Genomic DNA, 57671 nt, shown 5'->3' with positions numbered 1-57671 from the left:
TACAGAGTCACAACACATCTTCATCGACATGGGACTGAAAGCATCCGCTACTGCCCGCCCGCATATCCTTGAAATCGGTTTCGGCACCGGGCTGAATGCCCTGCTTACACTGGAAACTGCCGAAAAGGAAAAGAGGCATGTGCACTATACCGGTATCGAACTCTATCCGCTTGCATGGCCGGAGGTGGATGCGCTAAAATATAGCGACAATCCTCTGTTCGAGGAACTGCATCGGGCTGCGTGGGAAGAAGAAGTTGCCATAACTCCTTATTTCACACTGAGAAAAGTGCAGGCAGATGTCGAAACAATAAGCATCGACAGTTTGTTAATGATTAATAAATCTCCGTTCGACGTTGTCTACTTCGATGCCTTTGCACCCGAAAAGCAACCGGGAATGTGGGAGGAAAAAGTCTTCCGGAATATCCATGCCGCCATGAGCACCGATGGCGTGCTGACCACCTACTGCGCCAAAGGAGTAGTACGCCGCATGCTGCAAGCCGTAGGATTCAAGGTAGAGCGTCTTCCAGGCCCCCCCGGAGGGAAACGGGAGATACTGAGGGGAAGGAAAGAGGAAGTGATAATGGATAAGGAATAGTTGATAATGGATAGTTGATGCCCCCTGCCACAGCGCAGCCAAATTGTAAATTGTAAATAGTAAATTGTAAATGAAAAAGTTTTGTTTTTTACTCCTCATAGCCACCTTGCTCTTCTCGTGCAAGCAAGGAGGCCAACAGAACAAGAAGAATGACGATAAACCCGTGATTACCGTCACCATCGAGCCGCTGCGGTATTTCACCGAAGCCATTGCCGGCGATGAATTCACCGTCGTCAGCATGGTGCCCAAAGGTTCAAGTCCGGAAACCTACGACCCCACGCCCCAGCAGCTCGTCGACCTTGCCCAAAGCAAGGCCTATTTCCGCATCGGCTACATCGGTTTCGAGCAGACATGGACGGAAAAACTGACGGACAATGCTCCCCACCTGCAATTCTTCGATATGTCCGAGAATGTGGAACTTATTCTGGACGATACCCATGCGCATCACCATAAAGACGGGCATGTACACGAAAGCCATACGCACGCCGGTGGTGTGGAACCCCACATCTGGAACTCCACCATCAACGCCCAAATCATTGCCGGGAACATTCTGAATGCACTCTGCACCATAGACAAAGCCAATGAAAGCACCTACATGAAACGTTACAACGCACTCATCCGGCAGATAGAGCATGCGGACAGCCTCATCTGCCAGATGCTTTCCAGCCCGAATGCCGACCGTGCCTTCATGATTTATCATCCGGCACTTTCCTACTTTGCCCGCGACTACAACCTGCACCAGATTCCTATCGAGGCAGGTGGAAAGGAACCCTCCCCCGCCCATCTGAAGAACCTGATAAACTCCTGCAAGAAGGAGAAGGTACGCATCATCTTTGTACAACCGGAATTCGACCGCCGCAATGCCGACCTTATCGCCCAGCAGACCGGAACCTGGGTGGTGGCTATCAATCCTCTCTCATACGACTGGGAGGAGGAGATGATGAATACCGCCAGAGCGCTTGTAAAAGAGTAAACGATGATTCTGTCCATTTAACGAAGAAGAAGCTATGCCTGCATCCCCCATTATAGAGATAAAGAACCTCAGCGCCGGATACGATAACCGGACCGTACTGCATGATATAAACCTGACTATCTACGAACGTGATTTTCTGGGTATCATCGGTCCCAACGGTGGTGGAAAGACTACCCTTATCAAATGTATACTGGGACTGCTGAAACCCACTACCGGGGAGATTCTATATCACTCCTGCCCCCCATCCCCCTCCGAAATTGCCAATTGTCAATTATCAACTGTCAATTGTCAACTATCCATGGGTTACTTGCCCCAGTACAGCAGCATCGACCGGAAATTTCCCATCACCGTAGAGGAGGTCATCCTTTCAGGACTCAGCAGCAAGAAGCCGCTGGCTTCACGCTTCACCGCCCGGCACCGCGAGAAAGCCTCTGCCGTGATAGCCCGCATGGGGCTGGAAGGCATGGAGCAGCGTGCCATCGGCGCTTTGAGCGGCGGACAGTTGCAACGTGCCCTCCTGGGCCGTGCCATCATCTCCGACCCGCAGGTGGTGATTCTCGACGAACCCAGCACATACATCGACAAGCGTTTCGAAGCCCGCCTCTACGAACTGCTGGCAGAGATAAACAAGGATTGCGCCATTATTCTCGTCAGCCACGACATCGGCACGGTGTTGCAGCAAGTCAAGTCCATTGCCTGCGTCAACGAAACCCTGGACTACCATCCCGATACCGGCGTTACGGAAGAATGGCTGGAACGCAACTTCAACTGCCCGATAGAGTTGCTGGGGCACGGGACACTGCCGCACAGGATATTGAAAGAACACAAGCATTCTCACGGATGACTGGAAGCAAAGGAGGCCGGCCCATTGTAGAACCGACCTCCCGTTACCCTTCCGAATAACTATCCGACAATCTTCTTACCCGTCATTTATATTGGAAAGCCTTATACGAATGGGGCAGTAATGACAAACGGAAAGAGTTCTTTGGTGTCACCGGACGCCTGCTCTGTACGGGTTCGGCAGGAAGGGGAGCCAGAATATCCCCATTCTCCAGATTTTCCAACCTCGTCACCTCATCATCGGTAACAATACGCACTTCCACCGGTTCATCATTGAAGTTCTCCACCACCAGTGTTTTATTGTCATACACAAACAATCCGACTTTGGAGGGAGCCTCCAGATAGACATCCATATCCCTACTCATAATGCGGCGAATCTCATTCAAGGCTTTTGCCGGAAAATCATATAAATTTCCCATATCATCGGGAATGGTCAATACATATAGATTGCCGGCGGCATAGGGAGCTCTCAACAAAATAGGATACCCCGATACTCCTCCCGTCAACGGACGGCCCGCACTGACTACTTCCCAAGCATCATTCGTATAATACTGAACCTGCGGTATCAATAAATCGCGTCCGGCTTGTCCGTATCGGCCAAAATCATTGACAAGAGCTTTCAAATCGGTACAACGCAACTCTACTATTTCGGCAATTTTTTCAGGAATGGCTTTCAGCAAGCCGCTTGTAATCACCACATCCCGTCCGCTTTGCAATTGCTTCCTAATGTCGGTCATGAGCTCCGGAGCTTGAGCCGCCTGGGCAGTCAGCAGCACCACTTGTTGGTCTTTCGGAAAAACGGGACGTATATCCATCGGCAAACCTATCATGCCCAGATAATTCTGCAAGAAATCATCACCCGCCACATGAAAAGGCTTGTAGGACTTGATGCCAATGGGGTTACCCAACTTACCTATCAGTTTATCAGTCTGTTTCAATACAACATCCGCAATGCGTGCCATGGTGGTAGGCTCTATGGAAGTTCCGTCCTTCTGCCGGATAGGGGCAGTCATCTCATCATAATTAAAGCTGGTGCCCATGCCCTGCCAAGGGGTACGGAACCTGGGAGACAACTTCACGCCCAGAAGCTGGTTATAGGCAAAGAGAATGATTTCGGGAGCCTTGGCAAGCATGGTCAGATGCAGCTGCTCAGCATAGCGGTCCATGCCTAGATTCAGTCCACCGGAGTCCACCCATCCTCCACCGTTGTAGCCCGGACGCAGATTATCGAAATAGCGAATAATATTATAGCTTAGATAATTCTGCAGATGCTGGTTGCCGGCAGGGTCCCTTGTTTCGGTACCCGTCCAGACACCGTCAAAGAGTTGGGGACCTTCCTCCAGATTAAAGCCCAAACCTTGGAAATGGTCGTACCAGTTGGGATACTTGATGATTACCTTTACACGAGGATTCACCTTCTTGGCAGGTTTCAGCACAAGGTCGCGCCCGGCTTCAGTCATCAGCTTCAAACGGTATTCCGTCCAGCTCTGCGCACCTTTGGCTTTTATCTCTATGTCCGACTTGCAACTGGTGAAGAAAAAGTCATCCAGAATAAACTCGTCAAAGTGCTTTGCCGTATGTTCTGCAATCTTTCGCACCATCTCACGATGCTCGGGATTGGAATAGCAGAACGTCTCGAAACTGTTCGCCTCGTTGATGGTGTAGGTAATTCCTCCGGCAGTCTCTATTCCCCGGTCATGGAAAAATTTCTTAGCTTGCTCCAGGGTGGCGTCATCCACAATCAGTAAATCACGATGTGTTTCCAGATAAATCTTGTCCACTTCCAACTGTTGTGAAATCACATTCCAAGTCGAATCCAGCCAATGGATGTCCTTCATCTTGTCTACCTCGTAGGCACGTACATAGACCGATACCTTAAAATTGTCATAAGCTTTTGCCTGCATGGCCATAGTGCAGACCATGCAGAGCAGAAAAGCTACAATTACAAACTTATCTACCTTTATTTTACTGTTCATTACCATTCAATATTTTCTGAGATGCCAATACCATATACATAAACCACGTAGCATGTCCGCCCAAACAGTACTCACCCTCCTGCCATAAGAACGGGAAATGAAGTAATTCGGGCAAGTCAGGACGAATCAGATTTGTACCCGGAGACACTCCACCCGGAATATAAGACCAGTCGGCACGGTTGACACCATAGGCAGCTTTCATCGTTTCGGCACCGACTCCCGTTACAAACGCTGCCTGATTACGTCCCGGATGCATACCGAGCAGGTATTGGACAGCATTGAAAATATAGTCCGGTGCAAACAAGTCAGGATAGGCAGCATGCAGGTAACAGTAATTGTAGCCCAGATGCTGGGGTTCCCATGAACCGGAAGAACGGTTACCTCTGTCATGCGGCACTCCATACGGAGTTTTACTGCTATACTCCTGATACATAGCCTGCAACTCCGGCAGTGCTTTGCGAACAGCCTTGCTGAAACGTGCATTTCCCACAGCCTTGTCGAAACGTCCGATGAACCAACCCGTCTGACGGATATTCTTGCAGATGAAATCCTGCTGCTGCAAAACGAAATCACGGTACTCCACTTCCTTTGTCGCCAGATAAAGTTCTACGGCAGCATGTACCTTGGCTGTCAGCACCCGGTTGTTGTCGCAGCGGGTAATCCTGAACAATTCACGGGCTATCTCCAGACAATCCGCTCCCAATGCATCGTTATGTCCCTTCAAGACACGTGAAATACCTGCCAGCCAGGCAGCCACCTGAAGTTCCCTACCAGGGTTGTCCTCCGTAAACACCCAGCGGTCGTCGGCAGTCCCACTGACATGGTCTGTATGGGCCGACGCATCACCCAAGTGTGCATACTGGCGTACGGTAGGACACAGAATCCCTCTGTAGAGACGCCCCAGAGCCTTCCAACCCGCCACTATCGTCAAAGCACCGTTTTCCACCTGCTGCAACAAGTCATTCTTTCCATCCGGCTGGTGAATCTCGACTATCTTCTTTTCAAAATCTATGGAAGTCTCGTCCCAATAGGCACCAAAGTTCTCACAAGCCATGGCAAGTATATAGGCCTCGCCTGCCTGGGATTCCACACGCAAGTCATAGTCCCCCGCATCGTGCCATCCACCCACATTCAGCCCTGGAACCAAATCACCCGGCTGGTACTTACAAAGAGTAGAGGTTCCCTGAGTATATCCGTCTATATGGTTGATATCGGTTTTGGCCATACGTGCATCGTCATGATGACAGAAGTCATGCCATACACGGTATTTTTCGTTCACACGCATGTGGCACATCTGTACCGGCAAGAAGTATTCCACCTCTGCCTGCCAGATACCCTTGTCCCACACATCTTTGGCAATGCGGAACACCGGAGAAGCAGCATCGCCGTACATCACCTGATAGAGCCCTTCTTCCGTCACTTCCGTGAAGTCGAACTGCAGATAGTGGTAGCGTTGGAAATCTCCCCAATCCTTGGCAGCCTGCTGCTTTACCAGTTTCCTGCCATCGGCAACAATGCGATAAAGGGCAGGTTGCTTGAAGTCTGTATCCCGTTTGTCCAACTCTATGACAGCTACTTTCTTCTGTCCAGGATGGTAACCTACTTGAGAGGCTTGCACCACCGGTGCATAACGCCAGTCTTTAGTGACTGTCGGACGGATTATCCATTTCACCGCACCTTCCTTTGTCCCTGCCGGGAACTCCGAACGGAGCACAAACCAACCGTTGTTATGATTTATCCTTCCATCATACAGCAGCAAGTCTCCTTTCTCACTTTCAATCGTAATCTTTGCCAAATCATCCTGAGGATTGAGTACAAACTTTTTCCCCTCGGCAAAAGGAGCAGAGACGATATCATCGGCAATCATCGGGTTATAAGTCTTTCTATCCAACAGCAACTGGTCCAAATCAGCTTTCCCGCCAGGGTTGAAATCTCCGATATGCTCCATGTTGGAAGACTGTTTCATGGTGGGCCCCATCGCCTGGTGGGGAAAGACTCCCGTCCGGTTGTCCATAATCCACGGCTTGCCCAGCAAAGTGGAAGGTACCAATTCCAGATTAAAGCCCAACTTGCCGGCAAACCGCTCGGGCACCGGTTGGTCCAAATCAACGGTCAATACCAGATAATCCTTCTCGCCTTTGACCTTAATGGTATAGCCAAAAACAAAATCCGGATAAAGCATCGGATTAAAGCCTGCCATATGTTTGGCCGAATCCGGATAACTCAATGTGACACGGATTTCATTGTCAGCCTCATCCACCACCCGGCTTCTCATCTTGGGCAATCCCTGCCACTGCCCTTGCGAGATTTCAAAGCGCACATCTCCATTGGCAGCCCTGCGGTCTCCATTCAAAACAAGGGTCAGTCCTCCCTGGTGTCCTTCAGGGTAGACGTCACTGAACACCATCACATTGGCCCCGCCATTCTCAAAATATCCCGATGGATTGATTTTGAAATCCTGGGCGTGTAGCCCCATACAAAGCATCAGTGATGCTGCACCTGCTATAAATTTCTTCATAAATACTATTTTAAACGATTATGTATTTCCACTCCCAAGCGTACCGTATGATACGGGCAACGCCACATACTCACTTTGGGAGTATCCTTCTTGGGTTCTCCATCAAAACAATCACTGTACCATTCACCGTATTCCCGGTCTATCATACAGTCCTTTACGAAAGTCCAAACCGTATCGGCCGATTGCAGATAAACGTCATTCCAGCTGATTTGCCAGGCATTGACACAAGCTATCATCGTTTCAATCTGGCCCCACCATGAGGCATGCCCGGTTGTTCTTCCGCCCTTCTTTTCATACATCATATACCCTTTGTCACTCAGTCCTTCCGCCAAGCAAGCATCCGTCACATCCAGCGCAAGCCGATTCGCCCTATCCATCAGTTGCCGGTCTTCTAACACACGGGCAGCCTCACAAAGCAGCCATCCCGCCTCCACATCATGCCCATAAGAGTCCATCTCAACCAGACTGTTCCATGCATTATCAAAGAACAAATTAAAATGCCTCCTTGAAGAGTCATAAATACGGTCCATAAACAACCCGGTGCAGAACTTGAGTCGTTTCCTCAGTCCGTCGTCTTTCCAGCATTGATATAAAAGGGTATAAGCCTCCAGCACGTGCAAATGCGCATTCATAGTCTTGGGTGCATTGTTATCATAATTATCCAGTTGTTTCCAATCTTCAGTAAAAGATTCCACATAACCGTCATATTGCGGTTCGCGGCCTTTCTCCTCCAAGGTATGATATAAACCGACAGCCATATCCAGACTCTCGCTGTTACCTGTTGCCAGATAGTGTTCAGCCAGCCCATAGATGGCGTAGGTCATGGCATACGTATATTTGGAAGCATTCAGCACCTCACCGTCAGGATTGACCAGCCAATATACCCCACCATGTTCCTTGTCTATAAATGTATCAATGAAGTAGCGTTGCGATTTATCCGCAAGCTTCAGATAAGCCTCATCCTTAAACGTACGGTATGCGGCAGAAAAACTCCACAGAATCCGGGCATTCAGAACCCCTCCTCTCGGAGCATCCACTACCGGAGTACCATTCCGCAATACAGTTCCATAAAAACCGCCGTCGGGAGCCACTGCATAATCCATCCAAAACGGCAACACGCTGTCTCTGACATTCGTGACAATCTCTGTACGCATGCGTGTCTGCATATCTGTCTCCCCTAAATGCGACCGGCAACCTGCCAGACAATATGCAACCAGCAGTGCTATCCAATAAAACATCTTCCTTTCCATAATTATTCTCTAAAACCATCAAACTTTTCCTTGTATAATTCCCCGTTTATCAGAGACTGGTGTTCGTCGTCTCAAGTACTGGTGTTTGTCATGTCAGACACCGGCTTTCATCACGACAGACGCTGACGTCTATCACAACAACTACTGGTGCCTGACATTTCACTCACAAATATTTTATTATTAAGTGTTTATTTATAATTTATCAATATCCCGGATTCTGGTCAGCCTGATTGATGAGCGGGTTGGTCAGAATCTCATTCGTCGGAATCGGGAAGATTTCCTGATAAGCCTCGTGCTCAAAGAAACGGAATGAGTCACCAGTCTGCAGACAAGCCTCTTGTGAAGAGTTGGCTGCTGTCTTCGGATATTCGGCGGCAAACCATTCTTTGCACATACCCATACGGCACAAATCATGGTAAAGCGAGAACTCGGCATTGAATTCATGGCGACGCTCTATAATCAGCGCCACCTTCCATACCGGAGAAGTATAGCCTTTGGCTGCTTTATAGCTTGTATAATAGGTCTCTGCATCCGGCACTTCCACCGTCTGGGTATTCAACATGTCGGCGGGTAGGTCAATCATCGTCGCTCCCATCTCCAAATTACCCCAAGCACGGTTACGTATCTGACGTATCATGTTCCATCCGGTAGCGTTGTCACCTGTCTCGAAACAACATTCTGCATAGTCGAGCATGATGCCTGCATAACGCTTCAGAGTCAATGAAATAGGATTGAATACTTTGTTGTTCTCACCTGGCTTGCATCTCCAGTATTTCAAGGAATAAACAGTAGGCATATTTTCGGAGCCTTGGAAAAGACCGTCAAAACCACTTGTCACCCCTACAGTCTGCCCGGTAATGGGATGCGTATCCCCTTTGGCAACAGCAGAGTACTGGCGGCGTTTGTCACCCGGTTCAAAGGAACGTACAAACTCCCAAGAAAGACAGAGAGAACCCCAGCCTCCCCATTCGGGTGCCGCGCACATATATCCGTACCACATCATGGCATCTGAAGACGAATCGGCTCCCCAACCCATATATCCTTGTTCATGATACATCACCTCAAATACGGACTCTTTGGTCCAATGTGTATCCCAGGCATGAAGATTACCGAAGCAGGGCTCCAATGAATAGGTTCCACTGTCCACTATATCCTTCAGTTCCGTCTTGGCTTTCGTAAAGTCTTTCTTCAACATATACAGCTCGGCCAAATAAGCTTTGCAGAACCCCTTGGTTATACGTCCGTATTCACCATTCATGGGTAACCAGTCCAGATGGTCGCGTCCAAAAGACAAATCTTCCTCGATAGCCGCATAAGTCTCATCCACGGATTCCGGACGTGCCTTTCCTACCGAAGTAGTATAGGTTTCACCGGTAAGCAACATCGGTACCCTTCCGAAAAGTTTCGTCAGGTAAAGGTAGTTATAACCGCGGATGGCACGTGCTTGCGCTTCATAAACGGTCTTGGAATTGCTGTCCGCAAATATAGAGGCATCCGCCGTCTCCAGGCCAGCCAGGAAACGGTTTGCACGGTCCACTGCACGATAACTCATCCGCCATGCAGTCTCCAGGGAACCCTTATCGGGTTTCCAGGCATGACGCTGCCATTCCGCATCCCAACCGGAAGCCTGACAGTCCATCGTAGAATGGTTGGCAGCAAATACCTGAGGCTTGAATCCCCATGTTTCGTCATCACCGGAACCGTGCTGGTCCGTATAAAAGGTATCATAAAGTCCGTTCAATCCGGAAAGGACATTCTCCTCCGTTTTAAACATGAAATCTGCCGGAAGAATATCGTAATGATCCACTTCCAAATAATCGTCACAAGACGTTACGGTGCTTAAGGCCAGCACACCGATCAACAGTTTATATAAGTTTTTCATAATCATATTTTTTATCCGTTAGTATTAGAACTGTACACTCAGACCGAAAGTAACCGACATCGGGAACGGATAACGTCCTCCGTCAAATCCCGAATACAATACATTGGAGTCACCGACTTCCGGATCGCCGAACTTATTGTACGAAGAGATGGTACATACATTGTCGACACTGGCAAATACGCGTGCATTTTCCATTTTCACCGGTTTCAGCACATTCTTCGGGAATGTATATCCTATCTGAATATTTGAAATCTTCAGATAATCCCCCTTCTGGATGTAGGCGTCGGACACACGCATGTTCTTATTATAGGTGAGTTCTATCAATTCAATTTATCCTCTTGTATCAGACAGCAGAACTCTTTAACTGCCCAATTTGTGAGCTTTAGTCTTTCAAATTTAGCGAATATTTTCTACCCCCCCCCAATTTTTACAATAATTAACTTGTGTTTGTTGTAAAAATTGGATGTGCAGGCATAATTCACCCCAACAACTCAGGTTTCAGCCTGATTATTTGCGTGTAACGACTGATGTTATACACAAGACTGGTGAGTGCTACATTGGCTTTAGCACGAATAAGCCCTACTGTACGCACCACAAGTCCACGCATGGTTTGTTCCTCAAACCCGAATACATGCTCGACAAGGCAACGTGTCTTGGATTTTTTCCTATTGTCTGATTTCTGCTCCTTGGTAAGCGGACGGTTACGGTAGCCCTTTTCGCAAATTATCGGATTCATCTTATGCTGTTTTACAATCTCCTCTTGTCCGACATAACCGGCGTCCAAATACAAGTCCTTGCCTTCGTCTTTTTCATCCAGCAGTCCTTCAAAGCCTTTGGAATCATGCACTTCTGCCGACGTGGTATCATAAGAAAGTATGATCTTATTGCGTTTCTCAACTTTAGTATGCTGCTTGTAGCCGTAAAAAGTCTCATCACGCTTCTTTGTCCAGCGGGCATCTACATCCTTGTGGCACTTCTTGTGGGGATTGTCATTCCACAACTTATTACCCGCTCCCTGTTTTATCTGCTCATTTTCATCACGGGTGTTACGTTGGCGAGGGGCAATAACAAAACTGGCATCAATGATGCGACCCTCATTGAATTGCAGACCCTTACTTTCCATGAAACTATGAAATTCCGAAAAAAGCTTGTCATAAACGCCTGTATTTGTCAGGAGTTCGCGATACTTCCACACCGTCTTCTCGTCAGGAACATCGTCAACACATTCAATACCAAGAAACTTGCGGAAACTCGTACGGTCAACTATCTGATACTCTATCTGATGGTCACTCAAACCATAATAACGCTGAAGAAACAAGACCTTGAACATCAGCACACAGTCTATCGGCGGACGACCGGCATTACTTTTGCGCTCTCCGGTAAAAAGGGCTGATTCAAGAGTAGGACGAAAGATCTCAAAATCAACATACTGAGACAACACTTCAAGAGGATTGCCCATTTCATTCAAACGCAATTCACGATTCTCTGACTCAAATAGTTGATTATAACGAAGCTTACGGTATCGGGATAACTTGTTCATTATAAAATTCTTATTTTCTGCAAATTTACGCTCTTGGAACCATATAAACAACTGTACTACAATATTTTAATTTATAGAACTCCTCTATAGTCTGTCTTGGTGATACGCGGATATTTGGCGCCGGTATTCGAAGATGACCATGCATTATTGATATATTCCTTCAGTACATTCTGATAACCGCCGTCGGGTGCATAGACTGAGGTCAAGCGGGCCGAAGAATAAGAAAGGATATCCATACCGGCTACACCGTACAAGTTCATCGAGAAATCAAAGTTCTTCCAGGAAGCGGTAAGGTTCATTCCGTAAGTGAACTTGGGATATCCATTGCCTATAACAGTACGGTCGGCATCGGTAATCTGCCCGTCACCATTCAAATCAACAAACTTATAGTCGCCGGGCTGGGTAGTCTTGTCCTGATATACACCACTTTCAACTCCCTTTTCAACCGCCAGCCTATTCATTTCATCAATTTCGGCCTGGGTTCTGAAAATGCCTTCTACCTTCCAGCCATAGTAGGAACCTACAGGATAGCCGTTCTGTGTAATGGAGTGGTTGTCCCAGTTGTCGCCATCTTGTGCTGAACCTGACTTGCTGAATATCGGATCGCCGACTTCAATAGCCTCGTTCTTCAGAGTAGACCCATTCAGCCTTATGCCGATATTCCAATCGCTGAAGCTCTTGTTCCACGCAGCAGTAAACTCGAAACCTGAGTTACGGATATGTCCCGCGTTAGTATAGACATTGGAGAAACCGGTAGAAGGACGAATCTGGCGATACAGAAGCAGATCCTTTGCGTCACGGATAAAGTAATCGGCAGAGAAAGAAAGCTCATTGTTCATAAAGGCAAAATCAATACCGATATTTGTCTGCTCATTGGTTTCCCATTTCAGGTTGGTATCAATTTCTTTCTGCTGGGCAATACCGGCACCGTTAATCACACTCGAACCATTAAAGAACCAGTACATTGCATTTGCCGAAGACAACTGTGCTATGGACAAGTTGGTACCATTGCCCGCATTACCGGTCTGTCCCCATCCGGCACGCAACTTCAAGTTACTGAACAGTTCTAAATCCTTAATGAACTTTTCCTCGGAAAGACGCCAAGCTACAGAAGCGGAAGGGAATGTACCATAACGATTGCCGGCACCAAAGTTCGAAGAACCGTCGCGGCGTACCGTTGCAGTCACAATATAGCGGTCGTTCAAAGTATAAGTCAGACGGCCGAAGTAAGAAAGGAATCTTGTCTTCAAATCCAGCCCACCATCCGTTTGCTTAGACGATGGGTCATTGGTCAATGAAATTTTGCGGATGTTGTCTGCCGGAAAATCGTTGGCACTGGAATTCAGCCAGGCACCGTTCGTATCGCTGATAGAGAAACCGGCCATTGCACTTACGCGGTGATGCTCATTGGACCAGTCATAGTTCAAGAACGCTTCCAGACCGAGTGAAGTGGACTGGCTCTGGTTCAGCGAGAACGAGTCCTTACGGTCTTGAGTTCCAAAGGTTCTATCATTATAGGCTGTATAGCCATTATAACCTTTTGTATAATAATTATAACTGGCAATAGTCTTGAAAGTCAACCCTTTGTACAAATCGAGTTGTAGGAAAGCACTAGCAAGCATACGGTCCCATTTATTAATACTGTCAGCAGTCTTGGCAGCAGCAACCAGATTGTCAGCTCCCTTGTTCACGTCTCCATTGCCTTCTTTCTTGTAATGTCCCCAAGTACCGTCGGGCAACACAATAGGCATGGAATAGAAAACACCGTCCTCTACATAATCCATGGTTGGAATGGCTTGTGCATAGTTTCTCAGGTTGCCTCCTCCCATCTTTTCCGAATGTGCATAGTTCAAGTTCAAGCCTACATGCAGGAAGTCTTTCACTTTGTGAGTGATATTAGCGCGTGCCGTCAAGCGTTTAAAATTCGACTCAATCACGATACCCTGGTTGTTCAAATAACCCAGAGATAAATTGGCTTGGGTATTTTCGCTGCCTCCCGAAGCAGAAAGATTATAGTTCTGCTGTAATGCCGTGCGTGACATTTCGTCCTGCCAGTCAATGCTATTCAGTCTGCCTATGTAATCCTCGCCATACGCCAGATTGGTCATGGCAATACCGTCATTCTTGACAGCGGAACGTATAGCACTTGCAAACAAGTCCGCATCAGCCACATCAATCTTATTCGAATTGAACTGAAGGGCATAGTTGGCCGAGAAGTTTACCTTTGCCTTACCCTTACCGCCGTTCTTGGTAGTAATCATAATGACGCCATTGGCACCGCGAGTACCATAGATTGCCGTAGCCGAAGCATCCTTCAGAATTTCGATGGACTCTACATCATTAGGATTCAAGAAATCGATAGAAGTTCCTACCTGCACACCGTCCACTACATAGAGTGGGTCGGCAGAACCATTCACGGTTGCCACACCGCGGATACGGATGGAGAAACCTCCTTCCGGGTCACCGGAAGAACGGATGACAGATACACCTGCCGCAGCTCCCTGCAAACCTTGTCCCAAATTCACCGGATTCCGCTTCATCATTTCCTCCGCATTCACGGAAGCCACAGAACCGGTGAGGTCGGATTTCTTCATCGTACCGTAGCCCACAACAACTACCTCATCCAAGGTTTCGGTATCCTCCTTTAAAGTAATTTTCAGAGCATTCATATTCCCGGTTACTTTGACCGTTCGCGCTAGATAACCGATGTAACTGGTCTTCAGCGTAGAACCTACGGGACACTGCAAGGAGAAGTTACCGTCCAAATCGGTAATCATACCGTTTGTCGTACCTTCCACAATGACATTGGCACCGATGATGGGCTCGCCTTTCTCATCCACCACTTGGCCCTTCACAGTAACTACACTCTGCTGTACGACAGTGACACCTGCAAACGGCTGTACGCTTGTTGCAAAGAGAGGTCCGGCACATGCCAGCGATACTGACATGATACCCAAATACTTCATCACATTTCTCATAAATACTAAATACTTAGGTTTAACAAATACCCCGGTCATAAGCACATCGGGAAAAAGATATGCGACACAATTTTGTGCCACTATAGAGGCACTGCCGTGCCATTGGGAAGGCACATCTGTGCCACCATAGTAACACAGATTTCGGTAACTATATCCCTTTCTCTTCCATACCGGCAGGGGTGAATTCAATATAGATTTTCAAAGATTAAGTTCAGAAACTCAGGGAAGTGCCTTCAACCTGGTTCAACAGTTGCGGTTTGGCCTTTCCACAATCCACTTTCACAACCTGAATACGGTTGTCGGCAGGTAGACAAACCAATCCTTCCGCCTGCTTCTTGTCAGCACTGTATACCTTCAGGTTCATTTTGCTCCAATCCATCTCAACAGTGGACTGCGCCAACTTCAGATGAGGAAGTACCGAACCGTCACGTACCAGCATGATTATCGGCAGACTGCCTGCTTCAATTTGGTGCCATCCACCTTCGTAGACTTTCTCTGTCTGGTAGTCTATCCATTTTCCTTCGGGAAGGTAAACTGTGCGGCCCGTCATACCGGATTCAAGCAAGGGGGCAACCAGAATCTGCGAACCGAAGAGATACTCGTCATCCACTTTCCATGCTCCCGGATCATCGGGAAATTCTACAAACAAGGCTCTTAGCATCGGTAAGCCCTTTTCTGTACATTCCTTAGCCTGAGCATACACATAAGGCATCAGACGGTACTTCATCTCTGCACTCTTGCGGAAGACATCCTGCACACGCTTGCTGTCGTACAACCACGGCTCTGTCGGAGGTGCCCCATGCGCGCGGGTATGGGAAGTAAGAAAACCGAACGGTATCCAGCGGCAATACAAGTCCTCCGGAGTGGCTTTTACAAAGCCACCCATATCATGGCTCCAAAAGGAGAAACCGGACAAGCCGAAGGACAAGCCTGCACGAAGCGTACCTAGCAGTCCCGTGTTCGTAGTTGCAGCATCACCGCCCCAATGCAATGGATAACGCTGGGAACCGGCCCATGCGGCACGTGCCCACATTATATTCTCGTTGTGCAACTTCTTGGTTATCTCGGACACTGCCATATCATAACGCACTGGATAGAGGTTATGCTCATACCATCCGCTCTTGCCGGAAGCGTAAATACCGTTCAGTGGAGCAGCCTCGCCGAAGTCTACTTTAATGGCACTGACACCGATATTCAGCAATCCCGCCAGTTTGTCCTGATACCACTTTACGGTTTCCGGATTGGAAAAATCGAGCACCACATCTTCGTAGGGAAGTTCACCATTTCCATTTTTCACATACATGTCTTTCTCTATCAGTTCAGAGAAATAACGATTTTTAGGAGTGAAATAAGGCAACTGCCACAAACATACATGGAAACCTTGTGACCTCAAATCCTTCAACATCTGCTGTGGATTCTGGAAACGGTTCTCGGAGAATTTATAGTCACACTGCCAGTCCACATCAAACCAGCCGGTATCGAAATGGATAACATCGCACGGATACTTGTTCTTACGGATATTGGCCGCTACATCATAACCTTCCTTTTCACTGAAATAGGTAATACGGCTCATCCACGTACCGAAAGACCACAAGGGGGGCATGCCCGGCTTTCCTACCAAATCGGTGTACTCGTCCAGAATATCTTTCGGCTCGCCGAAGAAAACGAACAAATCCAGGTTCTCGTCACCCATGAACATTTTGTTCAGCCCAATATAGGTAGCACCAAAATCACAAGTCACGGGAGCGGATGTATGCATAAACATGCCATATCCCCGGTTACTCATAAAGAAAGGAATCGGTTTGTACATCTGGTCCGTCTCAGGCCCTTGTGGGTCTGTAACAAACAAGTTTACCTTCTGTCCGGCCTTGTTCAGCCCAGTGGCAGACTCTCCGCAACCAAAAATCATTTCATCCGCAGTCAAGGTAAATACCGGATTGATGCGGCGGGCATTGTCGCTTCCCCGCTTCACAAAACAGAACGGCGTATATTTTACCTGTGTAGAGTCCGCATCACTCAAAGCGGCAGTCTGGCTCAAGATACGTCCGGCTTTATCCTTCAAGACGATTCTCCAGGGATTCTTGTTAATCTGAATGGTTCCATAGTCGCTGGAATAGACAATCTTGTCATTCGTCTCGGTAACTTTCCAGCTTCCATCCCTGCCCGGTTCCTTTGCCAACATGATGGAAGCGGCAGGTTTAGGTTCCACCGGGGTCGTTAGCATACGGATACGTACCGTACGCGGAGTTACAAAGTCAATCTTGAATTTGAGGTTAGGGTCATTTTCATAGGCAGTGAAAGGAAAATCGAGCATTCTCATTTTCCGGGGCTGTGCACCGTTGGTATTGAAGGCTTGACGGGGCATCAGATGCCCGCGTTTCCAGTTCACCAGCCCTTCACCCGACTTGGCATCGAATGACTCCAGGTGATCTGCAAAAAACAAAGTATTACTCAAGTCACGGAAATCGGTACTCATGTCCAGAGGTTGGTTCATCAGATACGAGGTACCGTCATTGACATGTGGCTGTGCCAACAGATTGCCGCCGGCAAACAACAGCATCGCCACTGCTAAAAGTTCTTTCTTCATACTATTAGGATTTAAATGATCTTGCCTGCAAATGTATTTTTCTTAAAGGAAACACAGATGCCTTAAAAATGTCTTTTAATATCCGGTTTTGTTTCATAGAACCCATATAGGATCATTGGAAACAAAATGCATACTATTTTTCACCAAACGGAGGATATCATCCCACGCGAATACGCAAATCTTCCCTTGCTCGTTCGGAGGATTATATTTAAGTTTGCAGTTACAATATTGTTAATCCTTCTAATAAAGAAAATACATGAAACAACTGCTCCTATTCCTTATATGCAACCTGACCTTTCTCCTTACTGTTCAAGGTAACTCAACGGAAATCCCGCCGGCTGTCATGTTCAAGCAGCTCTCTACAACAGAAGGACTCTCCAACAACAGTATCCGAAGCATCTACAGAGACAATAGGGGATTCCTCTGGGTGGGGACAGAATCAGGACTCAACAAATACGACGGCTACTCCTTCCAGCAGTATTACCAGAACAACTCCAACTTGCCGGACGATGCCATCAGCGAAATTTTCGAAGGACCGGACGACAATGTATGGATAAGGACTTCCAGCGGCTACAGTATCTATAATTATAAGACTGGTAAATTCGACAATGACTATAAACCCATACTCGATGGGCTGCAAATCCCCAGTAAAAACATTCTGAGGATGGGAAAAACCTCCAAGAATGAATTTTGGGCCTACGACTATTCCAAACTTTACATACGAAGCATGGACAACAGCTCCATCAAAGCCTATCCACTGGCAGTTGAAAAGATTTCAAGCCTCTATATAGGTGTCCAGTTCATTTATATAATGTACTCCAACGGTACCCTATACAGTATCAGCAAGCAGACTTCCGAAGTCAAGGAAATAGCCATTCCCGCCATCTATAGACCTTTGCTGGAGAATCATGAGCCACACATTTACATAGACCAAAACGAAAACCTATGGGTATACACCTTCCAAAACAGCCTGCTTTTGCACAAGAACAGTTTTACACAGCAATGGGAGAACATCAGCCTAAACAATAACACCCACATACAGTACAATCGCGTGCAACGCATCCTCGACCTGGGAGACGGCAACGTATGGATACTTACCAGCCATATGGGGTTGTTCGTTTACAACGCCCTGACCAAATCTCTTACCAACTTGGTGCACAATCCATTGAAACCGCACACCATTGCCAGCAACAATCTGAATACCATTTACCGGGACAAAGACGAAACCATATACATAGGGAATTTCAAACACGGTATTTCCTATTATAGCCCCATGTCTCAAATCATACTATGCAACAAATCCCTGGAATATGATGATATCCTAACCTTCTGCGAAGACACAAGCCAGGAATCCATTTACTACGGAACAGACGGTACGGGACTAATCCGACGTTCACTGGTGACCGATTCATACGAAAAGATAGCAACTCCCGCCAATATTGTAGTCGACTTATCCATCGACTCCAAAAACCGCCTATGGATAGGCACCTTCCAGAAAGGACTGCTATGCTACTCGAAAGGGCAAATCAAACAATACACAGTAAATAACAGCCAACTTCTCGAGAACAATGTGTATACAGTAGAGGTGGACAAACACGGATACATCTGGATAGGTACCATGAAAGGATACATACAGAGGTTAAATCCGGAAACCGGGCAGTTTGACACCATCTTGTACCGTCCGGGAGAATTCTTTGTCCGTGATATGTACTATGACAAAGACAGCACCCTTTACGTAGCAACCAGAGGAGGACTCATTATCATCGATACGGAAACCCAAGCCTATAATATATACGCCGAAGCCAGCCGCTTCAAGGAGAACAATATGCTCACTGTCTATAAGGACAGCCGGGACCTTCTTTGGATAGGACATCCACACGGACTGAGCATATGGAACCAGAAGAACGACTCCATCTACTTTCTTGACCAGAAAAACGGGCTTGCCGCCAATCTCGTCAGAGCCATCACAGAAGACAACAACAACCAAATGTGGATTGGCACCGGCAACGGCATCTCACGAATCAAAATAACAAACGATACATACACCATCGTGAACTACTCCGTAAGCGACGGACTGATATGCAACGATACCAATGTCCACGCCATCCTCAAACTGCAGAACGGCAATATACTGATAGGTACTCCTCAAGGTTACCAGACTATCATTCCACAAGACATCTTGACCACAAGTTATGATGCCAACATTTACCTTACCGACATTGAATTCAAATCCGGAATGCCCCATCCGGACATCCTGAACGGCAGCTCACTTGAATGTGCACAACATCTTTCCTTCACTGAAAAGGAAAATTCATTCACTCTGTCCTTCTCTGCCCTCGACCTGGTGGAAACGGATAAGATAAAATATGCCTATAAGATTCATTCCAACTGGATTTATGCTGAAAACAACAAAGTAAACCTATCCATGCTGACTGCCGGAAACTATACTTTATCCGTCAAGGCATGCAACTCACAAGGCATATGGAGCCCCAACGTCAAGGAACTGAAAATAAAGATACTCCCTCCTTGGTGGCGCACCTGGTGGGCCTATACCATATATACCGGTATCATTTTGTGTATCCTTCTGTCCATTATCCGCAATCTGCGCTTACGCCAAAAGCAGAAACAAATCATGCAGGCCATCGAGGTGGAAAATGAAAGGCAGCAGAAAATCAACAATATGAAACTGCAGTTCTTTGCCAACATAAGCCACGAACTGCGGACTCCCTTGTCACTTATCATCAATCCGCTTGAAGAGTTTTTCGTAGACCATCCCGAATATCGTAAAGGCATTCTGGATATAGTCAAACAAAATGCCGACTATCTGCTGGAATTGATTAACCAACTGCTGGATTTCAGAAAGCTGGATGCCAAGGCTGAAACCCTGAAATGCAAACATGACAACATCCTTATCATTCTGAGTGAAATATTCCACTCTTTCGATCCGATAGCACAGAAACGGAACATCAGCTATAGCCTTACCGCTCCACAACATTCTGTATTCATGGATTTTGACTATGGCAAGATACGCAAGATATGCACAAATATCCTGTCAAATGCATTCAAGTTCACTCCCAATAAAGGAAGCATCTCACTGGATATTGCCGTAAGAGGCACAAATCTGGAACTGACCTTTACCGACACCGGTTGCGGCATAGAGGATGAAGCCAAGGAGAAAATATTCCAAAGATTCTATCAGTCGAGCAAAAACCAGTCGAGCAACGGAGGCAGCGGCATTGGACTGCACATTGTTTCCGAATACGTAAAGATGCATCAGGGTACTGTCTGTGTCAGGGATAACCAGCCTTGTGGTTCTGTATTCCTGATTACCCTACCCCTGCACCAGAACAGTAATGAAACCAAAAACGGAGAACCGGTCGAAGAACCGGAAATAAAGGAAGAATCCCATCCATTCACCATACTACTCGTAGATGACAACTACGACTTCTTGAAATTTCTCTCTGAAAGTCTTGCCAGGCAGTATCATGTATTAAAAGCCACAAACGGAAAACATGCACTAAATGTACTGGAAAAGGAAGATATTGATTTAGTGGTCAGTGACATCATGATGCCCGAAATGGATGGTCTGGAACTATGTTCAACCATCAAGAACGATATACGCTATTCACATATCCCCATCATCCTGCTGACAGCCAAAGCAAGCGAGGAGCACCAATTGGAGGGACTTAACGTCGGCGCAGACGACTACATCACCAAGCCTTTCAATATGGAAGTCCTCAAACTGCGTATCAACAAGATTATTGAAATGAACGTAAAGCGGCAGGAAATATTCAATCAAGAAATTAAAATCGAACCAAGCCGCATCACCATCACCCCTCTTGACCAGCAGTTGGTAGAAAAAGCCATCCAGATTGTAGAGGACAATATCAGCGAAACCGAGTTTTCCGTCGAGGAGCTTGCCAGCAGCCTGAATATATCACGCAGCTATTTCTATAAGAAAATGATTAAGATTACGGGAAAGAAACCCATCGAGTTCATCAGAACCATCCGCATGAAACGGGCACAGCAACTCCTGACAGAAAGCCAAATGCAAGTTTCGGAAATTGCATATACCTTGGGGTATAACTCCCCCAAGGTATTCTCCAAGCATTTTAAAGATGAATTCAACATCAGCCCGTCCGAATTTATAAGGCAGCAGGCTGAATAGGAACATCATTTTGACATCAAAGCATCCAACGAAGACACCAACGCCACCAAAGCGGCACTCCAATTAATGGCTATCTCATTGGAAGCATACGAACCCTCCACATCTGCATAAGACTCATCCGGCAGGTTGGAAGCATAAGCAACGCCATCCTGCTGCCCAGGATTGGGACCGCCAACCAGGAAACCGGGAAGAGGTGCCTCTATATCATCCGATGCAGAGAGACGATGGTGCGGATACAGAGGACTCTTCATCCCGAAACCGGTAACATAACAATATCCCGTAGCATTCTTTCCTAAAATGTAGTCCATATTGCGGTAGGCGTTCGTCAGGTACGACTTCTCGCCCGTAAGCAAATAGGCGCAAACCAGTGAAGTGGCTTGGTTAGCACACCCTTCGGCAAGGCATCCCCAGAAGAAATCTTTGGCATCGTTGCCGTAAGGAGCATGGAAAGGAGAGCGGTCAGCACCCCGCACAGCCTCGGCAGCATAGTCCAGTAACAGGTCTTTCATGGCATTTGCCAATTCCACGTCTTCACCCTGATATTCCCTGCCCGGTTGCAGCCAGGCAAACACGCCCAACGCAGTGGTATTGCCCCAAGAAGGAGTCTTATATGCAGTGGGCAGATGCTTCTTCACTTGTTCCCGGTAAACAGGCTTTCCCGTAGCAAGATAGAGCTCGGAAGCCGCCCAGAAGAATTCGTCATCGGCACTACAATCACCGTAAGCTCCCGTAACCACGGCAGGTTGATATTGCTTGTTGAGGAGGTCCTGATGATAGAGCGCTTGCGGATGCGCTTCTGCCCAGGCGTAAGCACGTTCGGCAGCCTGTAAAGCCACTGTCGAAAAGCCCGGATAATCCTCTTCGTAAGGAGCAAACAAGGCAGAAGCCTGCGCCAAAGCCGCAGCATAGTCCAATGCCGCCGTTACTGATTTCTGAACCACATAACGGGGCTGCTTACACTCCGTAGGCTTGATGAATCCCTCGAACGAAGGGGTAGTCAGCTTGTGGTAGACTCCTCCGTCGGCAGGGTCTTGCATAGTCAGCATCCATCTCAGGTTATAGTACATCTCGTCCAGCAAATCGGGCGTGTGGTTTCCGCTTTCCGGGATGTTGACCCGTTGACGGATAAAATAGTCAGGAAAGCGGGCATAAATCGCCTGCATCAGTCCGATGGAATAGGCGGAGTTCACAATATACTTGTTATAGTCTCCGGCATCATACCATCCTCCCGGAGAAGAAATCACCGTTCCCGCCTTACGTTCCGGCCCGGCAGCATTGGGATGTATCAGTACCTTGTCATCGGGATGGCCTGCCGGACGGCTCCACCGACCCGCATAAGTCGCTTCGATGGGCATGCCCGTACGTTGGTAATAGAAAGATTTCAAAGCAGCATCGGCCAAAGGGGACAGTACTCTTTCTTTTATTTCGAATGCCACTGAATCTCCGTTAACCATCAGAAAATAGTTTCCCGGTGCCGTGATGTCACTGAAATCCAATATCGTCCTGCTCTTATCCGACCAAGCAGATGAAGCAATATATCCGGGCTTACCGGAAAATACCCGATTGCCCGTGGCTGCATCTACTATGGTAAATTCACGTACCTCACCGGTATTCACCACAGCTACTTTTTCCTGCTGGGGATAGTACCCTAACTGATTCAAACGTATAGTTTCTGAAGGATGCCCTAAAGTGGCCATCCCTCCCAGAACTGTAAACAGACATGTAGTTATATTCATATCACTATTCTTTAGTAATCATTTATATTATTCTATTTCAAAACTATTTATCAGACAATAAGGTAATGAAACTGATGGCCGGCAAGTGTACCCGTACCTGCCCATTCTCCACTTTCACTGCAGTTTCCTTCATGCAGTCTTTTGTATTGGTCACATAGACTTTCAGTTCCTTCACTTCTGCAGGGATACCGGAGATGACAGCCTCGCAATCCGCCCCATTATTGACCATATGGACGGCATATTCCCCACGCACCATATTTCCGAAAGCCGCACAGTTTACGTTTTTCTTGCTGCTACTGACCGGAATGGCCAAGGCATCGGCCGGAGTGGAGGCCAGTTGCTTGATATTCCAGAAACGTTGCGTAGGACGCAAAGGACCTTTGGAACCATAAATGCCGTCTCCCCACAACAACGAATAGTCTGAAGTAAGCTGCCACTGCAAGATGGACAATGGCTGGCAAATGGCACAAATACGCGTATACAGATTGATTTCATAAAGTGCAAACGTCGACTCATTGAATATCTCGGCATAACCATGAGCAGCGGCATCCGTACTACCCTCACCAACCAAGAGTGGTACATTAATCGCTTTGGCAGCATCCGCCCACTTCTTTAACGTAACATCATCACAACCACGCCATGAATGGAAAGATACTGCACCAATATACTTATGAGTCTCAGGATTGTTCAAAGCAGGAAGGATAAAATCGAAAGTCGTAGCATCCGAATTGTCGCCAAGCAGCATGCGGGTAGGAAGATTCAACCCTGCCAGATAAGCACCGAACTCCTTAATGAAATCTGCATGTTCTTGCGGAGTGTGGAGGACATCAATACCCAAATCCGATTCATTGAACGAGAACATGGAGAACTCAATACCATAATGCTGTTTGGCATACAACAGATAATCTGCCATGGATTTATAAATCTTCTCCTTTTTCCGGTTATCCAGACGATAAGCAATGACACCGCCTTGACGAGCATAACTTGCAGGACCTCCGTCAATGGCCCATGCAGGCGGAAACCAGCAGCTTAGTATTACCGGCATTCCCATCGCCTTCAAGCGCTTTGCCATGAGGAGACTTTCCTCCACCCGCTTGTTCAGTCCCCCATTCTGTGCGATGGCAATAGGGTCGGCTTCCTCTTCCGGTTGCCACAATCTCCACGGAAATTCCACACGTCCATAGGCTACACGCAAATTTTCCAGACAGTAATCTATCACTTTAGGGTCGGCAGCAGGATTCTGCAGGCGGAAATTCCCTCCAAAGCCTGTAAACAGACTTCCCGGATTCTGCATATCCAATATAATTTCCGCGTCACTGTGATCTATCACTCCGGAAGCATGCAGTTCCATAGACAATGCAGTTCTCTCAGCCTTTTTCAGAGTCGGCATCAGCGAGATATAAACTACGGTACCGGTGGATTCTTTTTCAACCGTGGCCTTTACAGACTTATTGAACTTGAATTCCAACTTCCTATTGGCCGAAGTAGCGGTCAGCTTCCTGCCACTTGTTCTTACTTTGACATCAGTATAGTTTTCCGGACTTAGGGCGATACAGTAATAGGCTGACTGGTTCAGAGTAGTGTCCGACAGCGCATCAATAGAAATCTCCACCAGACCTTTTCCCTTGTCCGTCACTTTCTGATGGAACTTTATACCTCGCAGAGTAGTCGTCACTTCCTGCATATCCCCCTCACGATGGAAAACGGGACGGACCTGCTTCTCCTTTCCGGTAATCTCCATATCTCCTTTCAAGGTTCCGACACGCAGGGACGACTCAAAGTCTATCAATTCACCGTCTACACGGACACCCGTGATATTGCTCCATGCCATCACTTCCGTCTGGGCAGAAAGCGGCTGAGACAATATGCCACACAGCAATGCAGCCATTCCCAACTGGAAAATTCGTAAATTCTTCATTATATCAAATATATAAAAGGTTGTCATTTCAGTCTTGTATCAATCTCAAACCCCATACGGCTGTTATGATAGGGACAGTTCCACATACTTGCTTTAGGTTCCTTGTAGCGGGGAGTCCCATCTTCCAGCACGGTTCTGAACCATTCGCCATACTCCTTGTCTATCATCCGGGACTTGATGAAATTCCAGGTACGGACGGCACTGTCCAGATAAGATTGTTCACCGGTCAGCTGCCAGGCATTGATGCATCCTACCACAGTTTCCGCCTGGCACCACCAGGAAGCATCCTTCCTGATTTTGTCCTTATGCCGTTCGTACATCATGGCACCCATCGGGTTGATGCCCTCTTTCAAGGAGGCGTCTGCAAGTTCCAAAGCCACTTTCCTGCATTTCCCGATGACCTCCGGGTCACCCAGAGCTTCTGCAGCTTCCGTCAGCAGCCAGGAAGTTTCGATGTCATGCCCGTAAGAGTCGATGTCATCCAGATTGTTCCAGTTTGAATCACAGTATAATATCAGGTGATGTGTTTGTGAGTTATACAGTTTGGTTGTTATCAAGTTTATCACTTTTGCAAGGCGCTCGCGAAGGCCGTCATCTTTCCATACTTTATATAACGCTGTGTATGCCTCCAATACATGGATATGGGTATTCATTGTTTTGGTGGCAACACCATCTCCATCATATCCCAACTTTTGGGGAGTTCCCCATTCGCGGGTAAAGGATTCTATATAACCGTCGTTTACGGGATCTTTGATTTTGCTCTCCACGGTCCGGTAAAGCTCTATGGCTTTTTGCAGGCTTTCATTGTTGCCTGTTGCTCTGAAATGTTCGGACAAACCGTAGATGGCATAAGAGCAGCCGTAAGTCTGCTTGTCCGTATCCAGTGGAGTACCGTCTGCTTTTATCAGCCAATATACGCCTCCATACTGCGGGTCGATGAAGTGGTCTATGAAATAGCGTTGCGCCCTGTCAGCCAGTTTGCGGTAGGCAGCATCGCCATACATCCGATAGGCGGTTGAAAAAGTCCAGAGGATGCGGGCATTCAGTACGCCTCCTTTGGGAGCATCCGCTATCGGGGCACCGTCACGTCCCAATGAACCGTAAAAACCTCCGGAAGGGTCTACACTGTATTTTTCCCAAAAAGAGAGGATATTCTCTTTCAAGTCTGAGGTTATCTCATCTTTTAAAATCTTATCCGCGTGTGATTGCGCTTTTAGGAAAGGTGCAATCAGCAGCCCTACTACAATCAGCAGAAAAACGGGAAATAGGTGTCTCATAATGTAGCGATTTAAGAAATTGGCCATAGTTACACTGCAAATTTACAAAAAAACAAGTTGTCATTACTCATTGCCATCCTTTTTCAAGGGATACAATTGGTTCCGATAAAGGTCATTTTTGGGTACTGAATCCTTGTTTTGTCAAACACTGGCCTTTGTCGGCTCAAACACTGGCGTCTGTCGGCTCAAAGTCCAGTGTCTGTCAGCTCAAACACCAGTGTTCGTCAAGTGCTACAATATCTGCCCCAGAAACATAGGCAAACACCGGAAAAAGATACATTTTATAACGTTATTGGCTACAAACAAAAACCATCCGTTTCCTTTTTAGTCCGTATATTAGTGGAGAATTCTGTAACTCAAAAATAGATACTATGAGAAAGAGACATTTTCTATTCGCATCCGCCCTGGCACTGCTCTGCAGTAGCGGTGCACTGCATGCACAAGATTTCAAGCTGACATCTTCCGGTTATTTCAAGAACCAGGGAGTAGACGTCATGGCTTTTGATGACATCTATCCCGAGGGACACCAAGGAGGAGTATGTATCATCATGAATGGACACCGCGTAGCAACGAATGGAGACATCCGACTGGAAGCCACCCCCGGACAATGGCAGCCCGTACCGAAACAACTCGACCGGAAGCTCAGCGACAACAGCATCACCGCTACGCTCTGCTATCCCGACTCCTCACGCCACCTCACCGGATTCAACCCGATGATTTACCCGGATCTCCACCTTATATATACGGTACAAGTGGAAAGCAAAGGTAAACACATAGAGGTGACCGTAGACCTGGACCGCCCCATTCCCCAGGAATTCATCGGAAAAGTGGGCTTCAACCTTGAATTCTTCCCGGGTTCCCTCTTCGGCAAGCCCTGGATTATGGACGGTCAGAGCGGCATCTTCCCGCAACAACCCAACTCCCCCCTGATGACAACCCAACCCAACTATCTGCATACGGGAAACTATCATGACGGCAAGCAATCGCTGGCAGATATGGACAAACTGATAGGAAAAGGTTACAGCCCGATTGTGGCCGACGACATCATCAGCGAACCTTATGCCAAAGGCCGTAAGTTTACCTCCCGCCCCGACGACCCTTACAACAAAGTAACCATCGAATCATTGAGTGGTGACCTACAACTGTTTGACGGGCGTATGAACCACAATAACGGCTGGTTCGTACTGCGCAGCAACATAAAACCGGGTGTCACCAAAGGGGCCGTCAAATGGATTATCACTCCGAACGTAGTGGCCGACTGGATGTATCAGCCGGTTATCCAGACTTCACAGATAGGTTATCATCCCGCCCAGGACAAGGAAGCCGTCATCGAAATGGATATACGTGACAATAGAAAGGAAACGGCACAAATCATCCGCATTGACGCAGACGGCGAGAAAGTGGTCAAGAACGTCACTCCTGCCAATTGGGGCAAGTTCCTAAGATACAACTATCTGAAGGTGGACTTCACGGATGTGAAGGAACCGGGACTCTACAAGATTAAATACGATACCTCCGTATCTCCTATCTTCCGCATCGACAATGACGTATATGCCCGTGGCGTATGGCAACCCGTACTGGAATACTTCCTTCCCGTACAGATGTGCCACATGCGCGTCAACGAGAAATACCGCGTATGGCACGACTGCTGCCACATGGACGATGCCCGGATGGCACCGGCACACAATCATATCGACGGCTACGACCAGAAAGAGGGCCTGTCCAAATTCAAACCGGGTGAAGTGGTTCCCGGAGTGAACATAGGCGGCTGGCACGATGCCGGAGACTTTGACCTCCGCATCGAATCCCAAGCCGGAGAATCCTATATCCTGGCACTGGCCTACGAAGCTTTCCGCCCGAATCTCGACGTGACTTCCATCGACCAGATAAACCGTGTGACGGAAATCCACCAGCCCGACGGTAAGAATGACCTGCTGCAACAAGTAGAGAACGGCGCCCTTACGGTAGTCAACGGCTACCTGGCACTGGGACGTCTCTACCGGGGAATCATCTGCAACGACCTTCGCCAATACGTACTTCTGGGTGATGCCGCCGCCATGACGGACGGAAAAATCGGTAATGAAGACGACCGTTGGATATTTACAGAGGACAACCCCGGACGAGAACTGTCGACAGCCGCCCAACTTGCTGCCGTATCACGCGTATTGAAAGGCTTCAATGATACATTGAGTGTACATTGTCTCGACATTGCCCGCAAAGTATATGCTTCTACCGAAAGCGGCAACAACAGAGCCTTGTTCCCCAAAGTGCAGGCAGCCGTAGAGTTGTACCTCACCACGGGCGAACAACCCTATATGGACTTCATCCTGGACAACCAGGAGCTCATCATCAAGCAGATAGGCCGAATCGGCTGGTACACGGCACGCGTAGAACAACAGTTTGCACAGATGAAGAACAAGAAAGCCAAAGCCTTCTCTACCGCTTTCCGCAAAGCTCTGGCCGGATACAAACAAGAACTGGACAAGCAAGTGCATGAAACTCCTTATGGCGTTCCCTACCGTCCGAATATCTGGGGTGCAGGCTGGGATATACAGCGTTTCGGCTTCCAGCACTACTTCCTGACAACCGCCTATCCGGAAATATTCCCGAAAGCACCGGTATTCAATGCCCTCAACTTCATTCTCGGATGCCACCCGGGCTCCAACCAGGCTTCCTTCGCCTCGGGTGTTGGCGCACAATCAGCCACTGTAGGCTACGGACTGAACCGCGCAGACTGGTCGTACATTCCCGGTGGAGTCATTTCCGGTACAGCGCTTATCCGTCCCGACTTCCCGGAACTCCTGACGTTCCCGTTCCTCTGGCAACAGACTGAGTATGTGTTGGGAGGAGGTTCGTCCCACTATATGTTCCTGGTACTTGCAGCAGAACAGTTGCTGAAACAATAAGAAAGACAGAGGGGGGAACAAAACCCTCTGGATATTTTCTTTTAGGCGCGGATTACACGGATTTAGTTTACTGCATCCATGGATTCCGCGTAACCCGCGCCTAATATTATAGTATAATGAAAGTGTTTATATACTTTTCACTCTTTCACCAATTATCCGTACGGAACGGAATGGTAGGCAGTTCATTCCCACCGATCATCGTACCAATCTGGAAATCATGGAAACAGTAGCGCACGCTGACGGGATGGGATACCTTTTCTGAAAAGATTACCACTTCATTCGTCTGCCAATGCAGCCATACTTTATCGGCAGGATGAAATACACGGTCCTCGCCTGCCACTTCGAAGCCACGAAGGTCATAGTTACGGCAGATACCCATTTCCAGGTGGTCGAAAGAAACCCAGGCTTCATTGCCTTTAGCGGTCCATGACTTATATTGTGGGCCGAAACAGTGTATCTGCTTCAATCCATAGGTAAGGTTCAATGCCAGGTAACTCAAGCGTTGGCCCACCTTCGTCTTGTTGCGGGGATGGATATTGTATATCTCATAAGGCTCTACAAGGTCGTTGGTAGAAATCATGGCACTGTTCGGAATCTGGCTTTGGGCACGGAATTGCGCTTCGCGCAGGTAGGCAGCTTTCTCTTGCTGGGTACCTCCGTAGGCGTACGGTGCTATTTCGGCAAAGTAGAAAGGCAGTTCGCCCAATCCCCACTCCTTGCGCCACAGTTGCACCATGTCGGCCAAGCGTTCGGCGTATGTTTCATGACGGCCTACGTTAGACTCGCCTTGATACCAGATGAATCCCTTTATGGTATAGTTCTGAAGCGGCTTCAGCATGGCATTGTACATCAGCATGGGGCGGTGCATGGGGTGCAGGCGTTCGATGGAATCGGGGTTGAGGGAAATGTCCGGATAGTTTTCCAGCAATTCCCGGCTTATCCAACCTTCCACAGTGGCTCCACCGTAGGCACTGCTGATGATACCCACGGGAATACGGAGGGCACGACTCAGTGAAGTTGCGAAATAGTAAGCTGTTGCACTGAAATCGGGTGCGGTCTCGATGGAGGAGAGGTTCCAACTACCTTCGCAGTCTGTTTGCGGTTCATACGTCTGATGCTTGGGAACGGTGAACATGCGCACACCCTTATTTTCGGCAGAAGCTATGATATCATCCACCCCATTCATGATGCAACAGCCGGCAAAACCTTTCAAGGGCATTTCCATATTACTCTGACCGGAAGCAAGCCATACTTCACCGATTAGGACATTCGTCAACGTAGTTTTTTCTCCATCATCAAAAGTTATCTCATAAGGCGTGTATCCTGCTGCCGGAGTTTTCACGGCAAGCAGCCAACGTCCGTCTTTATCGGCACGGCAAGTGGAGGTTTGTCCGTTCCACGAGGGGGTTACACGTACTTCTGCCTTCGGCGTTGCCGTTCCCCACAGTTTTACTTCCGTCTGTTGCTGAAGAACCATATTGTCACTTACCAGTGCAGGCAGTTTTACCTTGGCGCCCAATGAAGCGGCGTAGCATAATAGAATCAATGCAAGAGTTTTACTTTTCATGGCATATTTGTGTTTACTACTTATTCAGAATTCAATAACGTGAGCAAAAATAGGGCTTTTTTGCTCACGTTCATCCTTTTTCAAGTCAAAAGTTTACATCGCATTGTTCCGCAGCAATCGTAGGAATCAAGTCATCTTTAAACCTACAATAGAAGCTATCAACGTAGTAATAAAGAACAAACGGATGAAAGAAACCGACTCATCAAAGAATACAATCCCCAATATTACCGTACTTACCGCACCTATCCCCGTCCACACGGGATAGGCCGTCCCGATAGGTAACGTATGCACCGCCTTGGCAAGCAGCAACATACTGATGGCCAGACAGACAAGAAAGCCTGCACCCCAAAGATAATATTCCGTACCCGTAACGCCTTTCATCTTTCCCAGACAAAAGGCAAAGCCTGACTCAAACAGTCCGGCTACAACCAAAATAATCCAGTTCATACTCAATTCTTCTGTTTCATTATACATTTAAAGAGGGAGCAAAGATAACCTTTCCCGTACTCCTGCCACTTTACATTTGATAAGAAGCACCGGATAAGGTCGAAAATCGTATCTTTGCCACACTAAGAACCAATACTTGCCTGATAATGAACAAATACGATATTATCCATACCATATATCCAATGCCAAAGGCATCTGTCGACAAGCTGGTGGAGAACATCACGGAAGTGGCTTACCCCAAAAGTTCCCTCATACTGGAAGCCGGAAAGACGGAGAGAAACATTTTCTTCGTCGGAAAAGGTATTGTCCGCGCCTACGTGGAAGCGAAAGGTAAAGAAATCACCTTTTGGATTGGTGCCGAGGGAGCCACAGTCGTTTCACTGAAAAGCTACATCGCCAACGCACCCGGTTATGAAACCGTGGAATGCATGGAGGACGTCATTCTTTACGTCTTGAAACAGAGTGTCCTGGCAAGATTGTTCCAAGAAGACATCCACATCGCCAATTGGGGACGCAAGTTTGCAGAGACAGAATTCCTGCAGACTGAAGAGAAATTCATCCCCTTGCTGTTTACTTCCGCAGCCGAACGGTACGAAGTACTGCTGAAGAATAACCCGGAACTGCTGCAAAGAATCCCGCTGGAATGCCTTGCTACGTATTTGGGGATTACTCCGGTGAGTTTGAGCAGAATTAGGGCGGGGATTGGAAAACGACAAGGCTGAATAGAAATAAAAGAAAAGAAATTATACATGAATGTATAATCTGTATATTTGTCATTAAATCAAGAACAAGCAGCCCATAAAATCACCTTTTCAATACGGCACATTGGTCGATAAAGGGGAGCAGTACATATTCTCCAACCCGGTATTTGAGTTGTGGTTCAAGAGGGAGTATTACTGAAAGACTCTAAATTCACTAACTTTGCAACATAAACAAAAAACAATTACACAATGAATAAACATTTATACTTTGGATTGCTTATGAGCATCTTAATGACCGGTTGCGCCGAGAGTAAACCGGATGCGGCAGTAGAGAAAGAAACACTTTCATCCTGCAACGTCAAACTCAGTAACATACAATTTACCCAAGCCAAGAACGGGGCAGAGAACAATGTCACCGTATTCAACAACACACTGAAGTTTGTTGCCGGTCCGCAGACAGACTATTTCCGTTCGCCGGATGGAACTGCCATCAACAACTCACCTGTTATCTTTACAGAGATAGACAACACGAAGCCGTTCACCTTTACAGCCAAAGTGGAACCGCAGTTCACCCTGACGGGAACATACTCAGCCGGCGTACTTTATGTCTATGAGAACGATACCCACAACCAGAAACTATGCTTTGAGCAAGATGAAAACGGAGCACACCGCGTGGTGAGTGTCCGCACCATCGGAACTTCCGAAGTGGCAAGCTTGATAACGAATGAAGTAACGTAACGTCGATATAACTCAACACATTGTAGAATGCCCATCATTAATGTTATTCACATCAATGGTGGGTATTCTACTTTTACCATTCTGACACTTTGTATTTTCTATCGTATGAGGATCCCCCGTATTTCCATCTCTCTGTCTATACGAAAGGAAATTCGAGAACAAAAACATATAAAATACAGATTATAAGGAATATATCAAAACATTCCTCCTCCTAATAAATTGAAAATATATCTCCGAAAGCCTTGATACGCCGAGAAAGCAAAGACAAAAGCAATGCTTTTTGTCACATTTACAGAAATATCCCTATCTTTCAAGCAATCCACCCAGTCCCCACGCCCGCACATGCCGTATTCCTTCATTGGACGGCAGGCAGAAGTCATCAAGCGAGACAACCAGTTTCTCATAATTATCTTGTATCGCCTCCAACGAAGCATACTCACGGCGCACCGCCTGTTCATCTACCAGCATGTAGGTGGATTGCAGATATATCGTACGGTCACCTTTCCGAGCGATGAAGTCCACCTCTTTTTCTTTAGCACATCCGGTATAGACATCATAGCCCGCCCGAAGCAACTCCAGATAGACAAGAGTCTCCAGTTTATAACCCACACCATAGGCTGTTCCGGGATAGAGGAAATTCTTAAAGGCAAGGTCGTTGATGTAATATTTCGCCGTACCGGACAGTATTTCCTTTCCGCGCAAGTCAAAGCGTTCACAACGATACGCCAAGAACGAGTCTTCGATATAGCCTATGTAGGCAGCCACGGCATCATAGCTCGTCTTCCGGCCCTGGCTCTTGAAATAGTTCACGATGTTGCCGATGGACACTAAATTAGAGGCATTGCCTACAAGAAACGCAAAAAGGTCCTCAAGCAGTCGGGGGTCACGTATGCTGTAGCGTTGGATGATGTCCTTCAGCAAGATGGTGTCCTTCAAGGCAGACAAGTAATTGCGCTGCACCTCCTGCTTTTCGGGCAAGACAAAAAGTTCCGGGATTCCGCCCGTATTCATATAGCCCATATAGCTCTCACGGTTCTGTTCCAGATGCCTTATCTCTGTATACTCCTGATAGCTGAAGGGATATATCGGAAATTGGACGTATCGCCCCGAAAGCAGCGTGGCAAGCTCACCGGACAGCATCCGTGAGTTGGAGCCGCTGATAAAGAGCTCGTACTCCTCGGTATAGTCCTGCGAATAAGAATTGACCGACTTTTCCCATTCTTGGATGAGCTGCACTTCGTCGATGAAAATATATATCCTCCCCTGAGGGTGCAGTTCGCTTTTATAAAGCGTCACCAACTCTTCCAAATCCTTGTGAGTCTTCAAAAAAGCAAAGTCGCTCAGTTCCCGGTTGATGAACAAAGTGTTCTGCGGAGGGACACCGTTTCTTATCAGTTCCCTTGCTATCTGTCTCAACACATAACTTTTCCCAGCACGCCGCTGGCCGATGAGCACCTTTACAAGACGATTGCCTACGTAGTCCATGATTCTGCCGGTATAAGCTACCCGCATGAAACCGAAGTCAAAATCTCCTTCTGTCCAGAGATTGTACTTCCTAAGTATATCCATTCTTTCGTCCATAACCTAAACTTTAGTTGCAAAGATAACAATTTTCGGTTATAAACGAATATTTCTATCAACTCTTTCGTTCATAACCTAAAAAGTTTGCGAAAAAGGCTAGATTTTCGGTTATAAACGAAAGATTCATTTAGACAAGCAAGGAGGATACTTCCTTTCCGCATCCCCCTTTATCGGCCGGATATTCCCTCTATAGAATCATCATTGTTGCATCTATACTTCCACCGTGCTGCATCTATAGATGCAGCAAATCCCTTAACCTATCCTAATAATGCTGCTTATTGTCACCTATTTAGAAGCGAAATCATTATATTTGCGCCCATATATGCCAATACGTTGACTAAGCGATGGCAAAACAGCTTGTAAAAAACAAAACTGAATAATAACGAATTTCATCTGAATGAAACAGTACAAAACCGTAAACAACCTTGTAGGCTGGATTACCTTCCTCATTGCAGCGACGGTCTACTGCATGACCATCGAACCTACTGCAAGCTTTTGGGACTGCCCGGAGTTCATCACCACCGGCTATAAGCTGGAAGTAGGACACCCGCCCGGCGCACCGTTCTTCATGCTGGTAGCCAACCTGTTCTCACAATTTGCTTCCGATGCCTCCACCGTGGCCAAAATGGTGAACTACATGAGCGCACTGATGAGCGGCGCATGTATCCTGTTCCTTTTCTGGAGCATCACGCACCTGGTACGCAAACTTGTGGTGACAGACGAAAACAATATCACACGCGGCCAGATGGTTACCATCATGGGTAGCGGTCTGGTGGGCGCACTTGCCTACACGTTCAGCGATACCTTTTGGTTCAGCGCTGTGGAAGGCGAGGTGTATGCCTTCTCCTCACTGTTCACTGCCGTCGTATTCTGGCTCATACTGAAATGGGAGGACGTTGCCAACGAGCCTCACAGTGATCGCTGGCTGATTCTCATTGCCTACCTGACCGGTCTGAGTATCGGCGTGCACCTGCTGAATCTGCTCTGCCTGCCCGCCATCGTACTGGTGTATTACTACAAGAAGGTGCCCAATGCCAACGCAAAAGGTTCCCTGCTGGCATTGCTCGCTTCGGGCATACTGGTAGCAGCCGTACTCTACGGCATCGTGCCGGGTATCGTGAAAGTGGGCGGCTGGTTCGAACTGCTCTTCGTCAACACGCTGGGCATGTCCTTCAACACGGGTGTCATCGTATATATCATCCTGTTGGCAGCCTGCCTCATCTGGGGTATCTACGAAAGCTATACCGAACGCAACAAGGCACGTATGGCACTCTCGTTCATACTCACCATCGCCATGCTGGGTATCCCGTTCTACGGACACGGTACCAGCTCGGTAGTTATCGGTGTCATTGTCATTGCCGCATTGTGGCTCTACCTCCGTCCGAAGACGCAGGCAGCCGTCAAAGAAAAATTCCGCGTATCGGCACGCACGCTGAACACCTCGCTGCTCTGCACCATGATGATTGTCATCGGATATTCCTCGTATGCACTTATCGTCATCCGCTCCACCGCCAACACGCCGATGGACCAGAACTCTCCGGAAGACATCTTCACACTGGGCGAATACCTGGGACGCGAGCAGTATGGCACACGCCCGCTGTTCTATGGCCCTGCCTTCTCCTCGCAAGTGGCGCTGGACGTGAAAGACGGTTACTGCGAACCGCGCATCAAGTACAACGGCACGAAGTTCATCCGCAAGGAGAAAGCTACACCCGATGAAAAGGATTCGTACATCGAAATCCCCGGACGCATTGAGTACGAATATGCCCAGAACATGCTGTTCCCGCGTATGTACAGCAGTGCCCACACACAACAATACCATGCCTGGCAGGACATCAAGGGTTACGATGTGCCCTATGACAAATGCGGCAACATGATTATGGTAAACATGCCCACACAGTGGGAAAACATCAAGTTCTTCTTCTCCTACCAGCTCAACTGGATGTACTGGCGCTACTTCATGTGGAACTTCGCCGGACGCCAGAACGACATACAAGGCAGCGGAGAAATTGAACACGGCAACTGGATTACCGGTATCCCGCTCATCGACAACTGGCTGGTGGGCGACCAGAGCCTCTTGCCTCAGGAACTGAAAGACAACAAGGGACACAACGTATTCTACTGCCTGCCCCTGCTGCTGGGTATCATCGGCCTGCTATGGCAAGCCTACCGTGGGCAGAAAGGCATCCAGCAATTCTGGGTGGTCTTCTTCCTCTTCTTCATGACCGGTATTGCCATCGTGCTCTACCTGAACCAGACTCCGAGCCAACCGCGCGAACGTGACTATGCCTACGCCGGTTCGTTCTACGCCTTCGCCATCTGGATTGGTATGGGTGTGGCAGGACTCGTCCGTCTGCTTCAAGACTATGCCAAGATGAAGGAACTGCCTGCTGCCGCCATCGTTTCCGTAGCCTGCCTCTTTGTCCCCGTGCAGATGGCAAGCCAGACTTGGGACGACCACGACCGCAGCGACCGCTACATGGCACGCGACTTCGGCCAGAACTACCTGATGTCCCTACAAGAAAGCGGCAACCCGATTATCTATACCAACGGTGACAACGATACCTTCCCCCTCTGGTACAACCAGGAGACCGAAGGTTTCCGTACCGACGCCCGCACCTGCAACCTCTCGTACCTGCAGACCGATTGGTACATCGACCAGATGAAGCGCCCCGCCTACGACAGTCCTTCTCTCCCCATCACGTGGGACCGAATGGAGTACGTAGAAGGCACCAACGAATACGTCCCCATCCAGCCTGAGTACAAGAAAAGCATCGACCAGCTCTATGCCGAAGCCGAGAAGCAGGCACTGGACGGTAATCCCGAAGCACTGGTCAATGTAAAGAAAGAATTCGGTGACAACCCGTATGAGCTAAAGAATATCCTCAAGAACTGGGTGCGCAACAAGAATCAGGACTTGAAGGTGATTCCTACCGACAGCATTGTCATCAAGGTAGACAAGGAAGCCGTGCGCCGCAGCGGCATGATGATACCGGGCGACTCAATCCCCGACTACATGCACATTTCGCTGAAAGGCAAACGCGCCCTCTACAAGAGCGAGTTGATGATGCTCGAAATGCTGAGCGAGGCCAACTGGGAACGCCCCATCTATATCGCTGTCAGCGTAGGCAGGGAGAACCAGCTGAACATGGAGAACCACTTCGTTCAGGAAGGTCTTGCCTATCGTTTCACTCCGTTCGACACCAGTAAGACGGGCGTGACAATAGACTCCGAAAAGATGTACGACAACCTGATGAACAAGTTCAAGTTCGGTGGCATCGACAAGCCGGGCATCTATATCGACGAGAACGCCATGCGCATGTGTCACTCTCACCGTCGCATCTTCTCCCAACTCGTGCAGCAGCTGATGCGTGAGGGCAAGAAAGACAAGGCAAAAGCCGCCCTGGACTATGCCGAAAAGATGATTCCCGCCTACAACGTGCCTTACGACTGGCAGAACGGTGCCGTACAGATGGCGGAAGCCTACTACCAACTGGGCGAAACCGCCAAGGCGGACGAGATGATGAAAGCCCTTGCTGACAAGGCTGTAGAGTACCTGACCTGGTATCTGAGCCTGGACGACAACCGCTTCATGATTTCTACCCGTGAATTTGAATACCACTGGGCTGTACTCGATGCCGAGGTGAAGGCCATGAAGAAGTACAACTCCAAGCTCGCCGAAATCTACGAGCCGAAGGTGGAAGAACTGTATAATATGTATGTGGACAGAATGAAGGAGTGAGAATAAGGATTAGGGATTAAAGGATTAGGGATTAGCCTGTGCAGTTCATCACTAATCATTAATAACTAATCCTTAACCCCTAATCCTTAATCCTTAATCCCTAATCCTTAATCCCTAATCCTTAATCCCTAATTAATCATTAATCACGTGTTTATAGAACAACCTCCTGAGTTTTTTCGCAAACTATATCCCGGTGCAGTCTGGAGGATGGACCCCAATGAAAAAGCCGTTTATCTGACTTTCGACGATGGCCCTATCCCCGAAGTAACTCCCTGGGTGCTCGACCTGCTGGATAAGCACAACATCAAAGCCACCTTCTTCATGGTAGGTGACAACATACGGAAGCATCCGGACGAATTCCGGATGGTCGTTGAGCGTGGGCACCGCATCGGTAACCACACCTTCAACCATATCCGTGGATTTGAATACACGGCCAAGAATTATCTGGGAAATACCGAACAGGCGAAGATTTTCATGGAAATGGGGGGGGACATCAATTGCAATGTGGAGAAGGTTCTCTACCCTCTCTTGTTCCGCCCTCCCCATGGCCATATGTTCGCCAACCAGTATCTCACGCTGAAACGAACCTACAAGATTGTGATGTGGGACCTCGTGACCCGCGACTACAGCAAGAAGCTGCGCGGTCCGCAAGTGCTAGCCAACGTGATGCGCTACGCCCGCAACGGCTCCATCATCACCTTCCACGATTCCTTGAAATCCTGGTGCAACGGAAACCTGCAGTACGCATTGCCGCGCGCCATTGACTTCCTGAAGGAAGAGGGATATGAATTCAAAGTATTATAAACTTGAAACAGCAGAAAGTTACCAACATCTGCTGTCACAATAAATTCCACATAAAATAAGAAGGGGTTGTCTCGGCAAAAGGCAACCCCTTACATTTTATAGGCTCATGTCCTGTTCCACAAGAATAAACAGATGTTTTATAATTACCAAGTAAATGTACATCTGTATTCATCCCACTGGTCTTTTACAACCAGTTCCGTAGGATAACTGTCGGAATTCAATGTCCATGTAAAATACATATCGGACACAGAGTCCTCGCCATTGTATGTATAATGCCCTACAAGCGGCAGATGTTTCGTAGCCTTACCAAGCATGCCTCCATAATAGGCATATATCATCTCGTCCATATCCACATCCAGTATTTCATCAAACAACATCAGGCAGCCCTTATTCTCGATAGGAGCTGTTATATTATCCGTCGTATAGTCTATAGCAGCACTATACTCCCACTCGTCATTGCTGTCGATAATTCCGTCACCATTGAGATCCCCACTAGCTACATAACGTGTGGAAGTCTTCACCACATCTCCATCCTTATAGGTAATGTTCGTTATTTCACCATCGCTTTCAGAGCGTTTCATTACAACCAGATGGCCTTCAGTGTCGTATTCCATCTCCCAAGTAAACTCATCGGCATCGGGAGTACCAGCGTGGTCTATTGAGTTGCAAAATTCCACATAACCATCGCTGTTGAGCTGCAAGTTCAGTTCTGTAACATCGCCCTCTTCATCCGTCACGGTGATTCTTGCTCGGTCCTTTGCAACATCTGCCTTTGTAGTAGCGGGAAAGTACTCAAAGACGGCTTTATCCCCATCCTCAGTTGTAATGTTCGTCACCAGCCCTTCTTCATTGTGAGAAATCGCCATGCCCGAAACCGACTTCGGAAGCCCTCCCGTAAACACTTGCGAAGGATTGACCACAGTGGCGGTGTTTTCGCCACCCTCACCATTCTCATTTTCGTCATCGTCACTGCAAGCAGTGAATCCCAAGCACAACGCCACACCCAACATGGAGGCAGCCATCATTTTAAACATTTTCATAAGTTACAAATCTTGTTTTATCCCCATCCCTCTAAGGAAAATCCATAATAACAAAAGTATAAGGAATGCCGTCCGTATCTCACGACAACAAGACTCTGCCATTCAAACCCGGACAGATACTTTTGGCCATTTATCATTCCCAGACAAAGCTTAATATTTTTTGCAAAGTAATAAACTTTTCCTTTCACTCCTTGTCACTGAAAAAGGTGATTTTTCAGCCACATACAGAAAAAATTCAGTATCTCCGATAAAAAGCAAAATGAATAAGACGTATATTTGCAACAACTAAGCACAGATTGAATTCCACTAAAATATACCGATATGAGGGTACGCCATACTAAGCTATTATCACTCCTCTTTTCTTTAACCACTATCCTGCTTCACGCCGGAGAAATACCAACAGACACTCTGTTGGCATACTTCTACAACCGGGCAGCCAATCTCATGGAAGAAGGACACTACGATGAAGCGCAACGTAGCTTCGACAGCGCCTTTGCCACCCGGAACGTAAAGCACTCCTTCATGTATCCCATCTTGCTGAACGAACAAGCCACACTACTGATCTATGTGGGAAAAACAGAAGAAGCCTTTGCCATGAAAAAAAATATGCTCCCCTACCTGCCGCAGATAGATGATTTGGAAAAGCACATCAGCGTATACAACGATTTGGGCCTCCTCTACCGTCAGCACCAAATGAATGACTCTACACTCTACTATTACAATAAAGCACTGGACAGTGCCTTGCAATATGGTGACGAAAGCTGGATAGCCCACATCTGCAACAATGTGTCCATCCTATACTTCAATATCAGGCAGCTGGACGAAGCCGAAAAGTATACCGACATGGCCACCGAACATGCCGCCAGAACCGAAGACCCATTCGTAGCTTTCACCACCTGGCAAATCAGGGCAACCATAAAGGCTGAACTGAACAAGCTGGATGATGCTGAAAAATCCAACCGCAAAGCCTGGAACATTGCCTGCCACGGAGAGGGAAACGAAGACCTATGGAAGATACGCTGCCTGCCCGGCATGCTGAGACTCTTTGAACGAAAAGAACAACCCGATTCCATAGACCACTACTTGAAATTGGGGAACAAACTACTACAACGGGTACCATCCAACTCCATCGCTGCCATAGGATTCATACAATCGAGGGCAGCCACCGAAACAAACCGCAAAAACTATGCCCGCGCCTTGAAGGACTTCCACTGGCTGCGTAACCGGAAAACCGGTACCGAGCCCAAAACACTACTTACACAAATGGCACGATGCTACGATGCCTTGGGAAACCCCAAACTGGCTTACACCTACATGGATAGTGCCCGCATGTGGACTGATACACTGGCACAGCACAATCTGACGCAACAAATGGCAGAATTCAACGTGAAATATCACACACAAGAAAAGGAATTGGAGATAGCCCACCTGCAACAAGAAGAACTGGAACACCAAGCCTTCCTTCTAAAAGCCTCCATTGCTGTAGCCCTTCTGTCCGGCCTTGCTCTCATTACTTTGTTGACGCTCCGCCACAAGAAACGAATGGCCGAAAAGAAGATTGAACTGCTAAAGCAAGAAAACGAACTGAACTCGGCACGCCGCTACATTGAAGGGTTGGAAGAGGAATGCAAATATTTTGCCAAGGAACTGCATGACGGTATAGCCAACGACCTGCTGGGGCTGCAAATGAAGATAGAAACTTCTGCCGGCAAAGGGAATGAGCAGGAACTGGCCTCACTCGTCAGCAAACTGAGAAACAACGTGCGGAATATCTCACACGAACTGATGCCTCCCGAATTCGAGCATCTCAGTCTAGACCAGATACTCGACCGTTATGCTGCCAAACTGACCGAGAACACCGGCATAGAGGTCAGCTATCATCCAACGGAGAACAACGCATCACGCCATCTTCCCAATGAAACCGCTTATGAGCTGTACCGCATCGTACAAGAACTCACCATGAACATCGTGAAACATGCCTCAGCCAGTCATATAGTCATCAGTCTCCGTGCCGACAATGAAAATAAATATACCCTGCAAATTACAGACAACGGTAAGAATGCAAACAAGCAACAAACAGCAACAAACAACAATGACGGCATAGGATTGCGCACCGTAAACGACCGTATCAGAGCCATCAACGCTACCGCCAATGTATGCTCGTCAACAGAAAACAACGTTTTCACCCTACTGCTTAACATAAACGAATGAAACCAAACAAAGAAACATACAGAATACTGGTAATAGATGACCACCCGATTGTTGCTGAAGGCATCATCGCATTGGCCTCGCAACTCGAAGGAGTGACGTGCAAAGGAGCCACTTGTGCAAAAGACGTGGAACAACTGACCCTCAAAGAGAGATTCGACCTTTGCATCATTGACCTTGAACTACCGGATATGAATGGATTCCAACTCATATCCCACCTTCACAGCCAGATACCCGAATGCGGCATTTTAATCTATACCATGCATGAAGAACCTTGGATCATAGCCAAATTATCCACCCTAAACATCAACGGAGCTGTTTCAAAAAATGCCAGCACCAGCGAATTGAGAGACGCCATCAGTACACTGAAAAACGGAACCAGATACTTCAGCAATGTTTTCAGCGAACTGGACAAGGAAAAACAAAACACCCTACCACATGCACTTCCCGAATTGTCGAGACGTGAAAAAGAAGTGCTCGCCTATCTCTCGCAAGGACTGAGCACTTCTGAAATATCCCAATTACTATTTCTCAGCATCAATACAATACAGACTTACCGGAAGCGCCTGATGGAAAAACTGGAGGCCAAAAACGTTGCAGAACTTGTCTACAAGGGGAAGAGCTTATTCTGAGAACACTTGTCATTCGCCCGGACAGTTACAAGCCTCCAGCTTCTCAAGCTTCGCCTTCGGAAAAGGAGGAAAATCAACTTAGCGGATACTCACCGTCATCGGATTGCGTACCTTCTGTGCAAATGCCGCCATATAGCTATTCCAGGCTTCAGCCGTCTTGATGTCCGCACGGTCCCAGGCAAAACCCCAGTAATACACGTAGTCGGCACCCGGCTCATAGTCGCTGACAGCCAGTACATGACCGTCCGCATTGTTACGCATCTTCTTCTCCTCTATGGGGAAAAGCACGGTTTTGGCTTCCTTCACAACGGCAGGGAAAGCGGCCCCCATAAATATCTTGCCATTATCCGGTCCGGTAGTGGGGTCTACATACGTCATATAACCACCAGCGGCATCAGCCACCACAGCACCGTCCGGTTCGTGCAGCACAATACCGGTAACAATGGGCAAAGATTCCTTTAGATTGCTATACGAAACGGCAGTACGGTTCAGATGAGAACCGGCATCCAGCGTAATCAGACGTGTTTCCACCACCGCAGTATCCCCTTTCACAGCCAACGGATTGAACTCCAGCTTCACGGTGAAGCGCAACGGACCGTTGTCCAGCACCTCCTGCGTCTTGTAGCACCACGGATAGATAATGGTATCATTCACCATCAATGCAGACACTCCGGCTCCCAATGTTGGGCCTACTGCATAGCAGTCCATGCCATAACCGTGGTCTATATGATAGGAGAATGTGCGTACCAGCTCATCGGCTGCCTTCGGGTCTGTCTTGCGCAATTCATTAACCTGCTTCCAGGAGTCTGCATCCAGTTCCTTGGCATACATGTCTTCCAATACCGGTGCAGCAGTGCCTCGCTTCGTGAACAAGTCGTAGCCGAAACCGCGTTCACCCCTTGCCTGCAATGCAGGACCGTAGGCACGGAAGCCTACCAAGTCGTTCTCCCAGGCCATGTCGTCCAGACGTTCGGGATACTGCCGCCCACAAGCCCTTACCTCCACATCGACGGGAGTACCGGCCTGGACGGTATATGCAGCCGATGCATTGGCGGCTACCGTAGCAGGGAAGATTAATTTGTCATCGTAGGTCACTTGGTAGGGAACCTGTTCCCCTTCGACATTCAGAACCACAATCTGTGCGGTGTCTGCCAAATTCAGGCGGTTTGAGATTTCGGTCATGGACACCTCTACCATCTCATCGGAACGGTCCATCGCCAACGGATTAGTTACCGTAACAGTCACTGTCTTGCTATCGTTACAAGCAAGACAGCAGAGGGCCACCATACATAATAAAAGAAAGTTTCTCATATAATCATTGCTTTTTCCTAATCAGTTGTATAACTTTCTTTTAGGCGCGGATTTCGCGGATTATACGGATTTTCCTTATCCTTTCCGCGAAATCCGCGTAATCCGCGCCCAAAAGAAAAAGGTGACAAGTGACATTATCCTGCCACTTTATCACCTTCTCAATTATCCTTAAATTTATTTCGGTTGCTTTCCGATATAAGCCAAGATACCTCCGTCTACATAGAGGATGTGACCATTTACCGCATTAGAGGCTTCCGATGCCAGGAACACTGCCGGACCGGTAAGTTCTTCCGGATCCAGCCAGCGGCCCGCCGGAGTCTTGGCGCATATGAACGAGTCGAACGGGTGACGGCTACCGTCGGCCTGCTTTTCACGCAACGGAGCAGTCTGCGGGGTAGCGATGTAACCCGGGCCTATACCGTTACATTGAATGTTATATTCACCATATTCAGAGCAGATGTTACGAGTCAGCATCTTCAAGCCACCCTTGGCAGCAGCATAGGCCGATACAGTCTCACGACCCAGTTCGGACATCATAGAGCAGATATTGATAATTTTACCGTGGCCCTTCTTCATCATGGCAGGCAGAACAGCCTTTGATACGATGAAGGGAGCATTGAGGTCGATATCGATTACACGGCGGAAGTCAGCAGCCTCCATCTCGTGCATAGGAACACGGCGGATGATACCGGCATTGTTTACAAGGATATCAACGGAGCCTACTTCTTTTTCAATCTGGGCTACCATAGCCTGAACAGCAGGTTCATTAGTCACGTCACATACATAACCGTGTACTTTGATACCCTTTGCAGCATATGCAGCCAGTCCTTTGTCTACCAACTCCTGGTTGATATCGTTGAAACAGATAGTTGCTCCTTGCTCTGCAAAAGCTGAAGCGATAGCAAAACCGATACCATAAGAAGCACCTGTAACAAGGGCTACTTTACCTTCCAAAGAAAAATTCAAATACGGATTCATAACGTTAAATTATTAAGTTTAAATAAGTGATATTCTATTTATGTACGATTTGCAAGTAGTTTATACTCAATGGAAACTTTATTTTGGGAGAATTCCTTCCCTATAAGGAAATCGCAGCGAATGCTTTTCGTATCGTAGCTTTTCACATCATCGGGATGCTCAGCATAGCGAATTTCATAGCTCGTTTTCATGATTGCACTACATTTAATAGGTTATAACTTCAGCCATCAAATACACATCGTTTGCGTACACGATGCAAATGTAACAAAAGAAAATGGAGAAACCGTATAAATTTGTGTCAATTATATAGCAATATCGTTCAAAGATTCGTAAAAAGAAAAAAACTATACCTATAGCGCCAACAAGAGAGGAAAAGAATAACAAAAAAACCCACTAAAACTTGCGATTTTAGTGGGTTTTTAGCTGTAAATAGCTGTATCGTGGTTGGACTACCAGGATTCGAACCTGGACAAACAGAACCAAAACCTGTTGTGCTACCATTACACCATAGTCCAAACATAGGGCTTTCTGTTAAAAAGCGGTGCAAAGATAAAAGGAAGCCCCGAAATATCCAAATATTTCGGGGCTATTTTTACTGCCGAAGCATTATTTCCTTAATTACTTCTCTTTAGGATACCGCTATTTGGCGATAATCAGATAGTAATTCTTCTTGCCGCGCTGTACCAGCAGGTATTTTTCGTCCAGCAGGTCGGCTGTCGTAATCACCTGGTCGAAAGCAGCCAGTTTCTCCTTATTCAGAGAAACGCCACCGCCTTGCACCAGCTTACGCATCTCGCCCTTGGAAGCGAATACAGCAGCATTATCCACGAACAAATCCACCGCCTTCACACCGGCAGCCAGTGCATCACGGGATATTTCGAACTGGGGAACACCCTCGAACACAGCCAGCAGCGTATCTTCGTCCAACTTCTTCAGTGCATCAGAAGTTGCATTGCCAAACAAGATGTTGGATGCATCCACAGCAGCATTATAGTCCTCTTCGGAGTGAACCATGATAGTCACTTCCTTGGCCAGACACTTCTGAAGGACGCGCAAATGGGGAGCAGCCTCGTGCTCGGCCGTTAGAGCGTCAATCTCCTCCTTGGACAGTGCAGTGAATATCTTTATGTAGCGTTTGGCATCCTCGTCGCTCACGTTCAGCCAGAACTGGTAGAACTTATATGGAGAAGTGTAGCGCGGGTCGAGCCAGATGTTTCCGGACTCTGTCTTGCCGAACTTGCCACCGTCGGCCTTCGTAATCAGCGGGCTGGTCAGTGCAAACACCTCCCCGCCGTTCGTACGGCGAATCAGCTCGGCACCGGTAGTGATGTTACCCCACTGATCGCTGCCACCCATCTGGAGCTTGCAGCCTTTGGTTTCATACAGATGAAGGAAGTCGTATCCCTGCAACAGTTGGTAGGTGAATTCCGTGAAGGAAAGACCGTCACGTGCCTCACCGTTCAGACGCTTCTTTACAGAATCTTTCGCCATCATATAGTTCACGGTGATGTGCTTACCCACTTCACGGGCAAAATCGAGGAAAGTGAAGTTCTTCATCCAATCGTAGTTGTTCACCAACTCGGCACGGTTGGGGGCATCCGAATCAAAATCCAGGAACTTGGAGAGCTGAGCCTTCATACCGGCCAGATTGCGCTGCAACGTCTCTTCCGTAAGCAGATTGCGTTCTGCAGACTTTCCGGAAGGGTCACCAATCATACCCGTAGCACCGCCAATCAGTGCCAACGGCTTGTGTCCGCAACGCTGGAAGTGACGCAAAATCATCACACTGCAAAGGTGCCCGATGTGCAAAGAGTCCGCAGTAGGGTCGAAACCAATGTATGCAGTCACTTGTTCCTTAGCCAGAAGTTCTTCCGTACCCGGCATCATATCGTGGAGCATGCCACGCCATCTTAATTCTTCTACAAAATTCATCGAATGATTAAGTTATCTGATTAATTATTTAAGTGATTATCTATGAATTGTTTGATTCCTATTTTAATCTGCGCAAAAATACGACTCTTTATTCGAAGAAACAACTCTTAGGGTTTAAAAAAGACTTTGCAGACATTTCTCCGGAGTGTTTCTCCAAGCTCCTCGGGAGAGATGCCGCGCACTTCGGCAGCGCGTGCATACAATTCCCCGATGGAAACTTCACTTTCATCCGTTTCGATGAACAGCCGGTCGGCAGGTACCCGGCACAAGGCTGCTTCCTGGTATTTCTCCCCGAATGAAAGATAAAAGCCATGTTTCAGATATTCCTCCGCCGGCGCCGCCTTGCCACGGAAACCATGTATTATCCACGGATTCGACGGGCGCAAGTCCCGCTTCACCTTCAGCAGTTCATCAACCGCCTTCACCAGATGAATCACCAGCGGCTTTCCCACTTCCTCTGCCAAACATGCCTGGTGTCTGAACACTTCCACCTGCAAATCCATCGGAGCATCTGCCAGCTTGTCCAGCCCGGCTTCGCCCACGGCAAGTACTTGGGGATGACGCACTAACTCCTCCAGGCCGCACACCCTGCTAGCCACAGCACCTTCAACTCCTGAGTGTTCACCTCCACTCCGACCTATATGCCAGGGATGTATCCCCACCGAATACCATCCGCCGCTCTGTGGAGAGAACGTTTCGGGATAGCAATTTGCAATGGCAGTTCCGGGTATTTGCGGAAACCGGTGTGTATGTATGTCTACTGGAATATTCATGGAACGGGATCATATCCGGAACCTCCCCAGGGATGGCAGCGCAGAATGCGCCTTACTGCCAGACAAAACCCCTTGAAAGGTCCGTGTTTCTTGATGGCCTCCACCGCATATTGCGAACAAGTGGGGGTAAAACGGCATGAAGGCCCTATCATGGGCGATATGCACTTCTGATAGAAATAGATGGGAAGCAGCAGCAGATATGAAAGCAGACGCTTCATGACACCTGCGGAGTTTGCTCGGCTTCAGCATTTGCCGCTACCTTCTCGGCAATGCGTGCCAAAGCTGTCTTCATACGGTCCTCAATGACAGAAGAGTCTACCAACTGGTCCGAAAGATAGATAAAGGCCACGGCCAGACGGCACTTTTTTTCCGTCAGCACGGCCAGCAGTCCGTGTTTGTTCATGCGGTAGGCTTCACGTATCTGGCGTTTCACGCGGTTGCGCTTCACCGCCCGCTTGAAACGGCGTTTCGAAACACTTACAAGAATGGAAACGGGTGCCTCCAGCTCCTCCACCGGCAGATACACCACACGCAAAGGGAAAACCGAAAACGAGCGTGAGCCGCCCGCAAACATCTTCTCTATCACTTTCTTCTTGTCCAACCGTTCGGACTTACGCAAGGTATTTGGCATGAGAAACAAGGATTAGGGATTAGGGATTAGGGATAAAGGATTAGGGATAAAGAATAAAGGAGGTGGAGGTGAATAGGTTCTTTCATCCTTTATCCTTAATCCCTAATCCTTATTTCTCTCTTTATTTCTCTCTTTTTACTTTCCTTTATTATTCTCCTTGATAAACATGTCAAGCGCCGCCGTCATTGAGGGTGCCTGCACGCTGGGAGCTTCCAGGTCAAGACGAAGTCCGGCATCACGGACTGCCTGGGCAGTGGTAGAGCCGAATGTTCCGATCTTGATTTCCTTCTGGTCAAAATCAGGGAAATTCTTCTTCAAGGCACTGATGCCTGCCGGACTGAAGAACACCAGCATGTCATAATCAAAAGCCTCATCTGCAGCAAAGTCATTGCTGACAGTACGGTACATGACAGCTTCCGTGTGCTGAATCTTATTCTTATCCAGCAGATTCTTCACGTCATCATTGTGTACATCCGACATTGGTACCAAGTACTTTTCAGTCTTATGCTTAACAATGGAAGGTATCAAATCGTCAATCTTCCCGGTGTTTCCGAAGAAAATCTTACGCTTACGATACTGCACATACTTTTGGATATACAGAGCAACGGCCTCCGTCACGCAGAAATACTTCATTGTTTCGGGAATTGTCACACGCAATTCTGTACACAAGTGGAAGAAATGATCAATAGCATGACGCGAAGTAAAAATAACGGCAGTATGATCCAAGACCGAAATTTTCTGTTGTCTGAACTCTTTCGCTGAAAGGCTCTCCACTTTGATAAATGGGCGAAAATCTATTTTCACACCATACTTCTCGGCGATGTCGTAGTAAGGAGATTTCTCTGATGCCGGTTTCGGCTGCGACACAAGTACTTTCTTAATTTTCAACGTCCTAAAATTTTATTATCAAATAACTGTTTAGCTGCATCACACCTTGATATAACACAAAACAAGGCATGATTTCAAGGGCACAAAAGTACAAAATTAAAAGTAAACCGCCATATAAATTGTTACAAAAAAGCTTTAACCACTTGTATAACATCAATATTTTAGCAAAAAAGGCTAAAATCAATCCGATTATTATCGTCAGCTGCAAACTCAAATCAAAATAGACTATGAACAGAGCAAACGGGAAAAGGGCGAATCCCAAGTAATAAAGTAGCGTAGAATAGGACTCAAGCCATAGCGTTGTAACACTTTCGTCAAAAAAAATCCAACCCAGAAAAGAGTAAAGCATCCACTTCAAGCACAAATAGAGAAGACACATACCGATGTAAATCCCCAATAGAAGTCCCGGCGGCACATGGTGTACCAGTTCCGGCTGTATATCATTGAAGTAGTTGAAGATACAGACGCCTGCTAGGATGCAGGTCTGCAGGATGAGCAGCAGCAGATAGCGCATATCGGCGGCTGTGGAAGTGGCAAATATGCTGGTACGTTCGCGATGAAGCAGGAAATCCTTCACCAGTTGCAGCAGGAACTTGCGGCTGCGTGACAAGACATAGGCCGACAGAAAGAAACAGCACAAAAGGACCACGGTGATGCCATCGTCCATTCTCGGAGAATATGGAATAGGAATCCCCTCCGTCCCCACTACTGCCCAAGCCATCAACAGCCCTATCATATTGCAGCGAATTTACGGATGGAGGCGTCCCACAAGGGAGTGGTATATATCAGTTCCACGGCTTCCTGCGGTGTCTGCGCCACATGCCAGATGGCACCGTGCTGCACGCGCATGAAGTTTTCGTCCACCGCCTGCCGGAGCATATCGAGCAGAGGGTCGAAATAGTTCTTGACATTCAGTATCACAATCGGGTTCAGATACAGTCCGAGTTGCTTCCAAGTGATGATTTCCAGCAGTTCTTCCAGGGTGCCGCAACCACCGGGCAGGGCGATGACGGCATCGCTCAAGTCGGCCATTGTCTTTTTCCGTTCGTGCATGCTTTCCACTTCCACGAGTTGGGTAAGTCCGGTGTGATGCCATCCCTGCTCCACCATGAAGCGGGGAATGACGCCCGTCACCTCTCCCCCTGCCCGGAGTGCCGCATCGGACACAGCGGACATCAGTCCCATATTTCCCGCACCATTAATCAAGCGAATTTGCCGCTGCCCCAGCAGAGTGCCCAACTCACGGGCTGCATCGAAATAAACGGAATCTATCTTTGTGCTCGAAGCACAATATACGCATACGGAATTTATCTTGTTCATCATCTTGCCACACCCTTTTTTAGGTATCGCCACAAAGGTACATGATTTCGGGGAGATTTGAAACAAGAGAGTCTTATTTCCAAAGTTCTTCCGGATTTGTGGTGCGGACGCTGTTCTCGAACAGCCATTGGGTGCCACCGCTCCGAACGGTAAATCCGACGGGAATAGGTGCAAGTCTCCGGTCACCCGGCAAGGGGTCGCCTGTTTCATCGTCCATGCGGCTCAGTTCATGCATGCTGTACCAATAGTTATTTTTGGCCATATACGTGTCATAGTATTGCCCTTCATTTGCTTTTCTGTTTATAGCCTTACACAGACCGTTCGATAGGAAAAAATACGAAAAAGCTCTTCCTTCTCACTCATATCTGTCAATTTTCCATAAATTTGCAATGGACCTAAAACATCATGATGTGAAATACAAACGTTGGATTTACTTAACCGTCACTTTCGTCATCATATTGGCAGGACTTGCTTCCCGGAAATATGGCAATGCATTGCCTAAATTTATTGCAGAGTATATTGGCGATACACTTTGGGCAGCTATGGTCTATTGGGGATTACGCTTTCTCTTCCCTTCGGCATCCATACTCAAAGTGGCCGCAATCTCCTTACTGTTTTCTTATTGCATAGAAATCAGCCAATTATACCAGGTCGATTGGGCGAATGCCATACGAAACACCACGCTCGGAGCATTGGTCTTCGGGCATGGATTTTTATGGTCGGATATGATATGTTATACTGTCGGGGTAATGTTATCTGCCACCGTAGATTCTTGCGCTTCCTTTTCTTCTTCGGATGAAGCAGTATAAAAACAAGACGCGGACAAAGGAACACAGATTCTATGCAAGCCGCTATTATCCCCGCCAAAAGCATTCGTAGGACACATTTCACGAGGCTACACCTTTTACTCCGGATGGCTACACCCTTTCTATGCGATGGTATAGCCATCTGCAAAAAAGGGTGTAGCCCGGCACGGAGGATAGTTACAACATTAGAAATGGTATGACTGTTATATGACAAAAAAATATCCTAACATGCAAGATATGGGATATCTGATGTTAGGATAACGATAAAAATAGTCAATTCATATCAAGGCAAGACGGCCTAATTATCAATACAAAAGAGACTGCGTTTGTTTATGATAAACTGCATTTTTCTTTTGAAGATTTACGGCTATTGACAAGAGAAGCTACTAAATAAAAGATATTAATGATTACATAGCATAGAAAAAACTTCCACACTTTAATCGTTTCTTTTAGCCACTCCTCAACCCATAAGATATCAATCTTATCCCCACATCGATTTTCAATCTCATATTTATAACTAATTTCACAATTAATAATTGCGTATATAATTAATAATGAAAGAATTATTGATGTGGCAACAAACACAATTCTAAGCCATTTCATAATCTATCTTGTTTTATAAACTACACCTCCTGGTTTGGATATTCTCACTAAATGATTCTGCATTGATATTGGAAGAACAAATCTGTTGACAATAGGAATAGTAGTCCATGTTCCCAAATTACTTGTTTGTTGTAGCCTTGTCCCTTTCAGAGCATTTGACCCACTTTTATTCAACACGTCAGATACCATTGTTGTACAATTATTACTTGTCAGCTTATATTCATCAATAATACGAGCAGAAGAACTGTTATAATAATCACTTTTAGGATTATCTGGCATTGTAGTTGACATATTAATTAAACTTTTCGTCTAAAATATTAGCAACTTTTTCATCTGCCACATCTGTTACTACAAATACAGACATTCCACCAGCTGCTTTTTTTGTCATTGTAAGCTTTTGCTTCATCCCCCATTAACTTTAAAAGAACACCGGAACCATTTCCTAAAGAATTAGAGCTTCTATCTGGCCCTTTATTAGTTCCATTGTATCGTCCGTAGCTATAAACAGTCATATTAGATCCTTCACCAACACTAATCCATGTGTGACCAAAGGACTGAGTTTCAGTGCAAATTCTAATACTATCTCCATTCACATCAATATTAACAACCGGACTATTCGCCCCGTACTGATACGGAGACATCGAATAATACTTCTCGGCAAATCTGTCATTAGTCGTAAACCTTCCTAACGCCGTATCATAATGTCTCGCCCCATAATCATACCAATTCAAACCCTTCTTCGTATCAAACTCCTTACCGTTATACTTGTAAGGCTGGGTATTGCCTGCAGTGGCAAATACACCACCGAAAGGGTAGTAATGGTTAGTTTCCTCCACAGTGCCAGACTGGTTGATCACTACACGGTTGTTACCCTAATAGTCCTTCAGATAGTAATGATACTGCTGGGTACCGGCCAGGTTGATGTAACCCTCTTCTGTGAGTAACAACTTCTGAGTACCGTTTTCATAGATCACATTACCGCAATAGTCAGTCGTTGTGGTTGTACTGCCTATCTTATGGACTGTTCTCAGTTTCGTGCCGTCAGCACCATAAGTATAGGTAATCGTGCTACCATCACTGAACGATACCGTACTGGGCAAATTTAATACATTATATTGAATATCGGCAATTCCCTTATTCAAATCTTTTGTTAAATTACCATTGGCATCGTAGGCATACTCCCCTGCGACGCTTGCACCGTTCACAAAGGCAGTGTTTGTACCGTATGCAGCGGTACTCACCGCATCCTCCACACAGCTCAACTGATTACCGGTCAATGTGTAAGTCAGGTTATCAAGCAGGCCGTAGGCACTGGCACCAGTCTGGCCATAACGTTGCAAACTCTTGATGTTACCGTTCTTGTCATAACCCGTAACGTTCTCCGAGAAGCGGTTCGCATTCGTGCTGATACTTGCTGTCTCGCCATAGGTAGCGTTCAGCATCCGGTCAAGACCGTCATAAGTGAATTTGTAACCACGGACTGTACTTTCGTTCCCGGACTTCCAGGTCATGCTGCTGATGCTGCCGTTGTACTTCGCAGTACCCACACCCGTGTTGTAGTACAGGTTCTGCGTGAAGCGTGTGCCGCTGATTCCCGTCAGCCAGCTACGCAGGTTGTAGGTATAAGTCAGCTTGTTGGTGCTCGTACCGTGATACTGCTTGGTCAGTAAACGACCGAAGTTGTCATAAGTCGCATCGTACAGAGTAATCGCAGTGCTGCCAAGACTATGCTGCACTTTGCTTATTCTGTCCGCATGGTCGTAGGTATAGGTATATACTTCCGTGCGCGTGGTCTTTCCGCTGGCAGTATGTGTATGTGTCACACCAGACGGCTTGTTGGAGAAAGTATAAACCGTACTTGTGATGTCGTAGCCACTGAGCAAGTTGTTCTGCACAAGCACGGTAGGACTGGAAGAAGGATTCCCCCCTGCAGGGTCAGCCGTCCCAGACTGTCGTACAAATAATACATATAGGAAATGTTATCCAGATAGGAAGTGCCCGTGCTGTTAAGCATCCGGAGAGTACGGATGTAGTCCTGCATGACCTACATCATTTGATAGACCTAAAAAACTATCCTAACATACAAGATATAGCATATCTGATGTTAGGATAGTAATTAAATAAATCTCATTGAAAAAAGGCAACTTATATTAGAGTAATATTTTTTATTTAGTATGCAAAAGCTTTATAATCTCACCATTACTTTTTCTTATTTCCACATAAGATTGTCCACAGAAAGTCAGCGCACTATCATTTCCATTAGGAATATGCCCTTCTATTACCCATATTCCATTTACCAAGTTAACAGAAAAAGGTTTTTCTTTCTCTATACTTTCCTTTCCATAAATTTCCAATAGTACGCATTCCGCTATCTTTACTGCAATATCCGCTGTAGGTATAAATCCCTCTGCAGGAACATAGCTTTTCATATCAGTATAAAAATCTGTTGAGAGACTATCATTCATTACATACTCAATCTGTTGAGATGATTGTTGATCTTCTCCGACCTTCGATGTACTGTTTGTACATGACATCGCAAATAGCATTAAAGCAAAAAAATAAGTCCTATACATATTGCTATCTTTTTAAAATACCCAATGAATATGTTCTCTCTGGCTAACAGGAATGTTTAAATCTGGCTTTTGTAGCAATTCTTTCATTCTTTGTTTACCCTTTTCAGCAGGAATATCTTTCGGATTAATATTATTCTTTCGTTTAGGATCTTTGGGATCACTAGGAAGATCACTAGTCACTATTGATGTTTTCTTACTATAAGGATTATATTCTAACAAATCGCCACTCGGCGTAGCCAAATAACCATTTTCTTTTGTTTTCTCAATATATTTTATATCAGCTTTTGAGAATTTATTATTTATATGCTCTGCGTCCGCGTCTCCATGCGAATGAATCGATCCTACAAATCTCTCACCGTTAGGAGGTAAGCTTATAGATACGCTGTGCTCTCCTTCATTGGCTGCACTATAAGAATATCCCTTTAGCTTTCCCTTTTGCTTAACTTCATAAATAGAAGAGCCCATTTCACGTTTACGTATAATAGATGCACCATTATAATACATACCCCAATCTTTAGCTGCTGCTCTTTTAGTCTTAAACAGATCACCAGGAGCATATTCCATACCATTTGGGTCTATGAACTTTACCGGATTATCGGCACAATAAGTATACGGACTCATCGAATAATATTTCTCCGCCAACGGGTCATTCGTCGTAAACCTTCCCAACGCAGCATCATAATGTCTCGCCCCATAATCATACCAGTTCAAACCCTTCTTCGTATCAAGCTCCTTACCGTTATACTTGTAAGGCTGGGTATTGCCTGCAGTGCCAAACACACCACCGAAAGGGTAGTAATGGTTCGTTTCCTCCACAGTACCTGACTGGTTGATTACTACACGGTTGTTACCTTGATGGTCCTTCAGATAGTAATGATACTGCTGGGTACCGGTCAGGTTGATGTAACCCTCTTCGGTGAGCAACAACTTCTGAGTACCGTTTTCATAGATCACATTACCGCAGTAGTCAGTCGTTGTGGTTGTACTACCTATCTTATGGACTGTTCTCAGTTTCGTGCCGTCAGCACCATAAGTATAGGTGATTGTGCTACCATCACTGAACGATACCGTACTGGGCAAATTTAATACATTATATTGAATATCGGTAATTCCCTTATTCAAATCTTTTGTTAAATTACCATTGGCATCGTAGGCATACTCCCCTGCGACGCTTGCACCGTTCACAAAGGCAGTGTTTGTACCGTATGCAGCGGTACTCACCGCATCCTCCACACAGCTCAACTGATTGCCGTTCAGGGTGAGAGTCAGGTTGTCTATCAGGCCGTAGGAGGTTGAAGAGAGTTGCCCGTAACGCTGCAATCCCTTGATATTGCCGTTCTTGTCATACCCCGTAACGTTCTCCGAGAAGCGGTTCGCATTCGTGCTGATACTTGCTGTCTCGCCATAGGTAGCGTTCAGTACTCTGTCAAGACCGTCATAAGTGAATTTGTAACCGCGGACTGTACTTTCGTTCCCGGACTTCCAGGTCATGCTGCTGATGCTGCCGTTGTACTTCGCAGTACCCACACCCGTGTTGTAGTATAAGTTCTGTGTGAAGCGTGTGCCGCTGATTCCCGTCAGCCAGCTACAAACATTGTAAGTGTACGACTGCTTGTTGGTGGCGGAACCGTGCAGCAACTTGGTGTACAATCGCCTGAATTTGTCGTAATCGCAGTCGTAGAGGGTTATCTTGCTGCCTCCCAATGTATGCTCCACCTTGCTCACCCTGTCAGCATAGTCGTAGCTGTAAGTGTATACTTCCTCTCTTGTAGTCTTTCCGGAAGCGGGAAGTAAATAAAAAACTATCCTAACATGCAAGATATAGTAATATCTGATGTTAGGATAGCAATTAAATAGATTATTTCAAGAATATAAAATACTTATTTATTTAAGATATACAAAACTCCAGTTTCGCAATCTGTATTAAGATAAACTCCATGATGAAATAACAAATAAATCAAATATTTTTCTTCTGGATATGACAAACCAACAGAAAGTACACCTTTCTCATTAAAAAGCAAAGAAATAAGATTTTCTACTTTTCCTTTATAAATTGAATCTATGTATGGCTGTGGAGTTACCATACAGTCCATTTCCTTTAGTGAACAAAATGTAATGCTGTCTATACCCAATGTCTGTTCTAATAAAATTGGAAAAAGTTCATATCGATATTTCTTATTAGCTACCCCATCATTCAGAAATAGGTACATATCTCCTTCTCTTGGAACTATCGAATATACACTATCTTTGTATTCTATATTCATTGCAACAAAAGGACTTTGCCAAGTAGAATCAACAAACATATCTTCATACCTCTCACTTGTTTTATGTACACACATTACAAATAAGAGATTAATACCCAACATAAGGATAATCTTATTCCAACAGTTTTTGGGGTATTTTCCTTCCACGATATTCCGTTCTTTTTGCATCTCCTGTTCTTTTTCTAATTTTATTCTCAGTATTAATAGCACGAATTTCTCTCATGGGTATTCCATTTCCTATATTTTCATAAGACATAATACCTTTATCTACATCCGACGAATGCTGTAACTCATGGCTTAAACCAATTCTTGGTGTCCGATGATTTCCATTAATATCCGTTTTAACATCAGGGTCATAATTTATAATGCTTCCTTGCGGAATGTCTTTTTTAGCTTTTTCTCTATCAAATCCTGAAGAATTAGACTTTCCTCGTTTAGTCCTTGTTATTGAATGAACATTCTTACTTTTCTCCAGTTCAATAATCATCTCACCAATTTCCTTATCATCCTTCTTAAGTTGCTGCAAATCTGCTTTCACGTCCTTTTGATACTTGGTATCAAATCCAAAAAACATTCTCACATTATCTATCAAGCCATTAGGATTAGGATTTACAACAATTGTATCTCCATTCACATCTATGTTATTTACCGGATTATTCGCCCCATACTGATACGGTGACATCGAATAATACTTCTCTGCAAACCTGTCATTCGTCGTAAACCTTCCCAACGCAGCATCATAATGTCTCGCCCCATAATCATACCAATTCAAACCCTTCTTATTGTCAAACTCCTTGCCGTTGTACTTATAAGGCTGAATACTGCCTGCACTTGCAAACACTCCTCCAAAAGGATAGTAATGGTTCGTTTCCTCTACCGTGCCGCTCTGGTTGATGACTACCCGGTTATTACCCTGATGGTCTTTCAAGTAATAGTGATACTTGCTGTCGCTCAAAGTAACATAGCCTTCTTCCGTCAGCAAAAGCTT

At 46.8% G+C, this 57671-nt stretch carries 44 protein-coding genes, 1 tRNA gene and 1 pseudogene (2 of these 46 only partly in view); 12 read left to right on the top strand and 34 right to left on the bottom strand.

Going from position 1 to position 57671, the window contains the following annotated elements:
* The 3 genes from mnmD to HUX74_RS09695 form a co-directional block, all read left to right on the top strand.
* On the top strand, positions 1–595 hold the 3' portion of the coding sequence (mnmD, locus tag HUX74_RS09705; RefSeq protein WP_174646586.1) for a tRNA (5-methylaminomethyl-2-thiouridine)(34)-methyltransferase MnmD. 92 nt of this gene lie to the left of the window's left edge; the window shows 595 of its 687 coding nt (coding positions 93–687); the start codon falls outside the window, past its left edge; it ends in the stop codon at positions 593–595.
* Between the two features lie 70 nt (positions 596–665).
* On the top strand, positions 666–1568 hold the full coding sequence (locus HUX74_RS09700; protein ID WP_174646585.1) for a metal ABC transporter solute-binding protein, Zn/Mn family: 903 nt from the start codon (positions 666–668) through the stop codon (positions 1566–1568).
* Positions 1569–1602: 34 nt separating this feature from the next.
* Positions 1603–2412: a metal ABC transporter ATP-binding protein gene (locus HUX74_RS09695; RefSeq protein WP_005830985.1), complete on the top strand. Its 810-nt coding sequence runs from the start codon at positions 1603–1605 to the stop codon at positions 2410–2412.
* 82 nt (positions 2413–2494) lie between these two features.
* Here HUX74_RS09695 and HUX74_RS09690 read toward each other — a convergent pair whose 3' ends face one another.
* The 8 genes from HUX74_RS09690 to HUX74_RS09655 all read right to left on the bottom strand — a co-directional run bounded on the left by HUX74_RS09690 (position 2495) and on the right by HUX74_RS09655 (position 17139).
* Positions 2495–4384, bottom strand: a complete 1890-nt coding sequence (locus HUX74_RS09690) for a hypothetical protein (RefSeq protein WP_174646584.1) — start codon at positions 4382–4384, stop codon at positions 2495–2497.
* Positions 4374–6902, bottom strand: a complete 2529-nt coding sequence (locus tag HUX74_RS09685) for a glycoside hydrolase family 9 protein (protein WP_174646583.1) — start codon at positions 6900–6902, stop codon at positions 4374–4376. The genes HUX74_RS09690 and HUX74_RS09685 overlap by 11 nt, the downstream gene beginning before the upstream one ends.
* Before the next feature lie 5 nt (positions 6903–6907).
* Entirely contained in the window at positions 6908–8152 is a 1245-nt protein-coding gene (locus tag HUX74_RS09680) for an AGE family epimerase/isomerase (protein ID WP_174646582.1), read from the bottom strand.
* Positions 8153–8354: 202 nt separating this feature from the next.
* Positions 8355–10034 (bottom strand): RagB/SusD family nutrient uptake outer membrane protein, encoded by a 1680-nt coding sequence (locus tag HUX74_RS09675; RefSeq protein WP_008662437.1) that lies wholly within the window; start codon positions 10032–10034, stop codon positions 8355–8357.
* 24 nt (positions 10035–10058) lie between these two features.
* Complete coding sequence (locus tag HUX74_RS09670; RefSeq protein ID WP_174646581.1) at positions 10059–10358, bottom strand: TonB-dependent receptor; 300 nt, start codon at positions 10356–10358, stop codon at positions 10059–10061.
* A gap of 154 nt (positions 10359–10512) precedes the next feature.
* On the bottom strand, positions 10513–11574 hold the full coding sequence (locus HUX74_RS09665; protein WP_008657074.1) for an IS5-like element IS1169 family transposase: 1062 nt from the start codon (positions 11572–11574) through the stop codon (positions 10513–10515).
* A gap of 71 nt (positions 11575–11645) precedes the next feature.
* Positions 11646–14552, bottom strand: coding sequence for a TonB-dependent receptor (locus HUX74_RS09660; protein WP_254592853.1), 2907 nt, complete (start codon positions 14550–14552; stop codon positions 11646–11648).
* A 211-nt stretch (positions 14553–14763) separates the two neighbouring features.
* Positions 14764–17139: a TIM-barrel domain-containing protein gene (locus tag HUX74_RS09655; protein ID WP_174646580.1), complete on the bottom strand. Its 2376-nt coding sequence runs from the start codon at positions 17137–17139 to the stop codon at positions 14764–14766.
* A gap of 256 nt (positions 17140–17395) precedes the next feature.
* Between HUX74_RS09655 and HUX74_RS09650 the strand changes: the two genes are divergently transcribed.
* Positions 17396–21307 (top strand): two-component regulator propeller domain-containing protein, encoded by a 3912-nt coding sequence (locus HUX74_RS09650; RefSeq protein ID WP_174646579.1) that lies wholly within the window; start codon positions 17396–17398, stop codon positions 21305–21307.
* Positions 21308–21312: 5 nt separating this feature from the next.
* Here the strand turns inward: HUX74_RS09650 and HUX74_RS09645 are convergent, their stop codons facing one another.
* Genes HUX74_RS09645 through HUX74_RS09635 form a run of 3 tightly spaced genes read right to left on the bottom strand, consistent with a single transcriptional unit; the run spans position 21313 to position 26238 of the window.
* Entirely contained in the window at positions 21313–23043 is a 1731-nt protein-coding gene (locus HUX74_RS09645) for a glycoside hydrolase family 9 protein (protein WP_174646578.1), read from the bottom strand.
* A gap of 43 nt (positions 23044–23086) precedes the next feature.
* Positions 23087–24961 (bottom strand): hypothetical protein, encoded by a 1875-nt coding sequence (locus HUX74_RS09640; RefSeq protein WP_254592852.1) that lies wholly within the window; start codon positions 24959–24961, stop codon positions 23087–23089.
* 23 nt (positions 24962–24984) lie between these two features.
* A complete protein-coding gene (locus HUX74_RS09635) occupies positions 24985–26238 on the bottom strand; it encodes an AGE family epimerase/isomerase (RefSeq protein WP_087333214.1) in 1254 nt (417 codons plus the stop codon).
* 371 nt (positions 26239–26609) lie between these two features.
* On the opposite strand from HUX74_RS09635, the gene HUX74_RS09630 reads away from it, so the two are divergent.
* Positions 26610–29144, top strand: coding sequence for a glycoside hydrolase family 9 protein (locus HUX74_RS09630; protein WP_174646576.1), 2535 nt, complete (start codon positions 26610–26612; stop codon positions 29142–29144).
* Positions 29145–29289: 145 nt separating this feature from the next.
* Here HUX74_RS09630 and HUX74_RS09625 read toward each other — a convergent pair whose 3' ends face one another.
* Both HUX74_RS09625 and HUX74_RS09620 read right to left on the bottom strand, forming a co-directional pair.
* The gene (locus HUX74_RS09625) at positions 29290–30711 is read right to left on the bottom strand and encodes a sialate O-acetylesterase (RefSeq protein ID WP_174646575.1); all 1422 of its coding nucleotides are present in this window, start codon (positions 30709–30711) and stop codon (positions 29290–29292) included.
* A gap of 126 nt (positions 30712–30837) precedes the next feature.
* Positions 30838–31158: a multidrug efflux SMR transporter gene (locus tag HUX74_RS09620; protein ID WP_117601093.1), complete on the bottom strand. Its 321-nt coding sequence runs from the start codon at positions 31156–31158 to the stop codon at positions 30838–30840.
* A gap of 146 nt (positions 31159–31304) precedes the next feature.
* Between HUX74_RS09620 and HUX74_RS09615 the strand changes: the two genes are divergently transcribed.
* Complete coding sequence (locus HUX74_RS09615) at positions 31305–31880, top strand: Crp/Fnr family transcriptional regulator (protein WP_117601050.1); 576 nt, start codon at positions 31305–31307, stop codon at positions 31878–31880.
* A 228-nt stretch (positions 31881–32108) separates the two neighbouring features.
* Positions 32109–32597, top strand: coding sequence for a DUF1349 domain-containing protein (locus HUX74_RS09610; protein WP_117601049.1), 489 nt, complete (start codon positions 32109–32111; stop codon positions 32595–32597).
* Between the two features lie 303 nt (positions 32598–32900).
* On the opposite strand, the gene HUX74_RS09605 is transcribed toward HUX74_RS09610, so the two are convergent.
* A complete protein-coding gene (locus tag HUX74_RS09605; RefSeq protein ID WP_174646574.1) occupies positions 32901–34178 on the bottom strand; it encodes an ATP-binding protein in 1278 nt (425 codons plus the stop codon).
* Positions 34179–34575: 397 nt separating this feature from the next.
* On the opposite strand from HUX74_RS09605, the gene HUX74_RS09600 reads away from it, so the two are divergent.
* Together HUX74_RS09600 and HUX74_RS09595 are read left to right on the top strand one after the other, a co-directional pair.
* Complete coding sequence (locus tag HUX74_RS09600; protein WP_174646573.1) at positions 34576–37920, top strand: DUF2723 domain-containing protein; 3345 nt, start codon at positions 34576–34578, stop codon at positions 37918–37920.
* 147 nt (positions 37921–38067) lie between these two features.
* On the top strand, positions 38068–38724 hold the full coding sequence (locus tag HUX74_RS09595; RefSeq protein ID WP_005831030.1) for a polysaccharide deacetylase family protein: 657 nt from the start codon (positions 38068–38070) through the stop codon (positions 38722–38724).
* A gap of 143 nt (positions 38725–38867) precedes the next feature.
* Here the strand turns inward: HUX74_RS09595 and HUX74_RS09590 are convergent, their stop codons facing one another.
* Entirely contained in the window at positions 38868–39764 is an 897-nt protein-coding gene (locus HUX74_RS09590) for a DUF4595 domain-containing protein (protein WP_005831035.1), read from the bottom strand.
* A 321-nt stretch (positions 39765–40085) separates the two neighbouring features.
* On the opposite strand from HUX74_RS09590, the gene HUX74_RS09585 reads away from it, so the two are divergent.
* Together HUX74_RS09585 and HUX74_RS09580 are read left to right on the top strand one after the other, a co-directional pair.
* Complete coding sequence (locus HUX74_RS09585; RefSeq protein WP_174646572.1) at positions 40086–41975, top strand: ATP-binding protein; 1890 nt, start codon at positions 40086–40088, stop codon at positions 41973–41975.
* Positions 41972–42604 carry a response regulator transcription factor gene (locus tag HUX74_RS09580; RefSeq protein ID WP_005831042.1) on the top strand — a complete coding sequence of 211 codons (633 nt, stop codon included), beginning with the start codon at positions 41972–41974 and terminating at the stop codon, positions 42602–42604. Before HUX74_RS09585 ends, HUX74_RS09580 begins: the two co-directional genes overlap by 4 nt.
* Before the next feature lie 78 nt (positions 42605–42682).
* Here the strand turns inward: HUX74_RS09580 and HUX74_RS09575 are convergent, their stop codons facing one another.
* The 12 genes from HUX74_RS09575 to HUX74_RS09520 all read right to left on the bottom strand — a co-directional run bounded on the left by HUX74_RS09575 (position 42683) and on the right by HUX74_RS09520 (position 50699).
* On the bottom strand, positions 42683–43915 hold the full coding sequence (locus tag HUX74_RS09575; protein ID WP_174646571.1) for a DUF4861 domain-containing protein: 1233 nt from the start codon (positions 43913–43915) through the stop codon (positions 42683–42685).
* Between the two features lie 174 nt (positions 43916–44089).
* Positions 44090–44893: a gluconate 5-dehydrogenase gene (locus tag HUX74_RS09570; protein WP_117601044.1), complete on the bottom strand. Its 804-nt coding sequence runs from the start codon at positions 44891–44893 to the stop codon at positions 44090–44092.
* 38 nt (positions 44894–44931) lie between these two features.
* Positions 44932–45084: a 5-keto-4-deoxyuronate isomerase gene (locus HUX74_RS09565; protein ID WP_174646570.1), complete on the bottom strand. Its 153-nt coding sequence runs from the start codon at positions 45082–45084 to the stop codon at positions 44932–44934.
* 250 nt (positions 45085–45334) lie between these two features.
* Positions 45335–45408 (bottom strand) — tRNA-Gln (locus HUX74_RS09560).
* A 124-nt stretch (positions 45409–45532) separates the two neighbouring features.
* Entirely contained in the window at positions 45533–46825 is a 1293-nt protein-coding gene (gene tyrS, locus HUX74_RS09555; RefSeq protein ID WP_005834072.1) for a tyrosine--tRNA ligase, read from the bottom strand.
* Positions 46826–46932: 107 nt separating this feature from the next.
* The gene (locus tag HUX74_RS09550) at positions 46933–47598 is read right to left on the bottom strand and encodes a TatD family hydrolase (RefSeq protein WP_174646569.1); all 666 of its coding nucleotides are present in this window, start codon (positions 47596–47598) and stop codon (positions 46933–46935) included.
* On the bottom strand, positions 47595–47816 hold the full coding sequence (yidD, locus tag HUX74_RS09545; protein WP_005831056.1) for a membrane protein insertion efficiency factor YidD: 222 nt from the start codon (positions 47814–47816) through the stop codon (positions 47595–47597). The genes HUX74_RS09550 and yidD overlap by 4 nt, the downstream gene beginning before the upstream one ends.
* A complete protein-coding gene (gene rnpA / locus HUX74_RS09540; protein WP_022400586.1) occupies positions 47813–48229 on the bottom strand; it encodes a ribonuclease P protein component in 417 nt (138 codons plus the stop codon). Before rnpA ends, yidD begins: the two co-directional genes overlap by 4 nt.
* A gap of 135 nt (positions 48230–48364) precedes the next feature.
* Complete coding sequence (locus tag HUX74_RS09535; RefSeq protein ID WP_005834069.1) at positions 48365–49117, bottom strand: uroporphyrinogen-III synthase; 753 nt, start codon at positions 49115–49117, stop codon at positions 48365–48367.
* A 4-nt stretch (positions 49118–49121) separates the two neighbouring features.
* Positions 49122–49853 carry a DUF4271 domain-containing protein gene (locus tag HUX74_RS09530; protein ID WP_117601042.1) on the bottom strand — a complete coding sequence of 244 codons (732 nt, stop codon included), beginning with the start codon at positions 49851–49853 and terminating at the stop codon, positions 49122–49124.
* Positions 49850–50437 carry a TIGR00730 family Rossman fold protein gene (locus HUX74_RS09525; protein ID WP_117601092.1) on the bottom strand — a complete coding sequence of 196 codons (588 nt, stop codon included), beginning with the start codon at positions 50435–50437 and terminating at the stop codon, positions 49850–49852. The genes HUX74_RS09530 and HUX74_RS09525 overlap by 4 nt, the downstream gene beginning before the upstream one ends.
* A gap of 73 nt (positions 50438–50510) precedes the next feature.
* Positions 50511–50699 (bottom strand): hypothetical protein, encoded by a 189-nt coding sequence (locus HUX74_RS09520; protein WP_009037546.1) that lies wholly within the window; start codon positions 50697–50699, stop codon positions 50511–50513.
* Positions 50700–50847: 148 nt separating this feature from the next.
* Between HUX74_RS09520 and HUX74_RS09515 the strand changes: the two genes are divergently transcribed.
* Positions 50848–51246 (top strand): DUF2809 domain-containing protein, encoded by a 399-nt coding sequence (locus HUX74_RS09515; protein ID WP_117601091.1) that lies wholly within the window; start codon positions 50848–50850, stop codon positions 51244–51246.
* 327 nt (positions 51247–51573) lie between these two features.
* Here the strand turns inward: HUX74_RS09515 and HUX74_RS09510 are convergent, their stop codons facing one another.
* The 7 genes and pseudogenes from HUX74_RS09510 to HUX74_RS09485 form a co-directional block, all read right to left on the bottom strand.
* A complete protein-coding gene (locus HUX74_RS09510; RefSeq protein ID WP_009037544.1) occupies positions 51574–51846 on the bottom strand; it encodes a hypothetical protein in 273 nt (90 codons plus the stop codon).
* 3 nt (positions 51847–51849) lie between these two features.
* On the bottom strand, positions 51850–52137 hold the full coding sequence (locus HUX74_RS20750; protein ID WP_226791268.1) for a hypothetical protein: 288 nt from the start codon (positions 52135–52137) through the stop codon (positions 51850–51852).
* 278 nt (positions 52138–52415) lie between these two features.
* Positions 52416–53741: pseudogene (locus tag HUX74_RS20745) on the bottom strand (RHS repeat-associated core domain-containing protein); the annotation flags it as partial.
* 270 nt (positions 53742–54011) lie between these two features.
* The gene (locus tag HUX74_RS09500; RefSeq protein ID WP_051642902.1) at positions 54012–54419 is read right to left on the bottom strand and encodes an NTF2 fold immunity protein; all 408 of its coding nucleotides are present in this window, start codon (positions 54417–54419) and stop codon (positions 54012–54014) included.
* A gap of 12 nt (positions 54420–54431) precedes the next feature.
* Positions 54432–56237: an RHS repeat-associated core domain-containing protein gene (locus HUX74_RS21035; protein WP_117976560.1), complete on the bottom strand. Its 1806-nt coding sequence runs from the start codon at positions 56235–56237 to the stop codon at positions 54432–54434.
* 62 nt (positions 56238–56299) lie between these two features.
* Positions 56300–56830, bottom strand: a complete 531-nt coding sequence (locus tag HUX74_RS09490; RefSeq protein ID WP_118931273.1) for a hypothetical protein — start codon at positions 56828–56830, stop codon at positions 56300–56302.
* Positions 56796–57671, bottom strand: the 3' portion of a protein-coding gene (locus HUX74_RS09485) for an RHS repeat-associated core domain-containing protein (protein WP_254592851.1). The gene runs 1437 nt beyond the window's last position; only the last 876 of its 2313 coding nucleotides appear in the window; its start codon lies off the right edge, out of view; it ends in the stop codon at positions 56796–56798. The genes HUX74_RS09490 and HUX74_RS09485 overlap by 35 nt, the downstream gene beginning before the upstream one ends.

It is taken from the genome of Bacteroides sp. Marseille-P8574 (genome assembly GCF_902825465.1).
Lineage (GTDB): Bacteria > Bacteroidota > Bacteroidia > Bacteroidales > Bacteroidaceae > Bacteroides > Bacteroides uniformis.
This window is presented reverse-complemented; position numbering and strand designations above follow the sequence as displayed.

Coding starts and splice junctions, on each gene's coding strand:
- HUX74_RS09620 (WP_117601093.1), bottom strand. CDS start 31,158: ATGAACTGGATTATTTTGGTTGTAGCCGGACTGTTTGAGTCAGGCTTT.
- HUX74_RS09500 (WP_051642902.1), bottom strand. CDS start 54,419: ATGTATAGGACTTATTTTTTTGCTTTAATGCTATTTGCGATGTCATGT.
- HUX74_RS09645 (WP_174646578.1), bottom strand. CDS start 23,043: ATGAATATAACTACATGTCTGTTTACAGTTCTGGGAGGGATGGCCACT.
- HUX74_RS09650 (WP_174646579.1), top strand. CDS start 17,396: ATGAAACAACTGCTCCTATTCCTTATATGCAACCTGACCTTTCTCCTT.
- HUX74_RS09580 (WP_005831042.1), top strand. CDS start 41,972: ATGAAACCAAACAAAGAAACATACAGAATACTGGTAATAGATGACCAC.
- HUX74_RS09665 (WP_008657074.1), bottom strand. CDS start 11,574: ATGAACAAGTTATCCCGATACCGTAAGCTTCGTTATAATCAACTATTT.
- HUX74_RS09675 (WP_008662437.1), bottom strand. CDS start 10,034: ATGAAAAACTTATATAAACTGTTGATCGGTGTGCTGGCCTTAAGCACC.
- HUX74_RS09680 (WP_174646582.1), bottom strand. CDS start 8,152: ATGGAAAGGAAGATGTTTTATTGGATAGCACTGCTGGTTGCATATTGT.
- HUX74_RS09685 (WP_174646583.1), bottom strand. CDS start 6,902: ATGAAGAAATTTATAGCAGGTGCAGCATCACTGATGCTTTGTATGGGG.
- HUX74_RS09530 (WP_117601042.1), bottom strand. CDS start 49,853: ATGATAGGGCTGTTGATGGCTTGGGCAGTAGTGGGGACGGAGGGGATT.
- HUX74_RS09525 (WP_117601092.1), bottom strand. CDS start 50,437: ATGAACAAGATAAATTCCGTATGCGTATATTGTGCTTCGAGCACAAAG.
- tyrS (WP_005834072.1), bottom strand. CDS start 46,825: ATGAATTTTGTAGAAGAATTAAGATGGCGTGGCATGCTCCACGATATG.
- HUX74_RS09550 (WP_174646569.1), bottom strand. CDS start 47,598: ATGAATATTCCAGTAGACATACATACACACCGGTTTCCGCAAATACCC.
- HUX74_RS09625 (WP_174646575.1), bottom strand. CDS start 30,711: ATGAAAAGTAAAACTCTTGCATTGATTCTATTATGCTACGCCGCTTCA.
- HUX74_RS09660 (WP_254592853.1), bottom strand. CDS start 14,552: ATGAGAAATGTGATGAAGTATTTGGGTATCATGTCAGTATCGCTGGCA.
- HUX74_RS09585 (WP_174646572.1), top strand. CDS start 40,086: ATGAGGGTACGCCATACTAAGCTATTATCACTCCTCTTTTCTTTAACC.
- HUX74_RS09575 (WP_174646571.1), bottom strand. CDS start 43,915: ATGAGAAACTTTCTTTTATTATGTATGGTGGCCCTCTGCTGTCTTGCT.
- HUX74_RS09700 (WP_174646585.1), top strand. CDS start 666: ATGAAAAAGTTTTGTTTTTTACTCCTCATAGCCACCTTGCTCTTCTCG.
- HUX74_RS09640 (WP_254592852.1), bottom strand. CDS start 24,961: ATGAAGAATTTACGAATTTTCCAGTTGGGAATGGCTGCATTGCTGTGT.
- HUX74_RS09520 (WP_009037546.1), bottom strand. CDS start 50,699: ATGGCCAAAAATAACTATTGGTACAGCATGCATGAACTGAGCCGCATG.
- HUX74_RS09655 (WP_174646580.1), bottom strand. CDS start 17,139: ATGAAGAAAGAACTTTTAGCAGTGGCGATGCTGTTGTTTGCCGGCGGC.
- HUX74_RS09570 (WP_117601044.1), bottom strand. CDS start 44,893: ATGAATCCGTATTTGAATTTTTCTTTGGAAGGTAAAGTAGCCCTTGTT.
- rnpA (WP_022400586.1), bottom strand. CDS start 48,229: ATGCCAAATACCTTGCGTAAGTCCGAACGGTTGGACAAGAAGAAAGTG.
- HUX74_RS09630 (WP_174646576.1), top strand. CDS start 26,610: ATGAGAAAGAGACATTTTCTATTCGCATCCGCCCTGGCACTGCTCTGC.
- HUX74_RS09565 (WP_174646570.1), bottom strand. CDS start 45,084: ATGAAAACGAGCTATGAAATTCGCTATGCTGAGCATCCCGATGATGTG.
- HUX74_RS09635 (WP_087333214.1), bottom strand. CDS start 26,238: ATGAGACACCTATTTCCCGTTTTTCTGCTGATTGTAGTAGGGCTGCTG.
- HUX74_RS09695 (WP_005830985.1), top strand. CDS start 1,603: ATGCCTGCATCCCCCATTATAGAGATAAAGAACCTCAGCGCCGGATAC.
- HUX74_RS09610 (WP_117601049.1), top strand. CDS start 32,109: ATGAATAAACATTTATACTTTGGATTGCTTATGAGCATCTTAATGACC.
- HUX74_RS09590 (WP_005831035.1), bottom strand. CDS start 39,764: ATGAAAATGTTTAAAATGATGGCTGCCTCCATGTTGGGTGTGGCGTTG.
- HUX74_RS20750 (WP_226791268.1), bottom strand. CDS start 52,137: ATGTCAACTACAATGCCAGATAATCCTAAAAGTGATTATTATAACAGT.
- HUX74_RS09510 (WP_009037544.1), bottom strand. CDS start 51,846: ATGAAATGGCTTAGAATTGTGTTTGTTGCCACATCAATAATTCTTTCA.
- yidD (WP_005831056.1), bottom strand. CDS start 47,816: ATGAAGCGTCTGCTTTCATATCTGCTGCTGCTTCCCATCTATTTCTAT.
- HUX74_RS09605 (WP_174646574.1), bottom strand. CDS start 34,178: ATGGACGAAAGAATGGATATACTTAGGAAGTACAATCTCTGGACAGAA.
- HUX74_RS09615 (WP_117601050.1), top strand. CDS start 31,305: ATGAACAAATACGATATTATCCATACCATATATCCAATGCCAAAGGCA.
- HUX74_RS09690 (WP_174646584.1), bottom strand. CDS start 4,384: ATGAACAGTAAAATAAAGGTAGATAAGTTTGTAATTGTAGCTTTTCTG.
- HUX74_RS09600 (WP_174646573.1), top strand. CDS start 34,576: ATGAAACAGTACAAAACCGTAAACAACCTTGTAGGCTGGATTACCTTC.